Below are 40531 nucleotides of genomic sequence, written 5' to 3' on the forward strand. Positions count from 1 at the left end.
CAAAATTTGGGGGGGTTGTTTTTTTTTTTTATAATAGACAGCACTCCCGGGTTTAACAATAATTACCCCCGGGTATTTTGGTGTGGGTCGTACTCCTTGGAGTCCGACCCTCTCCGACCTGCACACTTGCCAAATCAAGTGACATCAAGTAACGACATGATCACACGTTGAAGCGGAACTCCACCACGTCGCCGTCCTGCATGACGTACTCCTTGCCCTCGATGCGGGCCTTGCCCTTGGAGCGGGCCTCGGCGATGGAGCCGGTCTCGACCAGGTCGGCGAAGGAGATCACCTCGGCCTTGATGAAGCCCTTCTGGAAGTCGGTGTGGATGACTCCGGCGGCCTCGGGGGCGGTGGCGCCCTTCTTGATGGTCCAGGCGCGGGCTTCCTTGGGGCCGGCCGTCAGGTAGGTCTGCAGGCCGAGGGTGTCGAAGCCGACCCGGGCGAGGGTGGCGAGGCCGGGCTCCTCCTGGCCCATGGACTGGAGGAGCTCCAGGGCCTCGGCGTCGTCCAGCTCGATCAGCTCGGACTCGATCTTGGCGTTCAGGAAGATCGCCTCGGCCGGGGCGACCAGCTCGCGCTGGGCGTCCTTGAAGTCCTCGTCGGCCAGCTCGTCCTCGTCCACGTTGAAGACGTAGAGGAAGGGCTTGGCGGTCAGCAGGTGGAGCTCACGGATCGGGGCGGTGTCGAAGCCGGCCTCGAAGAGGGTCTTGCCGGTCTCCAGGATCGCCTGCGCGGCCTCGGCGGCGGCCAGCACGGGGGCGGTGTCCTTCTTGAGGCGCGCCTCCTTCTGGAGCCGCGGCAGGACCTTCTCGATGGTCTGGAGGTCGGCCAGGATCAGCTCGGTGTGGATGGTCTCGATGTCGTCCTTGGGCGACACCTTGCCGTCCACGTGCACCACGTCCGGGTCGGTGAAGGCGCGCACGACCTGGCAGATCGCGTCGGACTCGCGGATGTTGGCGAGGAACTTGTTGCCCAGGCCCTCGCCCTCGCTGGCGCCGCGCACGATGCCGGCGATGTCGACGAAGTCGACGGTGGCCGGGAGGATGCGCTGGGAGCCGAAGATCTCGGCGAGCTTGGCCAGCCGCTCGTCCGGGACGCCCACCACGCCGACGTTCGGCTCGATGGTGGCGAACGGGTAGTTGGCCGCCAGCACGTCGTTCTTGGTCAGGGCGTTGAACAGGGTCGACTTGCCGACGTTCGGCAGGCCGACGATTCCGATCGTGAGCGACATGAAGCGCAGTCCCGTGGGCTTGGAGGAGTTGGGTCGGCACCGTACGGGCCGACCCCCAAGTCTACGGGCAGCCCCCGCCCCGCCTCACAGCTCGTCGCCCCACCGGACACGGACGGGCCGTTCGAAGGTGAGATCGGTCATGCCGTCCCCGGCGAGGAGACCCGTGCGCGGATCCGGTGACCGTGGTGCGCCGAGCCGACGGGGCAGGTCAGCCGACCTGAGTGACGATCACATCACTGCTCCGTACGAAGACACGGGCCAGGACCTGAACGGTCCATTACACAGTGTGGCGATGATCGGACCGTACGTTGGACGGGTGGAGCAGAGCATCCGTACCCAGCCGCCAGGGCCCAGACGCCGTCCCCCGACCCGCACGAACGCCCCCGCCGTCCCCGGTCCAGGCCGGGCTCCCGAGGCCGCCGCGGCCCCCTCCGGGCCCGCCCCCGCCCCCCGGCCGCGCCCGGCGGCCGGACCGTCCGCCACCGCCCGCCCGGCCGGCCCCCGGCTGCGCCTGCGCCTGCCGTTGCGCGGGCGCGGGCGCGGCGACGACCAGCTGTACGGGCGGCGGCGCACCGGCCGGCCGGCCCGGCTGACGGCCATCGGCACCGGGGTGGTCGCCGTCCTGGCGGCGCTCGCGGTGGCGGGCCTGGACCGGCTGCTCTTCGACGACCTGGGCTGGCTGTTCGGCCTCGGCTACCTGGTGGTCTGCTTCCAGCTGGCCGTCCGGGTGCGCTACGCCGATCTGCTGGCCGCGCCGATCAGCGGGCCGATCGCCTTCGCGCTCGCGCTGCTGCTGCTCGAACCGGTGAGCTCCCCCGGCGTCACCGCCCAGGTGGTCTCGCTGGCGACCGGGCTGGCGCTGCGGGCCGGCTGGCTGTTCTCCGGCACCGGGCTGGCCACGCTGATCGTGCTCGCCCGGTTCGTCGCCCAGCGCCGGATCCACCGCGCCCGCTGAGCCCCTCCCCACCGGTCGCCGTGATGCCGGGGCCGGGGGCCCGCCCGTCAGCCCTCCGCCCGGGCCGCCGCCATGGCGGCGCCGACGATGCCCGCGTCGTTGCGCAGCTCCGCCGGCACCACCCGTGCCTCGCGGTCCTTCAGCAGCGGCAGGAACCTCTCGTGCTTGCGGCTCACCCCGCCGCCGATCACGATCAGCTGCGGCGAGAACAGTCCCTCCACCAGGTCCAGGTACTCGTCGACCCGCCCGGCCCACTGCTCCCAGTTCAGCCCGTGCCGCTCCTTGGCCGCCGAGGAGGCCCGGCGCTCGGCGTCCTTGCCGCGCAGCTCCAGGTGGCCCAGCTCGGTGTTGGGCACCAGCGTGCCGTCCACGAACAGGGCGCTGCCGATGCCGGTGCCGAAGGTGAGCACCAGGACGACGCCCGGCTCGGCCCGTCCGGCGCCGTGGGTCAGTTCGGCCAGCCCGGCCGCGTCCGCGTCGTTCAGGACGGTCGCGGGCATGCCCAGCGCCTCGCGGAAGAGGCCCGCCGCGTCCAGGCCGATCCAGCCCTTGTCGACATTGGCCGCCGTCCTGGTGCGGCCGTCGACGACCACGCCGGGGAAGGTCAGCCCGACCGGGCCCTGGTGGCCGAAGTGGCGGACCACCTCGCAGACGGCGTCGACCACGGCACCGGGGGCGGACGGCTGCGGGGTGAGCACCTTGTGGCGCTCCTCGGCGAGCGTGCCCCGGGCGAGGTCGACGGGCGCGCCCTTGATCCCCGAGCCGCCGATGTCCACGCCGAATACCGCCGTCATCACGTCACCCTCCGCCGTCGGCCGCGGACCGGGCCGGTTCGCGGCCGGTGGATTGTCCACAGCCTGTGCACAAAACTACGAGAGTGCGCCGGGGCCTGCACAGCAGGAAGCCGCACCACATCGAGCCGGGCGGCACGGGGCCGCACGACGGAAGGGCCGGCACCCCGTGCGGGGTGCCGGCCCTTCCGGGCGGGGTCAGAGCTTGCCCGCCGCCTCGGCGCGCAGGTCGCGGCGCAGCTCCTTGGGCAGCGAGAAGACCAGGTGCTCCTCGGCGGTCTTGACCGTCTCGACCGTGTCGTAACCGCGCGCGGCCAGGAACTCCAGCACGCCGTCGACCAGGATCTCCGGCACCGAGGCGCCGCTGGTCAGGCCGACCGTGGTGACGCCCTCCAGCCACTCCTCGCGGATCTCCTCGGCGAAGTCCACCAGGTGGGCGGCCTTGGCGCCGTACTCCAGGCCGACCTCGACCAGGCGCACGGAGTTGGAGGAGTTCTTGGAGCCGACCACGATCAGCAGGTCGGTCTCCGGGGCCAGCTGCTTGACCGCGACCTGGCGGTTCTGGGTGGCGTAGCAGATGTCGTCGCTGGGCGGGCTGACCAGCTGCGGGAAGCGGTTCTTCAGCTCGCCGACGGTGGCCATGGTCTCGTCCACGGACAGGGTGGTCTGGGACAGCCAGACGACCTTGGACTCGTCCCGGACCTGCACGTTGGCGACGTCCTCGGCACCGTCCACCAGGTGGATCCGGTCCGGGGCCTCGCCCATGGTGCCGATGACCTCCTCGTGGCCCTCGTGGCCCACCAGCAGGATGTCGAAGCCCTCGTCGGCGAAGCGGACGGCCTCCTTGTGCACCTTGGTGACCAGCGGGCAGGTCGCGTCGACGGTGGCGAGCTTCCCGGCCCGCGCCTCGTCGTGGACGGACGGGGCGACGCCGTGCGCGGAGAAGACGACGATCGAGCCCTCCGGCACCTCCTCCGTCTCGTCGACGAAGATCGCGCCCTTCTTCTCCAGGGTCTGCACCACGTACTTGTTGTGGACGATCTGCTTGCGGACGTAGATGGGCGCCCCGTACTGCTCCAGGGCCTTCTCCACGGCGATCACGGCGCGGTCGACTCCCGCGCAATAGCCCCGGGGGGCGGCGAGCAGGACACGGCGCTGCGCGGTCTTGGACATGGCTCCATCGTACGGGCGGCCGCGACCCGCGCTCGTCCTCCCGGCCTCCCGCCGGGCCGCCCCACCAATGGCGGACACTTTCCATGCAGACCCGGTCAACAGCACCCAAATATGGTGTCCATGAGCTCTGTGAGCGAGCAGGCGACGCCGAGCGGCCTGCGCCGCAGCCTGGGCGTGCGCGATCTGATGGTCTACGGACTGCTGTTCATCGCCCCGATGGCCCCGGTCGGCGTGTTCGGCGTGCTGGACGCCAAGAGCCACGGAGCCGTCGCCACCGTGTACCTCGCCGCGACGGTGGCGATGGCCTTCACCGCCTCCTCGTACGCCCAGATGGTGCGCGCCGTGCCGCAGACCGGCTCGGTGTTCGCCTACGCGCGGGCCGGGCTGGGCGAGGGCCCGGGTTTCATCGCCGGGTGGATGGCGATGCTCGACTACCTGCTGATCCCCGCGGTGGCCTACCTGTTCTCCGGGATCGCGCTGAACTCCCTGGTGCCGGACGTCTCGCGCTGGGTCTGGACGGCGCTCGCGGTGGTGGTGACCACCGCGCTCAACCTGGCCGGGGTGCGGACGGCGGCGGCGATCGGCTTCGCGGTGCTCGCGATGGAGATCGCGGTGCTGGTGGTGTTCATGGCCGCCGCCTTGGTGGCGCTGGCCCAGGACGGCGCCCGGCGCGGCTGGGACACCCCGTTCACCGCCGTCGGGGACTTCTCGCTGACCGCGGTGATCTCGGCGGTGTCCGTCGCGGTGCTCTCCTACCTGGGCTTCGACGCGATCGCCACCTTCGTGGAGGAGGCGGTCGGCGCCTCGGCGGCGGTGGCCCGGGCGGTGCTCTGGTGCCTGGCGCTGGCCGGGGTGCTGTTCGTCGCCCAGACCTACCTGGCGGCCCTGCTGGAGCCGACCGGACCGCAGCAGCTGGCCGCCGACCCGGCGGCGCAGGGCTCGGCCTTCTACGACACCGTGGAGAGCGGCGTCGGGCACTGGCTGCACGTCCTGGTGGCGGCCAGCAAGGCGATCGGCGCGGCCTTCGCGGCCCTGGCCGGGCAGGCCGCGGCCGGGCGGCTGCTCTTCGCGATGGCCCGGGACGGCCGGCTGCCGCGGGCGCTCGGTTCGGTCGACCCGGCCAGCGCGGTGCCGCGCCGGGCACTGCTGGCGGCCGCGGTGATCACGATGGCGGCGGCGGTCTGGGCGGCCAACCGGGACGACGGCCTGGACCGGCTCACCTCGGTAGTGAACGTGGGCGCGCTGACCGCCTTCGCGCTGCTGCACGCCTCGGTGATCGGCTGGTACGCGGTGCGGCACGGCTCGCGGCGGTGGCTCCCGCACGTGGTCGTGCCGGTGCTGGGGATCGCGGTGATCGTGGCGGTCGTGTACGAGGCCTCGGGCACCGCGCAGCTCGTCGGGCTGGTCTGGCTGGTGGTCGGCCTGGTGGTGCTCGCCGTCCAGGGCTCCGCCGGCCGGGGCGGCACCCGCGGCGGTCCCGGCCGTGTCGGCGGACGCCGCTAGCCTCGTACGCATGGCCAACACCAGCTCCCCCGAAGCGCCGCTCCCGGTCGGCAAGGTCTCCGCGCTGATCGGCGGCTGGATCGACCGGCTCGGCGCGGTCTGGGTGGAGGGGCAGATCACCCAGCTCAGCCGCCGCCCCGGCGCCGGCGTGGTGTTCCTGACCCTGCGCGACCCGCAGGCCGACGTGTCGCTCACGGTGACCTGCTTCCGCTCGGTGTTCGACCAGGTCGCGGACGTGGTGCAGGAGGGCGCGCGGGTCGTCGTGCACGCCAAGCCGGAGTGGTACGCGGCGCGCGGGCAGCTGTCCCTGCGCGCCTCGGAGATCCGCCCGGTGGGCCTCGGCGAGCTGCTGGCCCGGCTGGAGCAGCTGAAGCGGCGGCTCGCCGGGGAGGGCCTGTTCGCGGCGGAGCGCAAGAAGCCGCTGCCGTTCCTGCCGCAGTGCGTCGGGCTGGTCACCGGGCGCGGCTCGGCGGCCGAGCGGGACGTCCTGGAGAACGCCCGGCGGCGCTGGCCGGCCGTGCGCTTCGAGGTGCGCAACGTCCCGGTGCAGGGGGTCAGCGCGGTGGAGCGGGTGAGCGCGGCCGTGCGGGAGCTGGACGAGCACCCCGAGGTGGACGTGATCGTCGTGGCCCGCGGCGGCGGCAGCGTGGAGGACCTGCTGCCGTTCTCGGACGAGGGCCTGGTGCGGCTGGTCGCGGCCGCCCGTACGCCGGTGGTGAGCGCGATCGGGCACGAGCCGGACCAGCCGCTGCTGGACTTCGTGGCCGACCTGCGCGCCTCCACCCCGACCGACGCGGCCAAACGGGTGGTTCCGGACGTCGGTGAGGAGCTGGCCAAGGTCCGCCAGCTGCGCGACCGCGCCCGCCGGCAGGTGCTGTCCCGGGTCGAGCGCGAGCAGCACGGGCTGGACGGGGTGCGCAGCCGCCCGTCGCTGGCCGCCCCGCACCGGATGCTGGACGGTCGGGGACAGGAGGTGGACGGCCTGCTGGAGCGGGCCCGGCGCACCCTGCGGCACCGGCTGGACCACGCGCAGAGCGACCTCGGGCACACCCTGGCCCGGGTGGTGGCGCTCTCCCCGGCGGCCACCCTGGAGCGCGGCTACGCGGTGCTCCAGCGCACGGACGGCACGGTGGTGACCGACCCGGCGCAGGTCGCGCCCGGCGAGGGGCTGCACGCGCGGGTGGCGGGCGGCGGCTTCGACGTCACCGCGACTCCCGGGTAGCCGCCCGCCACCGCGGGCCGGGGCTGGGGAGTGTCGGCCCGAGCCCCTACGCTGGCACCCATGGCAGAGCAGCAGGAGCAGCAGGACGCGGCGCCGAACCCGGACGACGCGCTGGGCTACGAGCACGCCCGGGACGCGCTGCTGGACGTCGTCCGGCAGCTGGAGACCGGCGGGACCTCACTGGAGGAGTCGCTGGCCCTGTGGGAGCGCGGCGAGCAGCTGGCGAAGGTGTGCCAGCGCTGGCTGGACGGCGCCCGGGCCCGGCTGGACGCCGCGCTGGCCGCCGAGGAGGGCGCGGCCCCCGACGGGGAGTGAGGCGGATCACATCCGCTTGGGGAATCGTTGAATCTTCACCTATGTTGGAGGAAGTGAACGGCCACGGCCGATCACCCCGACGAACCCCTTTCCGCATGAGGTGCAGAAGCATGACCACCGACGCCCTGGTACTCGACGCTGCCGCTCAGGACCTCCTGTTCCGCGAGGCCCGCACCGCCAACACCTTCACCGACGAGCAGGTCTCCGACGAGCAGGTCCAGGCCATCTACGAGCTGGTCAAGTACGGCCCGACCGCCTTCAACCAGCAGCCGCTGCGCGTCGTCCTGGTCCGCTCGGCCGAGGGCCGCGAGCGCCTCGTCCGGCAGATGGCGGACGGCAACAAGGCCAAGACCGCCGCCGCCCCGCTGGTCGCCATCCTGGCCGTGGACAACGAGTTCCACGAGGAGCTGCCGACCCAGCTCCCGCACTTCCCCCAGGCCAAGGACCTGTTCTTCTCGGAGCGCAGCGTCCGTGAGCAGTCCGCCACGATGAACGGCGCCCTGCAGGCTGCCTACTTCATCATCGGCGTGCGCGCCGCCGGCCTGTCCGCCGGCCCGATGACCGGCTACGACGCCGAGGGCATCAACAAGGAGTTCTTCGGCGACGGCGAGCACTCGGTGCTGGCCGTGGTCAACATCGGCCGCCCGGGCGAGGACGCCTGGTTCCCGCGTTCGCCGCGCCTGGCCTACGACGAGGTCGTCACCACGGCCTGATCCGCCCCGCGCACGCCGAAGGGCCCCGCACCGGTTCGTCCGGCGCGGGGCCCTTCGGCGTGCCCGGAAGGCGGGCGGAAGCGGGCTACTTGAGCGCCTGCGCCAGCTCGGCCAGCTCCTCGTAGGAGGCGGTGCCGGTGAGCAGGGTGGTCCCGGGGCCGGTCTGGACGGCCAGCGCGCGGTCCTTCTCGCCCTGCACCCGGTCCCAGGTACGGCCGGCCACCTCGGAAGTGCCGTCCGACGCGGCGCCCTTGACGTGGTCGGCCAGCAGGGAGTCACGCGGCACGTCGCTCTGCTCGATCGCCGCGTACCGGCCCGAGGGGGTCACGAAGCCCAGGTGCCAGGCGTTGCCCTTGCCGTTGTTCTGGTCGGCCGGCCGGTAACCGACCGAGGTGGCCCGCCACTTGTCCGACAGCCCCTCCGGGGAGAGCAGCGGGTACGGCGCGGCGCGCTTGGCGGAGGCCGCCTCCACCCGGTACCCGACCACGCGCACCGGGTCGCCGCCGGATCCGTGCGGAAGGAACAGGTACCCGATCCCGACGACGAAACCGACGGCCAGCATCGACAGGACCATGTCCCGTACGGTCTGCCGGCCCCTCATGCCCTTGCTGTCTGCTGCCACCCCCACATGGTGACTCATCCACATCCCCGGGCGGTCACCAGGGGTGTCCACGGACGGGTGATACCGGGCGAATCGGTGGTTTCCGCCACAGAGCAGCGACCTGCGCCACAGACAGTCATCTCGTGGGCAGATACGATCGCAATACCCTCACCACGGCGTTCGACCTGGCAGTAGTCGGGCGCTCACTGGCCGTCGCGTACAGAGAGGTAACGACGATGACCACGCAGTACCCGCACCACCTTCCCAGTGCCCTGGAGGTCGCGCCCGAGGCTCCGGACCGGAACCTCGCGCTCGAACTCGTCCGGGTCACCGAGGCGGCCGCAATGGCCGCCGGCCGGTGGGTCGGACGTGGCGACAAGAACGGCGCGGACGGTGCCGCCGTGAAGGCGATGCGCACCCTCGTCTCGACCGTGTCGATGAACGGCGTCGTCGTCATCGGCGAGGGCGAGAAGGACGAAGCCCCGATGCTCTACAACGGCGAGCGGGTCGGCGACGGCACCGGCGCCGAGTGCGACGTCGCGGTCGACCCGGTCGACGGCACCACGCTGACCGCCAAGGGCATGAACAACGCGGTGGCCGTACTGGCCGTCGCCGACCGCGGCACCATGTTCGACCCCAGCGCCGTGTTCTACATGGACAAGCTGGTGGCCGGCCCGGAGGCCGCCGAGTTCGTCGACATCACCGCCCCGGCGGCGGTCAACATCCGCCGGGTCGCCAAGGCCAAGGGCAGCGCTGTCGAGGACGTCACCGTCGTCGTGCTCGACCGCCCGCGCCACGACGGCCTGGTCCGGGAGATCCGCGAAGCGGGCGCCCGGATCAAGTTCATCTCGGACGGCGACGTGGCCGGCGCGATCATGGCCGCCCGCGAGGGCACCGGCGTCGACCTGCTGATGGGCATCGGCGGCACCCCGGAGGGCATCATCGCGGCCTGCGCGATGAAGTGCATGGGCGGCGTGATCCAGGGCCGACTGTGGCCCAAGGACGACGCCGAGCGGCAGAAGGCCCTGGACGCCGGCCACGACCTGGACCGGGTCCTCACCACGGACGACCTGGTCAGCGGCGAGAACGTGTTCTTCGTCGCCACCGGCATCACCGACGGCGAGCTGCTGCGCGGCGTGCACTACCGCTCGGAGACCGCCACCACCAGCTCGCTGGTGATGCGCTCCAAGAGCGGCACCATCCGCGAGATCAACTCCACCCACAAGCTCTCGAAGCTGCGGGCGTACAGCGCGATCGACTTCGACCGCGCCAACTGAGCCCCACCCGAGCGCGCTTCGCGGCCCCGGCGGAATCCCCCTCCGCCGGGGCCGCGGTGCGTCGCCGTCCCGCTCCCGGGCCCGTCGTCACCCGGCTATCCGGCGCCGCGCGGCCGCCGTCACCAGGGCCGCCTCGCGCAGCTCCGTGTCCCGGCGCCGCCGCCGGGCCAGCACCACCCGCCGCTCGGCGGCCGTCAGCCCGCCCCAGACCCCGTACGGCTCCGGCTGGGCCAGCGCGTGCTCGCGGCACTCCAGCAGCACCGGGCAGCGGGCGCACACCTGCTTGGCCTGCTCCTCGCGCGACAGCCGGGCCGCCGTCGGCTCCTTGGAGGGCGCGAAGAACAGCCCCACCTCGTCCCGCCGACACGCGGCGCCGGTGTGCCAGGGGTTGTCCTCGCCCGCGGGGGAACCCGCCGGGCCGCCCTGCGGCTGCGGCTGCGGACGGACGCCGGGGCGGCGCTCCAGGACCTGCGCAGCGGCCACTGGAGAGGTGGTGCGGGACTCGATCGGATGCAGCACGGCCGTACTCCTGACGAGGCTCTCGGACACGGGGACCCCTCGCTCCCCCGCCGGCCGCGAGCCCCCGCTGTCCAGCCCGGGCACGGCCGCTCGGCCGCCTCCGGTGCGCAGCCGTCCAAGAAGCGATGTGCGGAAGGAACTACCCCACCCGGCCGCGATTCATGCACACTGCACGCAATCGACTACGCAGAGCACCGGCCGCAACGCCGAACGCCCGACCGGGAGTTGATCCCCGATCGGGCGCTGTGCAGGTCAACGGCGGTCAGTCGGTGCCGAGTTGGCGCCGCACCCATTCCTTCAGCTTCTTGCCCCGGCGCGGCTTCGCCTCGCAACCACCGAACAGCGCAAGGCCCTTGATCCGGACAACCGGAGCGTACGGGTCCGCCGCGGTCGTCTCCCGGACGTCGAAGCCGCCGAAGATGCCGATGCCGGATCCCTGCAGGCTCACGTTCTCCGGGACCCTGACCTGCACCCCGCCGAAGATCGCCGTCACCGTGATCTCCACCTCGGGGGACTCGAACACGGCGTCGGTCAGGTCGATCTCCACCCCGCCGAACGCGGCGAAGGCGCTCAGGTGCGAGCCCACCCGCCAACGGCCCTTGCGGGCCGCGCCGCCGAAGACCGCCACCACCGTCGGCGACTCCTGGCGCGCGGGCGGCTGCGGCGGCGGGCCCTGCGGGGCGCTCAGCGGCTGCTTCTCGAAGGACAGCGGGCGGGCCGGCAGGTCCCGGGTCAGCGGCACGAGGTCGCCGAAGGTCTTCGCGGCGTACGCGGCCCCGATCCGCTCCGCGTGCTCGTCGGCGTCCAGGCGGCCCTCGGCGTAGGCGTCCCGCAGCAGTTCCGCGACCTTCTCGCGGTCGGCGTCGGAGACCCGCAGGTCCGCCTCCGCGACCGGCGCGTGCGGCCGCGGCGCGGCCTCGGCCCTGGTCTCGGGCCTGAGTTCCGGCTTGGGTTCGGGCTTGGTCATCGGTACGGGCGCCGGCACCGGCGGCTGCCCCGAATCGTCGTGCGACGGCGAGTTGTCCACGGGGTCAGCCTAGTCGCTCGCACTCCTGCGCGAGTGAGCCCGGTCACGCAAGGCTGCCCTGTCCGCATGCCGACTTCCACCGGGTCCTACCCTGGATGATGCTTCGCCGACGCAGCCGGACCAACTGGACAGCTAAGGACCGCCCCCATGGCTCCCACGCCAGACTTCGAGTACAGCGACCTGCTCCCCCTGGGCGCTGACCCGACCCCCTACCGCAAGATCACCTCCGAGGGTGTCTCCACCTTCGAGGCCGGCGGCCGCACCTTCCTCCAGGTCGAGCCCGAGGCGCTGCGGCTGCTGACGGCCGAGGCGATGCACGACATCTCGCACTACCTGCGCCCCGCCCACCTCGCCCAGCTGCGCCGCATCCTGGACGACCCGGAGGCCAGCCCCAACGACCGCTTCGTCGCGCTCGACCTGCTGAAGAACGTCAACATCTCGGCCGGCGGCATCCTCCCGATGTGCCAGGACACCGGCACCGCGATCGTCATGGGCAAGCGCGGCCAGAACGTGCTCACCGAGGGCGGCGACGAGTCCGCCGTCGCGCGGGGCGTCTACGACGCGTACACCAGGCTCAACCTGCGCTACTCCCAGATGGCCCCGGTGACCATGTGGGACGAGAAGAACACCGGCAACAACCTGCCGGCCCAGATCGAGCTGTACGCCACCGACGGCGACGCGTACAAGTTCCTGTTCATGGCCAAGGGCGGCGGCTCCGCCAACAAGTCGTACCTGTACCAGGAGACCAAGGCCATCCTGAACGAGGCGAGCATGCTCTCGTTCCTGGAGCAGAAGATCCGCTCGCTCGGCACCGCGGCCTGCCCGCCGTACCACCTGGCCATCGTGATCGGCGGCACCAGCGCCGAGTTCGCGCTGAAGACCGCCAAGTACGCCTCGGCGCACTACCTGGACAACCTGCCGACCTCGGGCGACGCCAGGACCGGCCACGGCTTCCGCGACCTGGAGCTGGAGGCCAAGGTCACCGAGCTGACCCAGAAGATCGGCATCGGCGCCCAGTTCGGCGGCAAGTACTTCTGCCACGACGTGCGCGTGGTGCGCCTGCCGCGGCACGGCGCCTCGCTCCCGGTCGCGATGGCCGTCTCCTGCTCCGCCGACCGCCAGGCGCTCGGCAAGATCACCGCCGAGGGCGTGTTCCTGGAGCAGCTGGAGACCGACCCGGCGAAGTACCTGCCGGACACCACCGACGAGCACCTGGACGACGACGTGGTGCGCGTCGACCTCGACCAGCCGATGTCCGCGATCCGCGCCGAGCTCTCCAAGTACCCGGTGAAGACCCGGCTCTCGCTCACCGGCACCCTGGTCGTCGCCCGCGACATCGCCCACGCCAAGATCAAGGAGCGCCTGGACGCCGGCGAGGGCATGCCCAAGTACCTCCAGGACCACCCGGTCTACTACGCGGGCCCGGCCAAGACCCCCGAGGGCTACGCCTCCGGCTCCTTCGGCCCGACCACGGCCGGCCGGATGGACTCCTACGTCGACCAGTTCCAGGCCGCCGGCGGCTCGATGGTCATGCTCGCCAAGGGCAACCGCAGCAAGCAGGTCACCGACGCCTGCGCCGCGCACGGCGGCTTCTACCTCGGCTCGATCGGCGGCCCGGCCGCCCGCCTCGCCCAGGACTGCATCAAGAAGGTCGAGGTGCTGGAGTACGCCGAGCTCGGCATGGAGGCGGTCTGGCGCATCGAGGTCGAGGACTTCCCGGCCTTCATCGTCGTCGACGACAAGGGCAACGACTTCTTCCGCGAGACCACCGAGGGCCCGCTGATCACCAACCTGCGCGTCCGCTCCAAGGAGTAGTCCCGCACGCCCCCGCCCCGCCCCGGTCGCCCCTGCGGCCGGGGCGGCGGTGTTCCCGCGCGGCGGACGGCAGCCGGCCGCGGCCGGTGGGCCCCGTCCGGCGCTCAGGCGTCGAAGTCGTACTCCAGGACGTAGGAGGCGGCGTCCAGGATCATCTCGTTGAGCTCGACGACCTGGCCCTCGTCGGCGAAGGCGGTGCGGCAGATCAGGATGACGGGGGTGCCGGCGGACAGCTCCAGGCGGGCGGCCTCCTCGGCGCCGGGCATCCGGGAGCGGACCTCCTCGCGGAAGTGCACGGGCTTGGCGCCGATCTCGGCGAGCCGGGCGTAGGTGCCGCCGGGGCCGGTGTCCTCGCGGGTGATCGCGGTGCCCGCGACCAGGACGGCGGGCAGGTAGGAGGTCGACAGCAGCACCGGCTTGCCGTCGAGGACGAAGCGGCGGTGCCGCACGCACATCGGGGCGCCCGGGGCGGCCCCGAGCATCCGGGCCACGTGCTCGGGCGCGCCCTGCTCGGTGACGGACACCTGGTCGACCACCAGGCTGCGGTTGTCGATGTCCGCCGACCATATCGACCGGCCGGACCCCCACTGCCCCTGCGCCAGCCGCTGGATGCCGCGCCGGCGCAGCGGCCGGAAGTCCCGGACGAACACCCCGGCGCCGCGGCGCGCCTCGGCGATGCCCTCGCTCTGCAGCACGCCCAGCGCCTGGCGGGCGGTCATCCGGGCCACGCCGTACTCGTCCATGAGGTCGTTCTCGCCGGGCAGGCGGTCGCCCGCGCGGTACCGGCCGGTGTCGATGGCCGCTTTCAGCGCTTCGGCGATCCGCTGGTACTTGGGCTGCTTGTCGCCATTGCTGCCGGTCATCGCCGCTCCCTCTGCCTCGGACAAATCGTAGGCGTGCCCGCGGTCGCCGGTAAGGAGATACGACCGTTGACATCTCTAGAGATATTAGCTTCTCTAGAGATGCTGGCCAGTCGCCGACCAGAGCGAGGAGCAGCACGGTGAGCACCCGACAGCGAAACACCCCGGCCTACCGGCCCCACGTGGGTGAACTCGTCCTCGACCGGAGGACCGGACGCACCGGCATCTACATGGACACCGTCGGCGGCGAGCACTACCTGCGCCCCGAGCCCGGCGGCCGGGAATGGACGGCCGACCCCCACCAGGTCGCCCCCGCCCCCGGGGCGGGCGATTCAGCCGAATACGATCTTCCTCGGCAATTTCGGCAGAACGCGGGCAAACAGCGGCATTCCGACCACCGCAATACCCCCGGGTGAATCCGGAATTCCGGAACGTCCGCACCCGCCGTCGGGCACGTTACGGATATCACCGGTCACCATGAGTGCACCGCGGGCATGTTTCGGCCACCCGGTCGACACCTATGGGGAATTGGCGTGCCCATAACCACCGGTGCCCCCGCGCCCGGACGGGGGCGACGGGGGCACTCGACCGGCACGGCTCACGCGTGGCCGAAGACGATGCTCTCCGGCTCGTACTTCTCGCCCGGCTTGCCGGTGTCCGGCTCGGCCGGCTCCAGCAGGTGGTCGGCCTCGTCGCCGAAGATCCCGTTCTCGATCGCGTTCTTCCGGTCGGCACTCGGCTCGGTGTACTCGGTCGGGTTCGAGGTCGCGGCGACCGCGCCCTCGACAGCCTGGCCGGCCTCCACAGCGGAGTCCGGGGCCGGGGTCTGCGCCTGGTTCTCGGGCGTCGACGGCACCGGGGTCTCGCTCTGGTCGTTGGCCATTGGCGGCCGCCTTTCGGTCATCAAATGTCGTCGGCCCGACCGGCTTGGCGCGGGCGCGGGCACAGTATCGTAGGGTTGATTAAATGTCCGATAAACATCGTGCGACTTGCGGGACCGTCCGGCAGAGTCGGGCGTCCGCCTAAGCTGAAGCACCGCGGCGGACCGCCGAGCGCCCTTTCACGAAATCGACACCACAGGCCATCGGGGGACTTCATGGACTTTCAGGAGACGCCGCCCTCGCCCGCGCTGCGCTTCCAGGTCCTCGGCCCGGTGCAGGCCTGGCTCGACGGGAAGCCCGTCTCCCTCGGCTCCCCCCAGCAACAGGCGGTCCTGAGCGCCCTCCTGCTGCACGCCGGCCGCCCGGTCACCACCCAGGACCTGGTCGACGCCCTGTGGGGCGATCGCCCCCCGGCCCAGGCGGTCGCCGCCCTGCGGACCTACGTCTCCCGGCTGCGCTCGGTCATCGAGCCGCGCCGCGAGGTCCGCGCACCCGCCGAACTGCTGGTCTCGGTCGCCGACGGCTACGCCCTGCGCATCCCGGGCGAGGCCCTCGACCTGACGGTCTTCGAGCGGCTCTGCGCCGAGGCCGCGGCCGCCCGGACGAACGGCGACAAGCAGGAGGCGCACCGGCTGCTGACCGAGGCACTGGGCCTGTTCAGCGGCCGCCCGCTCACCGGCATCCCCGGCCCCTACGCCGACACCCAGCGGCTCCGACTGGCCGAGCGCCAGGTGGCCGCCGCCGAGGACCTGTGCGCCGCCGCCCTCACCATCGGGCAGCACGCGGAAATCGTCGGAGAGCTCAACAACCTGACGACGGAACATCCGCTGCGCGAACGGCTGCGCGAACTCCTGATGCTGGCGCTGTACCGCTGCGGCCGCCAGGCCGAGGCCCTCGGCGTCTACACCGACACCCGCAAACTGCTCATCGAGGAACTCGGGGTGGAACCGGGCGTCGGCCTGTCCACGATGCACACCCGCATCCTCGCGGCCGACCCCGCGCTCGCCCTCCCGGCCGTGCCCGAAACGGCGGCGAAGGGCCGGCCCACCGCCCCGGCACCGGCCCAACTCCCGGCCGATGTCCTGGACTTCAGCGGCCGCACCGAGCTGGTGAGCGACCTCTCGACGGTCCTGATGAACGCCACCGGCCAGGCCGTGGTGGTCACTTCGCTGGCCGGCATCGGCGGCGTCGGGAAGACCACCCTCGCGGTCCACGTCGCCCACCGGGTCCGGGCCGAGTTCCCGGACGGACAGCTGTACGTCGACCTGCGGGGCGCCGGCGCCTCGCCGGCCGACCCGGTCGTCGTCCTCGGCGACTTCCTCCACGCCCTCGGTGTCACCGAGAACCCGGAGTCGATGGAGCAGCGCGCGGCGCTCTACCGCTCGCTGCTCGCCAACCGGCGGATGCTCATCCTGCTGGACAACGCGCGGGACGCCGACCAGATCCGGCCGCTGATCCCGGGCGTCTCCGGCTGCGCGGTGCTCGCCACCAGCCGTTCCCGGCTCGCCGGCATCCCCGGCGCGCAACTGTTCGACGTCGAGGAGCTGACTCCGCGGGAGGCCCTGGCACTGTTCTCGGCCATCGTCGGGGAGCAGCGGGTCGCCGCGGAGCCGGAGGCGGCCATGGCGGTGGTCACCGCGTGCGGCTTCCTGCCGCTGGCGGTCCGCATCGCCGCCGCCCGGCTGGCCAGCCGGCCGCGGTGGAGCGTCTCCGACCTGGCCCGTCGGTTAGCCGACCAACGTCACCGCCTGGACGAGCTCCAACTCGGCAACCTCGCCGTGGAGACCACCATCGGGCTCGGCTACGGACAGCTGTCCACGGCCGAGGCCCGCGCCTTTCGACTGCTCGCGCTGATCGACTCCCCCGACATCCCGCTCGCGGCCGCCGCGGCACTCCTCGGTGTGGACGAGGACACCGCCGAGGAGCTCGTCGAGGCCCTGGTGGAGGCGAACATGCTGGAGTGCTTCACCCCCGGCCGCTACCGCTACCACGATCTGCTCCGCCTCTACGCCCAGCGGCAGAACGACCGGTCGGGCGACGGCGGGGAGCAGGAACGGGCCGTCCTGCGGCTGCTCGACCTGCTGATCCCGACCGTCCGCAACGCGGCCCGGACCCTCGAACCGGACGACCCCGAGCCCGAGCTGCTCACCACGCCGTCCTCGCCCGGGATCGGCCTGCCGACCAGCGGTTCCGCCCAGTCCTGGCTCCGGAGCGAGAGCGCCCTCCTGCTCAACTCCACGGCGGCGGCGGCGAACGGGCCCCGCTCCTCGCAGCACGCGGCGATCGACCTGTTGATCCTGCTGTACGGCCTCGATCCGGACCCGACCCACGGCCCCCAGGTACGGCCGGTCCTGGAAGCCCTCGGACGCGAGGCGGAGCTCCGCGACGACTCCGCCGCACTCGCCCGGGTGCACTTCGTCCTGGGGGCCCTGAACTACGTCACCAGTGACTTCCAGGGCGCCGAGCACTCGCTGCGCCGCAGTCTGGACCACCAGTCACCGGACGTCCCGACCGTCCAGCTGCTGGCCACCGCCAACATCCTGGGCGTGATCCTGAGCCTGGGCAACCGCCCGGCCGAGGCCCTGCCGTTCATGGAACAGGCCCGGGCCACCAGCCAGGCGGTCGGCGCGCCGACCGCCGAGGCCCGCATCGTCAGCAACATGGCCCGGGCACAGCACCGGCTCGGGATGACCGAGACGGCGGTCCGGTCCGCCGGTGACGGTGTCGCCGCCGCCCGGGAGTCCAAGAACGGCCCGCTGCTCGCCCAGACCCTCTACCAGCTGGGTGTGGTGCTCTCCGGCGGCGACGCCGTTCCGCACCTGCGGGAGGCGCACCGGCTCTACCAGTCGCAGCAGAACCCCCTGTGGGAGGGCTACACCCTGGCCAGGCTCGCCTCGGCCCTGCTGGTCGCCGAGCAGCCCGCCGAGGCGGCCTCGGCGGCCGGCGAGTCGCTGGCGATCGGCCAGGAGCTGGGCTCCGCCTACTGCCAGGGCCTGGCGAACGCCGCACTGGGGGAGGCCCTGTTGGCGCTCGCCCAGCCGGCTCGCGGACTCGCCTGCCTCCAGGAGGCCCATGCGATCTTCACGCGGCTCGGTGTGCCTGAGGCCTCCCCCGTGGCGGACCTCATCTCCCAGCAGCACACCGAGCCCCTCTCTCCCCCCGCGCCGTAAGGCTTCCGCTCCCCCGCGGAGAACCTCCCCCGTTCCGCGCGTCGGCGCTCCCGCAGCCCCCCGGCTGCGGGAGCGCCCTCAACGCTTCCCCGGCGCTGGACTCCACTGTGCACCGGACCGATTGACGTTCGATAAACGTCCGATAGTCAGCCTGCAGATCGGCAAAACCGCAGGTCATCGACGTTCCCCTGGCGCGCTGTCCGGCGTGCGCGGCCGCGCGCACAACCCCGCCCGCACCCCCGTGCTTCCGCAACCCCGGCCACAACCACCCAAGCACGGCGAGTTGGCCGGAAAGGGACCCCACGGCACAGTGATCACGCATATTCTCAGATGCCAGTACGCACACGAGTGTCTGCTCGGAAACCCATCGGGGTGCAGTCCGTCCGCGTGGTGCGCAGAGCGTGACGTACCGCCACCGGCAGCGGCCCGCGGGGTCGCGGAGGAGCCACCGGAGGCCACGGGTGGAAGGGTGCCTCGCAACGTGACGACCGGACAGATATCGGACCCGTTCCCCGTCGACGAGGACGCCGGCGACGACGAACCCGAGGTACGGCGGCGGCGGGCGGCCCGGGCACTGCAGGCGGTCGCCTTCGACACCATCGGCACGGAGTACGGCGAGGCGTTCCCCGCCAAGGACGGACAGCTGGCCTGCGGCCGGCGGCTGCTCGCCGAGCTCGAACCCGGTGCCCGGGTGCTGGACGTGGGCTGCGGCACCGGCGAACCGACCGTCCGCCAGCTGGTCGCCGACGGTCTGCGGGTGACCGGCGCGGACCTCTCCGACGGCATGCTCACGCTGGCCCGGCGGACCGCCTTCCCAGGCGTGTTCGCGCCGGTGTTCCATCGGATCGACCTGTACGATCTGGCCACCGAGCGTGCGGACCGGGTCTGGAACGCCCCCGAACTGGGGCCGGACGGCCGGGGCCGCTTCGCCGCCGTCACCGCGTTCTTCTCGCTGATCCTGCTGCCGCAGGACGAGATCCCGACCGTGCTGCGGCAGCTGCGCGAACTCCTGCGGCCGGGCGGACTGCTGGCGCTCGGTATGGTCGAGGCGGACCTGGATCACGTTCCGCTTCCGTTCCTTGGCAGAGAGCTGCGGATCAGTGGGTATCTGAGGGAGGATCTGGAGCGGGTTCTGGTCTCGGCCGGCTTCGCCGTCGAGGAGTGCTCGGGGCATCCGTACGCACCGGCCAGTACCTCGCTGCCGCCGGAGGAACAGCTGTTCCTGCGCTGTCGACGCGTCGGCTGATCGAACCGGGACAGGCCCGGCCGCACCCGCGGCCGGTGCAACAGAACAGCTCACCGACCACACCGAATCCAGGACAGGCAGCCGTGCGCGACCAGCTCAAGACCGAGGCGGAGCAGCCGCCCGCCGTCCCGGGCCAGCGCCGCCAGGTCCCGGCCGCGACACCGGCCCCGGCGACGGCCCTGCCGGCAGCCCCGGTACGACGGGCGGGCGCACGGCCGGAACGCACCGAGATGGCGGACCGCCTGGCGTACCTCGACTCGGCGACCCGGCGGATCAACAGCGCCCTCGACCTCGCCGCGACGCTGCGCAACATCGGCCGGGTGCTGGTCCCGACGCTCGCCGACGCCGCCGTCGTCCACCTGCGCGACCCGCTGCCCAACGTCGAACGCGAACCCGGCTTCCCGGAGGAGCTGCGGATACACCACAGCACCGGCACCCGGATCGGCCGCCGCGGCCGCCCGAGCGGTCTGGACGACCGGCGCCGCTCCCGCTACGGCGCCCGCTCGACCGCCGACGGCGGCCCGGCCACCCCGGTGACCCGCGGCGGGGCGCTCGCCCACGCCCTGCTGAGCCGCCGCCCCGCCGAGGCCGCCGTCCTCGGCACCCCCGCCGCCGAACGCGCCGAGACGCTGCTGCGCGAGCTGTACGGCACCCGCGGGGTGGCCCGGCTGGCCGCCGGAACCTCCGTCCTCGCCCTGCCACTGCGCGGGCGCAAGGCCGTGCTCGGGCTGCTGATACTGATCCGCCGCCCTCCCGAACGCACCGGCCGCCCGGTCTTCGACGCCGCGGACACCGCGACCGCGGCGCACCTCGCCACCCAGGCCGGGCTGGCCGTGGACACCGCACTGCGCTACGCCCGCGAGTGGGAGATCGCCAACGAACTCCAGCGCAGCATGCTGCCGCTGCGCCTGCCGCAGTCGCACGGCGTCCGGATCGCCCAGCGCTACCTGCCCGGCGAGCGCGGCGCACAGGTCGGCGGGGACTGGTACGACGCCGTCCCGCTGCCCGGCAACCGGGTCGCCCTGATCGTCGGCGACGTGATGGGCCACTCGCTCACCTCGGCCGCCATCATGGGCCAGCTGCGCACCAGCGCCCAGACCCTGGCCGCCCTCGACCTGCCGCCGCACGAGGTGCTCTACCACCTGGACGAACAGGCCCAGCGGCTCGGCCGGGAACAGCACCTGGCCACCTGCGTCTACGCGGTGTACGACCCGATCGCCAACCGGGTGGTGATGGCCAACGCCGGACACGTCCCACCGGTGCTGGTCCGCCCGGACGGCATCGCCGAGCTGGTCGAACTGGACTCCGGGGCACCGATCGGCGTCGGCGGGGTGGACTTCAACTCCGTCGAACTGCCCGCGCCGCCCGGCTCGGCCCTGCTGCTGTTCACCGACGGCCTGGTGGAGACCCGCACCCGCCCGATCAGCGACGGCCTGGAGATGCTGCGCGCCCGGATCGCCGCCGCCCGCTGGCAGTCCCCCGAGCAGCTGTGCCAGGAGGCGCTGCGGATCCTGCCGCCCGGCGACCGCGGCGACGACATCGCCCTGCTCGGCGCCTGCTTCGACGGCATCCCGGCCGGGGACGTCGCGCACTGGTACCTCCAGCCGCGCAACGAGACTCCGGGCCGGGCCCGCCGACTGGCCGCGCACACGCTGCGCCGCTGGGGGCTGGACGAGCTGAGCGAGGCGACCGAGCTGATGGTCAGCGAGCTGGTCACCAACGCCGTCCAGCACGCGACCCGGCCGGTCACCCTGAGCCTGGTGCGCACCGCCCGGCTGCGCTGCGAGGTCGGCGACGACAGCCCGCTGCTGCCGCGCCCGCGCCGCACCGGGCCGGAGGACGAACGCGGGCGCGGGCTGCAGATAGTGGCCCGGTGCGCGGACCGCTGGGGTGCGACCAGGCTGGGCACCGGCAAGGTGGTCTGGTTCGAACAGCGGCTGCCCGCGGGGATGTGACCGCGCCCCCTCACACGCGGGGGCGCGAACGCAGGAGCGCCCGGCGGGAACGGATCCCACCGGGCGCCGGGGCTCCTGGGGCCGGGGCCGTCAGATCCGGGTCGGCTCCACGGCCGGCTGCTCGGCCGGCTCCCGCGTCCCGTCCTCGGCCGGCCGTCGCGCGAGCCGGGCCATCAGCTGCTCGCCCTCCATGTCCACCCGCGACACGACCTTCTCCAGCCGCTTAGGGAACCACCAGGCGGCCTTGCCGAACAGCGCCATCGCGGCCGGCACCAGCGCCATCCGCACCACGAAGGCGTCCACCAGCACGCCCACCGCGAGGGCGAAGCCGATCGGCTGGACGACCGGGTCGTGGCCGAAGACGAACGAGCCGAACACCGCCACCATGATCAGCGCGGCCGCCGTGACCACCCGGGCCCCGTTCCGTACCCCGGCCACCACGGCCTCGCGCGGCGCCGCGCCGTGGACGTGCTGCTCCTTCATCCCGGAGACCAGGAACAGCTCGTAGTCCATCGCCAGCCCGAACAGCACGCCGATCAGCAGGATCGGCACGAAGCTCACCACCGGCCCGACCTTGGGCACGTCGATCAGCCCGTCCAGCCAGCCCCACTGGTAGACCGCGACCACCGCGCCGAGCGAGGCGGTGACGCTGAGCAGGAAGCCGGCCACCGCCTTGAGCGGGACGAGCACCGAGCGGAACGCCAGCGCCAGCAGCACCACCGCGATCCCGACGATCACCGCGAGGAAGGGCGGCAGCGCCTGGCCGAGCTTGGTGGAGACGTCGATGTTGGCGGCCGTGGTGCCGGTGACGGCGATGTCCGCGCCGGTCTCCGCCTTCAACTCCGCCTTCCGGTCGCGGATCTCGTTGACCAGCGCCTCGGTGTCCGCGTGGTCCGGACCGGTCCGCGGGATGACGGTCACCAGCGCGGTGCGGCTCGCCTGGTCGACGGTCGGCGGCAGCAGCGTCCCGACGCCCTTGAGGGTCTGGAGCTTCGCGGCCACCTCCCGCACCGCCTGCTCGGGCTGCGGCGCGCCGTGGGCGTCCACCACGACCACCAGCGGAGCGTTGAAGCCCGGCCCGAAGCTCTCGCCGACCAGGTCGTACGCCTTGCGCGCGTCCGTCCCGGCGGCCTGCGAACCGCCGCTCGGCAGACCGAGGTTCAGGCTCGCGGCGGGCACCGCCAGGGCGCCCAGCCCGGCCAGGGCGACCAGCAGGACGGGCAGCGGGCGGCGGACCACGAAGCGGCCCCAGCGCTCGCCCATGGTGGTGCGGCCGTTGGCGGTCAGGGCCCGCTTCCAGATCGGCAGCCGGTCGATGGCCCGGCCGGTGAAGCCCAGCACGGCGGGCAGCAGCGTGATCGCGACCAGGACGGCCACCACGACGGCCCCGGAGGCGGCCAGACCCATCACGGTGAGGAAGGGCACGCCCGCGACGGCGAGTCCGGCGAGCGCGACGACCACGGTCAGGCCGGCGAAGACGACGGCGCTGCCGGCGGTCGCGGTGGCCCGGGCGGCGGCCTCCTCCGGCTCCAGGCCCTCGTCCAGATGGCGGCGGTACCGGAAGAGGATGAACAGCGCGTAGTCGATGCCGACCGCGAGGCCGACCATCAGGGCCAGCACCGGCGCGGTGGTGATGATCTCGAAGGAGCCGGTGAGCGCCAGCAGGCCGGCCATCGTCACGCCGACGCCGACCAGCGCGGTCAGCAGCGGCAGCCCGGCGGCGACCAGCGTGCCGAGGGTGACCACCAGCACCAGCCCGGCCACCACCAGGCCGATCGCCTCGCTGCCGCCCTCGATCCGGGCCATCGTGTTGTACGCGTCGCCGCCGAAGGCCACGTCCAGCCCGGCCGCGCGGGCCGGCTCGGCAGCGGCCTTCACCGCGTCGCGCTGTTGGTCGGTGACGTCGGCGAGCTTGTGGTCGAAGGAGACCAGCGCGAGCGCGACCTTCCCGTCCGGCGAGAGCGCGCCGGTGGCGTACGGGTCCGGCACCGCGGCCACGCCCGGCACCTGGGCGATCCGGGCGACGGCCTCGCCGACCGCCCTGCCCGCCTCGGGCGTCCCGATGCCGCCGGGCGCGCCGGCGGCGAAGACGACCTGCGCGGAGCCGTGGCCCTGCGCCGGGAAGGTGTCCTTGATCCGGTCCAGGGTGGCCTGCGCCTCGGTACCCGGGACCTTGAACTCGTCGGTGGTCTTGCCGGCGAAGGCGCCCGCGACCCCGCCGATGGCGAGGAGCAGGGCGATCCAGACGGCGACGACGGCCCGTCGCCGCCGGAAGCAGTATCGGCCCAGTCGGTACAGGTACGTGGCCATCGGCGGTCCCTCGGGTCGGTCAGGGCAGGTCGCGTCCCACCGTAGACCGGACTTTGTCGGGTGACAAAGTTGGACGACAAGATCGCACGACACAGTTGCCCGCCCGTGGCGCTACCCTGACTGGATGGCCCACGTCCCCGCCTCCGAACGCCGACCGCAACTGGTCCAGGCCGCGATCGACCTGATGACCAGGGAGGGAATCGCCGCCGGCAGCACCCGCGCGATCGCGGCCGAGCTGGGCGTGGCGCAGGCGACGGTGCACTACACCTTCGGCACCAAGAAGGACCTCTACCGAGCGGTCGTCCAGCAGCTGAAGTCCGACTTCGTCGGCGAGGTGCGCGCCGCCTCCCCCGGCGACGGCGCGTTCGGCGAACAGGTCCGCACCCTGGTGCTCGCGCTCTGGGAGGCCGCCACCGGCGAGCACGGACGCTGCGTGCTGCTGAGCGAGTTCGGGGCGCTGGCCATGCGCGACCCGGACATGCAGGAGATCATGCTCGGGCTCCAGCACGACATCGAGGGCACCGCCACCGAGATGCTCGACGCCCTCGCGGCCGCCCACGGCCTGAGCCTGGCGCTGCCCGCCCGCCGGATCGCCGTCCACTTCCTCGGCGGCTTCGACGGCCTGACGGCCCGCCACCTCACCCTGCGCCGGCCCGGCGACCGGCCCGACCAGGACACTCTGGAGGCGCTGGAGCTCCTCGTCGCGACGACGGTCGGACTCTGTCTGGGCACCCCGGCCGCCCGCCCCGAGCCGGGCTGGCACGGGGGCCCGGACACCCTGGGCTAGGAGACGATCCGGACCGGCAGCTCGACCAGCACCTCGCGCAGCGCGGCCGCGAAGCGCTCGTACTCGGCGTTGCGGGCCGAGCCCGGCCGGACGGCCAGCCCGATCCTGCGGCCGGGCTGCGGTGCGGCGAAGCGGACGGCGGCCAGCCGGTCGGTGCGCCCGGCCTCGACGTCCAGCGCGGTGGCGGGCAGCAGGGTCACCCCGAGGCCGCCGGCGACCAGCTGGACCAGGGTGGACAGGCCGGCCGCGCGGGTGGTCGAGCCCGCCGGGTCGGCGCCGACCTCGCGGCAGATGTCCAGCGCCTGGTCGCGCAGGCAGTGACCCTCCTCCAGGAGCAGCACGTCCAGGTCGAGCAGCACGTCGCGCGGGACGTCGATCCGCCCGGCGAGCGGGTGGCCGGGCGGGGTGAGCAGGACGAAGTCCTCGTCGAACAGCGGGATGTCCTTGGTCGGCGAGGCCCCGCCGGCCGGCAGCGCGAGCAGCAGGACGTCCAGCCGCCCGGCGGCCAGGCCCTCCAGCAGCGAGGGGGTGCGCTCCTCGTGGACGTGCAGCTCCAGGTCCGGGAAGCCGTCGCGGACCAGCCGCAGCACGGTGGGCAGCAGATAGGGCGCGACGGTCGGGATGACGCCCAGGTGCAGCGGCCCGGTGAACGGACGGCGGGCGGCCTCGACCTCCTCGGTGAGGGCCTGCAGCGAGGCGAGCACCCGGCGCGCGTGCTGGTGCACACGCTCCCCCAGTGGGGTGACGATCACCTTGCGCGTCGTACGCTCGACCAGTTGTGCGCCCAGCGACTCCTCCAGCGCCGCGACCGCCCCGGACAGCGCGGGCTGGCTGGTCCCGGTGGTGGCGGCGGCCTCCCGGAAGTGCCGGTGCTCGGCCACCGCGACGAAGGCGCGCAACTGGGCGACGGTCGGGGTGCGCGGGCTGCGGACTGTGGCGCTCGCCACAGTCGGGTCACCCTTGGTGCCGCCGTTGCGGCGGGGACCCGGGCGTGACGTGGGGGATTCAGTACTGATAACAATCTCCGATCAGACACATCCAGTGTAGCTATTTCCCTGATCAGTCCACGATGTGGAACTGTGAGTGGTGTCCGGATTCCGGACAAGCTCCCCTCACCTCACTTCAGGAGAAGCGAACGTGCTCACGATCGGTGACAAGTTCCCCGAGTTCGACCTCAAGGCCTGTGTCGACCTGGACGCCGCGAGCGCCTTCGCCGATATCAACCACAAGTCCTACGAGGGCAAGTGGAAGATCGTCTTCTTCTGGCCGATGGACTTCACCTTCGTCTGCCCGACCGAGATCGCCGCGTTCGGCAAGCTGAACGACGAGTTCGCCGACCGCGACGCCCAGGTCCTCGGCGTCTCCGGCGACTCCGAGTTCGTGCACCACGCCTGGCGCAAGGACCACAAGGACCTGCGCGACCTGCCCTTCCCGATGCTGGCCGACATCAAGCACGAGCTGATGCGCGCCTGCGGCGTCGAGGGCGAGGACGGCACCGCCCAGCGCGCCGTCTTCATCGTCGACCCGAACAACGAGATCCAGTTCGTCATGGTCACCGCCGGCTCCGTCGGCCGTAACCCCAAGGAGGTCCTGCGGGTGCTGGACGCCCTGCAGACCGACGAGCTGTGCCCGTGCAACTGGAACAAGGGCGAGGACACCCTCGACGCCCAGGCCCTGCTGGCGGGCTGACCCATGGCTCTCGACGACCTGAAGGCCGCCCTCCCGGACTACGCCAAGGACCTCAAGCTCAACCTGGGCTCGGTCATCGGCAACTCCGACCTCCCCGCCCAGCAGCTCTGGGGCACCGTGCTGTCCTGCGCGATGGCCACCCGCAGCCCCGGCCTGCTGCGTGAGCTGGAGCCCGAGGCCAAGGCCAACCTGTCCCCGGAGGCGTACAACGCCGCCAAGGGCGCGGCCGCGATCATGGGGATGAACAACGTCTACTACCGGACGCTGCACCTGCTCTCCGACAAGGAGTACAGCACGATGCGGGCCGGTCTGCGGATGAACATCATCGGCACCCCGGGCGTCGAGAAGGTCGACTTCGAGCTCTGGTGCTTCGCGGTCTCCGCCATCAACGGCTGCGGCCAGTGCCTCGACTCGCACGAGGCCGTGCTGCGCAAGGCCGGCGTCGAGCGCGAGGTCGTCCAGGCCTCGATGAAGATCGCCGCCGTCCTCCAGGCCGTGGCCGGCGTCCTCGACTCCGAGGCCGCCCTCGCCGCCATCACCGCCTGACGCACCCGGCACCCCGACGGGCCCTCCCGGACACCATGTCCGGGAGGGCCCGTCGTCGTTCTCCCCACCGGCGGTCCGGCACGGCGGGGGGTCAGTCGGCGACGGGTGCGGCCGGCGGGGCGGAACTGGTGGCCGCAGTGCGCTCGCCGGTGCGCCCGGCGGCCTGTCCGGCCGTCCGTTCGGCGGCCTCGCGGGCGGCTTCGAGCGCGGTGAAGACGGCCTGGCCGGCCTCGTTGCGCCGGCGCAGGTGGGTGACCACGGTGTTGGTGACGGCGATCAGCGGGACGGCGACCACCGCGCCGCCGATGCCCCCGATGATGCCGCCGGCCGCGACGCCGAGCACCACGCCGAGCGGGTGGACCCTCACGGCCCGGCCGAGGATCAGCGGCTGGAGGATGTGACTCTCCACCTGCATCACCACCACCAGCACCACCAGCACCATCAGCGCCGTCCACGGCCCCTGGGTGACCAGCGCGATCAGCACCGCGACGGTGCCGGTGACCAGTGCGCCGACCAGCGGGACGAAGGCGCCCAGGAAGATGATCACGGCGAGCGGCAGAGCCAGCGGCACGCCCAGCAGATCGACGCCGATGCCGATGCAGAGCGCGTCGATGAAGGCCACGCAGACCGTGCCGCGCACATAGGCGGTGAGCGTCGCCCACGCCTTCGGGCCGGCCCCGGCCATCGCGAAGCGGGAGTGCCGCGGCAGCCCGCGCAGCGCCCAGTTCCAGATCTTCGCCCCGTCGTAGAGGAAGAAGAAGGTGGTGAAGAAGGTCATCAGCAGTGCGGTCAGCACCTCGACGGCGATCTGCGCGCCGGTGATCGAGGCCGAGGTGAGCTGATCGGTGTTGGTGGTGATGGCCTTGGTGATCTGGTTGGCGAAGTCGGTGATCTGCTGCTGGGTCAGGTGCAGCGGCCCGGTGACCAGCCAGTCCCGCAGCTGGTTGACGCCGGTCTTCACCTGGGTGGTGACATCCGAGAGGTTGGTCGACACCTGCCAGACCACGAACCAGCCGACCAGTCCGATCCCGGCGAGACCGCTGAGGAACACCCCGCCCGCCGCCAGCGAGCGCGGCACGCCGCGCCGGCGCAGCCAGGAGACCGAGGGCTCCAGCAGCGCGGTGATCAGCAGTGAGGCCAGCACCGAGAAGGCGACCAGCCGCAGCATGTCGACCACGTAGAAGACGACGTAGAGCGCGGCTCCGAGCAGCAGCAGCCGCCAGGTCGACTCCGCGGCCACCCGCAGCCCCCACGGCACCGCCTCGGCGGGGGTGGCCGGGCGGCCGGGGTGGTACTCCCGCCCGAACCCGGTGTGCGCGACCGGCGCGGGCGCGGTGACCGGGGCCGCCGCGGCGGACGGCGGGACCGCCTCGGCCGCCGGGGCCGGGTCGGCCCGCGGGACCGGGACCGGGACCGGTCCGGGCGCCTCGACGAGTGCCGGGACGTGCCCGTCCACGAGCGCCGGAACGTTCCCGGCGGCCGGCCCCGGGAGGGCCGGCTCGTGCGGGTCGGCCGCCATCGCGGCCCGCCGGCGCCGTTCGATCACGGCGGCCGCGCTCGCCACCACGGCCATGCCCTTGGCCACGGCCTTGAAGGCCTTTCCGCCCCGCGCCATCCTCGCTACCACCGCTCCACTGCCGAACCCGCCGTGCCCGGCGGTACGCCGCGGGTCCCGCCGCGGCCGTCAGGGATGACGCTACCCGGCGAGGGCGCGGCCAGTCCGGCCGCGGGCCCGTTCGACTCGAACCTCCCATGCCGACGAACCGGACAAAACGCAAGGTTCCATCCGGTTTCGGATGCGATCCACTGGGGAGGAGTCGGGACGAGACCCCGGAGCCCGGCCACCGAGGTCGCCCCGCGGCCAACTGCCGGCGGACCGGCCGGTGCGGGAAGCATCCAGGACCCCTTCCCGCGCCCCGCGTTCGCAACCGGGACCGCACCGCCCGAGGGCGCACTGGTCAGCGCAGCCCGGGCGGCGCGGTCCGCCCCCGGGCTCGCGCCCCGCACCCCTCGGGCCGGCGCCCGCGCGACAGCCGTGCCCGAGAACGCCGCGGCCCCCGGCCGCTCGCCCGGGGAGGGCGAACGGCCGAGGGCCGCGGGAACCGCGCCGCCGGGGCGGCAGCCGGTCCTAGTACCAGTTGTGGGCCTGCCAGAACGACCACGCGCCACAGGGGCTGCCGTAGCGGGAGTTCATGTAGCCGACGCCCCACTTGATCTGGGTGGCCGGGTTGGTGCGCCAGTCGGCACCGGCCGAGGCCATCTTGGTGCCGGGCAGCGCCTGGACCAGACCGTACGCGCCGGAGCTCTTGTTGGTCGCGGTGTAGTCCCAGCCGCTCTCGCGCTTCACGATCTGGCTGAAGCACTGGAACTGCGCGTCGTTGCCGACGATCTGCCGGGCCAGGTCCTGGACCGAGCCGGGGCTGACCGAGACGGGCGGAGCGCTGTCCTCGACCGCGGTCATCGCGGAACGGGACTTGGACCGGTTCGCGGCGGCCTCGTCGGCCTTGCGCTTGTCGTCCGCGGCCTTGGCGGCCTTCTCCGCGTCGGCCTTGGCCTGGGCATCGGCCTTGGCCTGGGCGTCCGCGGCGGCCTGCTGGCGCGCGGCCTCCTCGGCGGCCTTCTGCTCCGCGGCGACCTTGGCGGCGGCGTCGGCGGAGGCCTGCTGGGCGGATGCCTGCTGGCCGATGTTGTCACTGATGGTCTGCGCCTGGGCGCCAGAGGGGACTTCGGCAAGCAGGGTCGCGCCGGCGACGTCGACCGTCTGCATGGTCTTGCCCTCGCTGCCCGAGGCCATACCCACGACGGCACCGACAGCGGTGACGGCGGTGGCGGAGGCCACAGCAACTCCCCGGACCGAGATCCGAGTCACATGGTTTCCTTCCAGCATCGCCCACGCGTGACCGTACGGGCGCAACATGCCCCTTGGCACGGACCTCCGCACAGTGCTCTGGTCACGGGAGGTGCTGGCCCGGCGCCCGGCCGAGGTGACCGGGCGTTGAAATCGGGCGACGTACGGCTCAACGGTGTTCAATTGTGTGTCCACCGACCGGAGTTGGCGAACCTTCCCGGGCCTGACTCCCGGAGTCCGGAAGCCCTGCCGCGCCGTACGCGGGGCCTGACAGAACCCTCACCATGCCGCACCGGGCACGGTCGACGCAATTCCCCTTCGCGTGGCGCATGTCACATTCACCGTACGGCGGTTTCCCGGACGGAAAGCACTCGATGTGATGAAACGGGCGGAGCCCGCTCCGTCAGGAGCGGGCTCCAGGTCATGAGTTGACCATATTGTCCCACTATGCCCCGATCAGGGGCGGATCACGGGTGGATGTCCTCCAGCATCTCCGTGACCAGCGCCGCGATCGGCGAACGCTCCGAGCGGGTGAGCGTGATGTGGGCGAAGAGCGGATGACCCTTCAGCTTCTCCACCACCGCCACCACGCCGTCGTAGCGGCCCACCCGGAGGTTGTCCCGCTGCGCCACGTCGTGGGTGAGCACCACCCGCGAGCCCTGGCCGATCCGGGACAGCACCGTCAGCAGGACGTTCCGCTCCAGCGACTGCGCCTCGTCCACGATCACGAAGGCGTCGTGCAGCGAGCGCCCCCGGATGTGGGTCAGCGGCAGCACCTCCAGCATCCCGCGGGAGATGACCTCCTCGATCACGTCCGGGGTGGTGACGGCGGAGAGGGTGTCGAAGACCGCCTGCGCCCAGGGGCCCATCTTCTCCGCCTCGGAACCGGGCAGGTAGCCCAGCTCCTGGCCGCCGACCGCGTACAGCGGCCGGAAGACCATCACCTTGCGGTGCTGCCTCCGCTCCAGCACCGCTTCCAGCCCCGCGCACAGCGCCAGCGCCGACTTCCCGGTGCCGGCCCGGCCGCCCATCGACACGATCCCGATCTCCGGGTCGAGCAGCAGGTCCAGCGCCACCCGCTGCTCGGCGCTGCGCCCGCGCAGCCCGAACGCCTCGCGCTCCCCGCGCACCAGCCGCACCCGGCCGTCGCCGGTGACCCGGCCGAGCGCCCGGCCGCGCTCCGAGGTCAGCACCAGTCCGGTGTGGACGGGCAGCTCGGTGGCGCCGTCGACGTCCACCCCCGCGTCGTGGCCGGCCGAGAACAGCGCGTCCACCTGGTCGGCCGGGACGTGCAGCTCGGACATGCCCGTCCAGCCCGAGGTGATCGCCAGCTCGGCCCGGTACTCCTCGGCGAGCAGGCCCACCGAGCTGGCCTTGATCCGCAGCGGCAGGTCCTTGGACACGACGGTCACGTCGTAGCCCTCGGCCTGGAGGTTGCGGGCGACCGCGAGGATCCGGGTGTCCGCCTCACCGCCGGCCCGGTAGCCGGCCGGCAGTATCGACACGTCGGAGTGGTTGAGCTCGACCCGGATGGTGCCGCCGAGCTCGCCGACCGGGATCGGCTCGTCGAGCCGGCCGTGGCGGATCCGGTAGTCGTCGAGCAGCCGCAGCGCCTGGCGGGCGAAGTAGCCCAGCTCCGGGTGGTGTCGCTTGGCCTCCAGCTCGGTGACGACCACCACCGGGAGGACGACCTCGTGCTCCTCGAAGCGGGTCATGGCGAGCGGGTCCGCCAGGAGCACGCTCGTGTCGAGAACGTACGTGCGCCGGTCTGGTGTCCGGCGGCTCTTCGAACTGACCACTAGGCCTCCAGAGCGGATGACCCTGCGTCATCCGCGGCATGCCGGCCCCCGCTGCCCCGGTGGCCTCGGGACCGGACTGACTGGAGTATTCCCAGGCGGGGAGCGGTGCATTCGCGCCCCCGGAGAACTGACGGATCATTGCCGGTGAACGTTTGGCCTCGCGCCGGCACCGGGTAGGCCAGGCCTACGGCGGTCATTTCCTCCGGACGGGCCGGTGACCGGGGCCGCCGTGCCGGGGTTACAGCCCCAGCCGCCGGTGGCGCTGCTCGTACGCGCGCAGCGCACGCAGGAAGTCGACCTTGCGGAAGGCCGGCCAGTACGCCTCGCAGAAGTAGAACTCGCTGTGCGCGCTCTGCCAGAGCAGGAAGCCGGACAGCCGCTGCTCGCCCGAGGTGCGGATGATCAGGTCCGGGTCGGGCTGGTTGCGGGTGTACAGGTGCTCGGCGATGTGCTCGACGGTCAGGACCTCCGCCAGCTCCTCGATCGAGGTGCCGCGCCCGGCCTGCTCCTGGAGCAGCGAGCGGACGGCGTCCGCGATCTCGTGCCGACCGCCGTAGCCGACCGCGACGTTGACCGTTATGCCGTCGATGTCGGCGGTCTGGTCGGCGGCCCGCTTGAGCACGTCGGCGGTGTGCTGCGGCAGCAGGTCCAGCGCGCCGACCGGGTTGACCCGCCAGCGGCGGGCGGCGGCCAGGCCGGTGACGGCGTCCTCGATGATGCCGAGCAGTGGGACGAGCTCGTCGGCCGGGCGGTCCAGGTTGTCGGTGGAGAGCATCCAGAGGGTGACGACCTTGACGTGGGTCTCGTCGCACCAGCCGAGGAACTCGCTGATCTTGTCGGCGCCGCGCTGGTGGCCGTACGCGGTGGAGCCGCCGGCCGCCTTGGCCCAGCGGCGGTTGCCGTCCAGGATCACGCCGATGTGGCGCGGGGTGCTCGCGAGGTGGACCTCGACCCGTCGACCGTAGAGCCCGTACATCCCGCCGAGCAGGGTGCGCAGCCCCGGCGTCCGTTCGGCGACATCGCGCAGACCCATCTTTCCCGGCCCCTCCGTGCTCGTTGCAACTGGTGCGTCTCCGCCCCGGGCGCAGCCTACTCCGGCGCGCAGGTGCACAGTAAAGCCGCAGGTAGCGGTCTGGTCACGGTCCTGTACGAAGTCTGTCCCGACGGGCGTGTCGGGGGTCGGCCGGGCGGGCCGCGGGGCCACTGAGGGGCTCCCGGGGCGCGGACACGGAACGGTCTCCGAATCCTTAACGGAACCGTAAGCCGTTCTTCCGATGCTTGACGACCAGCAATGGTCTAGTCCAGCTTTTGATCCGGGACGGAACGATCCTCCGGCTCCGCCCCGCAGGCTCACTTCGGACCTCCCCTCCCCCACACGCGGCCGCCGCGCCCCCCACCGCGGCGGCCGCTCCTCCCCCAGGAGCGTCGCCCCATGGCCCGTACGCTGAACCAGCCCTCGCACAAGCGCCGGCGCAGCCCCCTCCCGGCCGTCGCGGCCGGTGCCACCGCCCTCGCCCTGGCAGGCGGCGGCCTCGCCCTCTTCGCCGGCGGCGCCAGCGCGGCGGTCGGCAACCTGGTCGACAACGGCGGCTTCGACGGCGGGCTCGGGGGCTGGACCTGCACCGGCGCCGCGACCACGGTCTCCTCCCCGGTCCACTCCGGCACCGGCGCGCTCCAGGCGACCCCGGGCGCCGGTGACACCGCCGAGTGCACCCAGACCATCAGCGTGCTGCCCAACACCAGCTACACCCTGAGCGCGTGGGTCCAGGGCCCGTACGTCTACCTCGGTGCGCGCGGCACCGGCGGCACCGACCCGTCCGCCTGGTCGAACCAGAACAGCTGGAACCAGCTGTCCAGCACCTTCACCACCGGGGCGAACGCCACCAGCGTCACCGTCTACCTGCACGGCTGGTACGGCCAGAGCGCCTACCTGGCCGACGACGTCGCGCTGATCGGCCCCGGCGGCACCGGCACCCCGTCGCCGACCGCGACCCCCACCCCCACCGCGACGCCCACGGCCACCGCCTCCCCCACGGCCACCGCAACGCCCACCCAGACCCCGACGCCCACCCGGACCGCGACGGCGACCCCCACCGCCACGCCGACCAGCACCACCCCGCCGGTCACCGGCCTGCCCGCCCACGTGGTCACCGGCTACTGGCAGAACTTCGACAACAACTCGACCGTGCAGCGGCTGAGCGACGTCCAGAGCGCGTACGACATCATCGCGGTGTCCTTCGCCGACGCCGTGCCGACCAGGACCGGCGCGATCAGCTTCACCCTGGACCCGGGCCTGTCCAAGGCACTCGGCGGCTACACCGACGCCCAGTTCCGCGCCGACATCAAGGCCAAGCAGGCGGCCGGCAAGAAGGTCGTCCTCTCCATCGGCGGCCAGAACGGCGCGATCACCGTCGGGGACGCCACCGCCGGCGCCAACTTCGTCAACAGCGCCTACGCGATCATCAAGGACTACGGCTTCGACGGCATCGACGTCGACCTGGAGAACGGCGTCCAGGCCGGCCCGCTCGGCGACGCGCTGCACTCCCTGCAGGCCAAGGTCGGCCCCGGCTTCGTCCTGACCATGGCCCCCGAGACCATCGGGATGTACAACACCTCCGGCGCCTACTTCCAGCTGGCGCTGAAGACCAAGGACATCCTCACCGTCGTCAACACCCAGTTCTACAACTCGGGCGGCATGAACGGCTGCGACGGCAAGGTCTACAACCAGGGCACCATCGACTTCATCACCTCGCAGGTCTGCACCCAGATCCAGGGCGGCCTGCGGCCGGACCAGGTGGGCATCGGCGTCCCGGCCTCCACCCGGGCCGCGGGCGGCGGCTACGTCGCGCCGACCGTGGTGAACAACGCGCTGGACTGCCTGGCCACCGGTAACAACTGCGGCAGCTTCGTGCCGCCGGCCAAGTGGCCGACCATCCGCGGCGCGATGACCTGGTCGACCAACTGGGACGTCAACAACGGCAACGCGTTCTCCAACGCGGTCGGCCCGTTCGTCCACAAGATGCCGTAACGGCACCCGGCCGCGGCCGCCACGGGCCGCGGCCACCCGAGCTCAACTCCCCCCGGCGCGCCGCTCCTTGAGGGTGGGGCCTGCGCGTCGGCGGCGGGGCCCGTCGCACCGACCGGTGCGGCGGGCCCTTCCGTTCCTCTCCCCTTCAACGCGTTCAATGCCCCGGCGGCACGTGCTCACCGCGCCAGGACCGCGGTGAGCGCGCCGAGCAGCAGGAACGGGCCGACCGGGAGGTCCAGTCCGCGCACCGGGCGGCGACGGACCAGCGCGGCGGCGGCCCGCAGGGTGCCCCACAGCCCGGCGAGCACCATCGCGGCGAACAGCCCGCCGAGCGCCACCGACCAGCCGTACCAGCCGAGCAGCCCGCCCAGGGCGAGCCCGAGCGGAGAGTCCCCCGGGCCCAACGCGCCCAGCCAGACGGCCAGTTCGAGCACACCCCCGACCGCGAGCGCGACCAGCAGGCAGCGCAGCGCCACCCCGGGCCCCGCGGTCGGCACCGCCGCCAGCAGCAGCGCCGTCACCCCGCCGAGCAGTGGCAGGGTCAGCCGGTACGGCAGCCGGCGCACCCGCGCGTCGACGAAACCGAGCGCCACGCCGAGCGCCGCCGCCCAGCCCATCGCCAGGGTCACCACCACCAGCCGGTCCGCCGCGTACGCCACCGCGACGGCGACCGCCACCGCGACCGCCTCCACCGTCCAGGGGCCGGCGCCCAGCCGCTCCCGGCAGCCCCGGCAGCGCCCGGTCGGCGGCAGCAGGCGCACCCGGCGCCCGCAGGCCGGGCAGTCCTCGCACCAGGGCTCGCCCTCCGGCACCGCGAACCGGGCGATCAGCCCGCGCAGCGGTGGAGCCGCCAGGAGACCGACCAGCACCGCCGCCACCACGACCGGGACCACCGGCGCACCCCCTCTTCGACCGACGCGACCGACACGACCGACACCACCGACACCATCGGCGCGACCGGCCCCATCCTCCCGCGCCGGGCGGTGTGCCGTCCGTCTCGTTCCGCACGACAGCACGACAGCGCTCCTCGCATACACGAGCATTCCGGACATTCGACTACTGGTTCGGAAGGCCGTCCGCCACCCCCGCCTGCCGATCCAAGGGGGCCGTTCGGGCCCCCCGAAAGCACCCCGCGGAGACCGGCCGCACGGCCCCTCCGTACCCCTAAAGTAGGCGGACATGCAGGTCATCCAGTCCAGCAAGCTCGCCAATGTCTGCTACGACATCCGCGGCCCGGTGCTCGACGAGGCGATGCGGCTGGAGGAACAGGGCCACCGCATCCTCAAGCTCAACACCGGCAACCCGGCCACCTTCGGTTTCGAGGCGCCCCCGGAGATCCTCCAGGACGTCCTGCGCAACCTCGCCAACGCGCACGGCTACGGCGACTCCAAGGGCCTGCTCTCCGCCCGCCGCGCGGTGGTCATGCACTACGAGGACCGCGGGCTGCACGGCCTCTCCGTCGACGACGTCTTCCTCGGCAACGGCGTCTCCGAGCTGATCCAGCTGGCCATGACCGCGCTGCTGGACGACGGCGACGAGGTGCTCGTCCCGGCCCCGGACTACCCGCTGTGGACCGCCTCGGTCTCACTGGCCGGCGGCACCGCGGTGCACTACCGCTGCGACGAGCAGTCCGAGTGGTACCCGGACCTCGCCGACATCGAGGCCAGGGTCACCGACCGGACCAGGGCCATCGTGGTGATCAACCCGAACAACCCGACCGGCGCGGTCTACCCGCGCGAGGTGCTGGAGGGCATCGCGGAGATCGCCCGCCGGCACGACCTGGTGGTCTACGCGGACGAGATCTACGACAAGATCCTCTACGACGACGCCGAGCACGTCCCGCTGGCCACCCTGGCCCCGGACCTCTTCTGCGTCACCTTCAACGGACTGTCCAAGGCGTACCGGGTCGCCGGCTTCCGTTCCGGCTGGATGGTGCTGTCCGGCGACCGGCGCCGGGCCCGCAGCTACATCGAGGGCCTCACCGTGCTCGCCTCGATGCGGCTGTGCGCCAACATGCCCGCCCAGCACGCGGTGGCCGCCGCGCTCGGCGGGCGGCAGTCGATCCGCGACCTGGTGCTGCCCGGCGGCCGGCTGCACGCCTCGCGGGACGCCGCGTACGAACTGCTGAACCAGATCCCGGGGGTCAGCTGCGTCAAGCCCAAGGGCGCGCTGTACGCCTTCCCCCGGCTGGACCCCAAGGTCCACAAGATCAAGGACGACGCCCGGATGGTGCTGGACCTGCTGCGCTCCCAGCGCATCCTGCTGGTCCAGGGCACCGGCTTCAACTGGCCGGAGCCGGACCACTTCCGGCTGGTCACCCTGCCCCGGGCGGAGGAGATCACCGACGCGGTGACCCGGATCGGCGACTTCCTCGGGGGCTACGTCCAGCCTTAGCCCGGGCGGGAAGCCCCCGGGAAAAACACTACGGCCGGAGTCCCGGCCCGGGCGATCTCCTTGGTCGGGGGAAAATCGCCCGGCGGAACTCCGGCCGTCCTGCCGCTCGGCGGGGCGCGCGGTTCGTGCCGCGCGCCCGCCTCTCTCCCGGCTGAGGCTCAGGCTCAGCCGAGGCGCGCGACGAGGTTCCGGTACTCGTCCCACAGCTCCTTCGGGGTGTGGTCGCCGAAGGTCTCCAGGTGGGCCGGCACGAGAGCGGCCTCCTGGCGCCAGAGGTCGGCGTCCACGGTGAAGAGCAGGTCGAGGTCCTCCTTGGACAGGTCCAGGTCGCCGAGGTCGAAGCCCTCGACGGTCGGCAGCACGCCGATCGGGGTCTCGACGCCCTCGCCGGTCCCCTCCAGGCGCTCGACGATCCACTTGAGCACGCGGCTGTTCTCGCCGTAGCCGGGCCAGACGAACTTGCCCCCGGCGTCCTTGCGGAACCAGTTGACGTAGTAGATCTTCGGCAGCTTGGCGGCGTCCGCCCGTGCGCCGACCTTCAGCCAGTGGGCGAAGTAGTCACCCATGTTGTAGCCGCAGAACGGCAGCATCGCGAACGGGTCGCGGCGCAGCTCGCCGACGGTGCCCTCGGCGGCGGCGGTCTTCTCGGAGGCGATGTTGGCGCCGAGGAAGACGCCGTGCTGCCAGTCGAAGGACTCGGTCACCAGCGGGACGGCGGTGGCGCGGCGGCCGCCGAACAGGATCGCCGAGATCGGCACGCCCGCCTGGTCCTCCCACTCCGGGGCGATGGTCGGGCACTGCGCGGCCGGGACGGCGAAGCGGGCGTTCGGGTGGGCGGCCGGGGTGCCGGACTCGGGAGTCCAGTCGTTGCCGCGCCAGTCGGTCAGGTGCGCCGGGGGCTCCTCGGTGAGGCCCTCCCACCACACGTCGCCGTCGTCGGTGAGGGCGACGTTGGTGAAGACGGTGTTGCCCCAGAGGGTGTCGATGGCGTTGGCGTTGGTGTCCACGCCGGTGCCGGGGGCGACGCCGAAGAAGCCGGCCTCGGGGTTGATGGCGTACAGCCGGCCGTCGGCGCCGAAGCGCATCCAGGCGATGTCGTCGCCGATCGTCTCGACCTTCCAGCCCGGGACCGTCGGCTGGAGCATGGCCAGGTTGGTCTTGCCGCACGCCGAGGGGAACGCGGCGGCGACGTACTTGGCCTCGCCGTTCGGCGGGGTGAGCTTCAGGATGAGCATGTGCTCGGCCAGCCAGCCCTCGTCGCGGGCCATGGTCGAGGCGATGCGCAGCGCGTAGCACTTCTTGCCGAGCAGGGCGTTGCCGCCGTAGCCCGAACCGAAGGACCAGATCTCCTTGGTCTCCGGGAAGTGCGAGATGTACTTGGTGCTGTTGCACGGCCACGGCACGTCCGCCTGGCCCTCGGCGAGCGGGGCGCCGACGGTGTGCACGGCCTTGACGAAGTCGCCGTCCTCGCCGAGCTGGTCCAGCACGGCCTGGCCCATGCGGGTCATCACGCGCATGGAGACGGCGACGTAGGCGGAGTCGGTGATCTCGACGCCGTACGCGGCCAGCGGGGAGCCGACCGGGCCCATCGAGAAGGGCACGACGTACATCGTGCGGCCCTTCATCGCGCCGCGGAAGAGTCCCTGCTCGCCCTGGAAGAGCTCCCGCATCTCGGCGGGGGCCTTCCAGTTGTTGGTCGGTCCGGCGTCCTTCTCCTGCTCGGAGCAGATGAAGGTGCGGTCCTCCACGCGCGCCACGTCCGTGGGGTCCGAGGCGGCGTAGTAGGAGTTGGGGCGCTTCTCCTCGTTGAGCTTCTTGAAGGTGCCCTGCGCCACCAGCAGGTCCGCGAGGCGGTGGTACTCCTCGTCGGAACCGTCGCACCACTCGATGCGGTCCGGCTGGGTGAGCTCGGCGATCTCGCTCACCCAAGCGAGCAGCTGCTTGTGGCGGGTGGGCGCGGATGCGCTGAGAGCAGAGATCTCGTACGACACGATCGCTCCGTTTCACGCCATCTCGGCGGGGAGACGGCGTCGCGGGGGTCTGAGGGTGCTTGCAGCGTAGCTCCGGACTCAAGGCCGGAACGCGGCGAAGCGTCGAAATTGACGCACCTTTTACTCCAGCCAGTATGATTACTGACGAGTAACAGAGCAGCCTCACCCGCGACGGAGTGTGCGGCGCCACACTCCTATTACTCCAAAACGTCCAACAGTGACGATCGCCACTTCCTACGCGCCAGTAACCTACGGATCCGTAGGTAACGGGTAGCATGCTGCGCATGACTGCTGCTGCGCTCGCGGAGAGTGCACTCATAGAGAGCAAGCCGAAGTGGCGCGGCTGGCTGCACGCCGGGATGTTCCCCGCCACGGTGGCCGCCGGGATCGTGCTGATCTGCCTGGCCGACTCCACGCCCGCCAGGATCGCCTGCACGATCTACTCGGTCAGCGCCTGGCTGCTGTTCGGGGTCAGCGCGGTGTACCACCGCTTCGACTGGGGCCCGCGCGGGGACGCCGTGCTGCGCCGGCTGGACCACGCCAACATCTTCCTGATCATCGCGGGCACCTACACGCCGTTCACGATGCTGCTGCTCAAGGGCGCCGACCAGCAACTGCTGCTCTGGGCGGTCTGGGGCGGCGCACTGGCCGGGATCGCGTTCCGGGTGTTCTGGGTCGGCGCGCCGCGCTGGCTGTACACACCCGTGTACCTCGCGCTGGGCTGGGCCGCCGCCTTCTACCTGCCGGACTTCCTGCACACCGGCGGGGTCGCCGTCCTGGTGCTGATGATCGTCGGCGGAGTGCTCTACAGCATCGGCGGCGTGGTGTACGGGCTCAAGCGGCCCAACCCCTCACCGCGCTGGTTCGGGTTCCACGAGGTGTTCCACGCCTTCACCCTGGGGGCGTTCATCGTCCAGTACATCGGCGTCTCACTGGTGGCGTACAGCACGGCCGGCTGATCCCGGCGCACCCCGACGGGCGGTCGAACGGTCCACGGACCGGCCGGCCGCCCGTTCCGCCGTCCAGGGCCGCTCGTACGGGGCCCGGAGCTGCGGGCGGCGCGGGACGGCCGAGTGGTCGACGCCGCCGGACTCCGGCTGCGGGCCCGGATCCTGCAGCAGCCCGTGCGTGTGGTGGTGCTCGCCGTGGGCGTAGTACTGCTCCCCGCGGGCATGGTGCTGCTCCCCGTGCGACTCCCGGCGGGGCTCGCGCGGCGACCCGGCCGCCGTCGGGAGCGCCGCGGACCCGGACCGCCCCGGCACGCCGGCCGAGCGGGCCCGCGCCTGCCGGGCGTCGAGCGCCTCGCGGGCCCGGCGGCAGCGCTCGCAGTGCGCGGCGTCCGGGATGCCGCGGCGCGGGCGGTGCCGGACCGGGGCCCGATCCCCGTGCGTCGCGCGCCAGCGGCGGGCGACGTACACCATGAGCAGCAGGGTCTCGACTCCGGCGACCGCCAGGACCAGCAGGGCGCCGTTGATCAGATAGGCCGCGACCACGGCCAGCGCAGAGCCCACCACCACCGCCGAACCCCACACCTGGGTGCTCATCTGCTTGTCGTCCGCGTCGGCCACTTCGGTCCCCTTTCCCGGTGCCGGGCTCGTGGTCGGCTCCCGCCGCCCCACCTCTTCTCCGCTCTCGGCACGCGTCGGCCAGCACTGACCGATTGCCACATGGTATCTACCGACAGTCATGGCCAACTGCCCCGGGGCGGCGAACGACAGATCAACGTTGCGTCAATTCCTCGTGCGGAAGCAGCACTTCCAGGACACATCACGGAGCGTAGCCGCGGTTCGCCTCCGTCGGGCGCGCCGGACGCGCGGAACGCACAAGACGCACGGGACGCACGGGACGCACACGCGGCAGCACGCAGGGCGCCGAACCGGCC

At 72.4% G+C, this 40531-nt stretch carries 34 protein-coding genes; 17 read left to right on the plus strand and 17 right to left on the minus strand.

Features of this window, described 5'->3' with window-relative positions; genetic code table 11:
• Positions 1-160: 160 nt before the first annotated feature.
• On the minus strand, positions 161-1234 hold the full coding sequence (gene ychF, locus ACWGJO_RS24575; protein ID WP_452186880.1) for a redox-regulated ATPase YchF: 1074 nt from the start codon (positions 1232-1234) through the stop codon (positions 161-163).
• 316 nt (positions 1235-1550) lie between these two features.
• On the opposite strand from ychF, the gene ACWGJO_RS24580 reads away from it, so the two are divergent.
• Positions 1551-2189 carry a DUF6542 domain-containing protein gene (locus ACWGJO_RS24580; protein WP_452186882.1) on the plus strand — a complete coding sequence of 213 codons (639 nt, stop codon included), beginning with the start codon at positions 1551-1553 and terminating at the stop codon, positions 2187-2189.
• A gap of 47 nt (positions 2190-2236) precedes the next feature.
• On the opposite strand, the gene ppgK is transcribed toward ACWGJO_RS24580, so the two are convergent.
• On the minus strand, positions 2237-2983 hold the full coding sequence (ppgK, locus tag ACWGJO_RS24585) for a polyphosphate--glucose phosphotransferase (protein WP_452186884.1): 747 nt from the start codon (positions 2981-2983) through the stop codon (positions 2237-2239).
• Between the two features lie 195 nt (positions 2984-3178).
• The gene (locus tag ACWGJO_RS24590; RefSeq protein WP_359899533.1) at positions 3179-4153 is read right to left on the minus strand and encodes a 4-hydroxy-3-methylbut-2-enyl diphosphate reductase; all 975 of its coding nucleotides are present in this window, start codon (positions 4151-4153) and stop codon (positions 3179-3181) included.
• Between the two features lie 120 nt (positions 4154-4273).
• On the opposite strand from ACWGJO_RS24590, the gene ACWGJO_RS24595 reads away from it, so the two are divergent.
• The 4 genes from ACWGJO_RS24595 to ACWGJO_RS24610 all read left to right on the plus strand — a co-directional run bounded on the left by ACWGJO_RS24595 (position 4274) and on the right by ACWGJO_RS24610 (position 7906).
• On the plus strand, positions 4274-5656 hold the full coding sequence (locus tag ACWGJO_RS24595; protein WP_452186886.1) for an APC family permease: 1383 nt from the start codon (positions 4274-4276) through the stop codon (positions 5654-5656).
• A 10-nt stretch (positions 5657-5666) separates the two neighbouring features.
• Positions 5667-6878: an exodeoxyribonuclease VII large subunit gene (xseA, locus tag ACWGJO_RS24600; protein ID WP_380550005.1), complete on the plus strand. Its 1212-nt coding sequence runs from the start codon at positions 5667-5669 to the stop codon at positions 6876-6878.
• Positions 6879-6938: 60 nt separating this feature from the next.
• Complete coding sequence (locus ACWGJO_RS24605; RefSeq protein ID WP_452186888.1) at positions 6939-7193, plus strand: exodeoxyribonuclease VII small subunit; 255 nt, start codon at positions 6939-6941, stop codon at positions 7191-7193.
• A gap of 110 nt (positions 7194-7303) precedes the next feature.
• Positions 7304-7906 carry a malonic semialdehyde reductase gene (locus ACWGJO_RS24610; RefSeq protein ID WP_452186890.1) on the plus strand — a complete coding sequence of 201 codons (603 nt, stop codon included), beginning with the start codon at positions 7304-7306 and terminating at the stop codon, positions 7904-7906.
• A gap of 85 nt (positions 7907-7991) precedes the next feature.
• Here ACWGJO_RS24610 and ACWGJO_RS24615 read toward each other — a convergent pair whose 3' ends face one another.
• The gene (locus ACWGJO_RS24615; protein ID WP_359899524.1) at positions 7992-8528 is read right to left on the minus strand and encodes a DUF4245 domain-containing protein; all 537 of its coding nucleotides are present in this window, start codon (positions 8526-8528) and stop codon (positions 7992-7994) included.
• Between the two features lie 215 nt (positions 8529-8743).
• Here ACWGJO_RS24615 and glpX point away from each other — a divergent pair, with 215 nt between their 5' ends.
• Complete coding sequence (gene glpX, locus ACWGJO_RS24620; protein ID WP_030055344.1) at positions 8744-9784, plus strand: class II fructose-bisphosphatase; 1041 nt, start codon at positions 8744-8746, stop codon at positions 9782-9784.
• Positions 9785-9871: 87 nt separating this feature from the next.
• Here glpX and ACWGJO_RS24625 read toward each other — a convergent pair whose 3' ends face one another.
• Both ACWGJO_RS24625 and ACWGJO_RS24630 read right to left on the minus strand, forming a co-directional pair.
• A complete protein-coding gene (locus ACWGJO_RS24625; protein ID WP_380357098.1) occupies positions 9872-10249 on the minus strand; it encodes a WhiB family transcriptional regulator in 378 nt (125 codons plus the stop codon).
• Positions 10250-10565: 316 nt separating this feature from the next.
• Complete coding sequence (locus tag ACWGJO_RS24630) at positions 10566-11330, minus strand: DUF1707 domain-containing protein (RefSeq protein ID WP_452186892.1); 765 nt, start codon at positions 11328-11330, stop codon at positions 10566-10568.
• A gap of 147 nt (positions 11331-11477) precedes the next feature.
• On the opposite strand from ACWGJO_RS24630, the gene ACWGJO_RS24635 reads away from it, so the two are divergent.
• Complete coding sequence (locus ACWGJO_RS24635; RefSeq protein WP_452186894.1) at positions 11478-13145, plus strand: fumarate hydratase; 1668 nt, start codon at positions 11478-11480, stop codon at positions 13143-13145.
• Between the two features lie 104 nt (positions 13146-13249).
• Here the strand turns inward: ACWGJO_RS24635 and ACWGJO_RS24640 are convergent, their stop codons facing one another.
• On the minus strand, positions 13250-14008 hold the full coding sequence (locus ACWGJO_RS24640) for a GntR family transcriptional regulator (protein WP_452186896.1): 759 nt from the start codon (positions 14006-14008) through the stop codon (positions 13250-13252).
• A 137-nt stretch (positions 14009-14145) separates the two neighbouring features.
• On the opposite strand from ACWGJO_RS24640, the gene ACWGJO_RS24645 reads away from it, so the two are divergent.
• Entirely contained in the window at positions 14146-14421 is a 276-nt protein-coding gene (locus ACWGJO_RS24645) for a hypothetical protein (protein WP_452186898.1), read from the plus strand.
• Between the two features lie 182 nt (positions 14422-14603).
• Here the strand turns inward: ACWGJO_RS24645 and ACWGJO_RS24650 are convergent, their stop codons facing one another.
• The gene (locus tag ACWGJO_RS24650) at positions 14604-14888 is read right to left on the minus strand and encodes a hypothetical protein (protein WP_452186900.1); all 285 of its coding nucleotides are present in this window, start codon (positions 14886-14888) and stop codon (positions 14604-14606) included.
• 213 nt (positions 14889-15101) lie between these two features.
• Between ACWGJO_RS24650 and ACWGJO_RS24655 the strand changes: the two genes are divergently transcribed.
• The 3 genes from ACWGJO_RS24655 to ACWGJO_RS24665 all read left to right on the plus strand — a co-directional run bounded on the left by ACWGJO_RS24655 (position 15102) and on the right by ACWGJO_RS24665 (position 21257).
• A complete protein-coding gene (locus tag ACWGJO_RS24655) occupies positions 15102-18056 on the plus strand; it encodes an AfsR/SARP family transcriptional regulator (protein WP_452186902.1) in 2955 nt (984 codons plus the stop codon).
• A 574-nt stretch (positions 18057-18630) separates the two neighbouring features.
• Positions 18631-19302, plus strand: coding sequence for a class I SAM-dependent methyltransferase (locus ACWGJO_RS24660; RefSeq protein ID WP_359899589.1), 672 nt, complete (start codon positions 18631-18633; stop codon positions 19300-19302).
• A gap of 230 nt (positions 19303-19532) precedes the next feature.
• Positions 19533-21257, plus strand: coding sequence for an ATP-binding SpoIIE family protein phosphatase (locus ACWGJO_RS24665; protein ID WP_452179642.1), 1725 nt, complete (start codon positions 19533-19535; stop codon positions 21255-21257).
• Between the two features lie 90 nt (positions 21258-21347).
• On the opposite strand, the gene ACWGJO_RS24670 is transcribed toward ACWGJO_RS24665, so the two are convergent.
• Complete coding sequence (locus ACWGJO_RS24670) at positions 21348-23567, minus strand: MMPL family transporter (protein WP_452186904.1); 2220 nt, start codon at positions 23565-23567, stop codon at positions 21348-21350.
• Between the two features lie 124 nt (positions 23568-23691).
• On the opposite strand from ACWGJO_RS24670, the gene ACWGJO_RS24675 reads away from it, so the two are divergent.
• The gene (locus ACWGJO_RS24675) at positions 23692-24354 is read left to right on the plus strand and encodes a TetR/AcrR family transcriptional regulator (RefSeq protein WP_452186906.1); all 663 of its coding nucleotides are present in this window, start codon (positions 23692-23694) and stop codon (positions 24352-24354) included.
• On the opposite strand, the gene ACWGJO_RS24680 is transcribed toward ACWGJO_RS24675, so the two are convergent.
• Entirely contained in the window at positions 24351-25301 is a 951-nt protein-coding gene (locus tag ACWGJO_RS24680; RefSeq protein WP_452186908.1) for a LysR substrate-binding domain-containing protein, read from the minus strand. The two genes, ACWGJO_RS24675 and ACWGJO_RS24680, sit on opposite strands and share 4 nt — an antisense overlap.
• 190 nt (positions 25302-25491) lie before the next feature.
• Here ACWGJO_RS24680 and ACWGJO_RS24685 point away from each other — a divergent pair, with 190 nt between their 5' ends.
• Together ACWGJO_RS24685 and ACWGJO_RS24690 are read left to right on the plus strand one after the other, a co-directional pair.
• Positions 25492-26043, plus strand: a complete 552-nt coding sequence (locus tag ACWGJO_RS24685; RefSeq protein WP_452186909.1) for a peroxiredoxin — start codon at positions 25492-25494, stop codon at positions 26041-26043.
• A gap of 3 nt (positions 26044-26046) precedes the next feature.
• Positions 26047-26589, plus strand: coding sequence for an alkyl hydroperoxide reductase (locus tag ACWGJO_RS24690; protein ID WP_452186911.1), 543 nt, complete (start codon positions 26047-26049; stop codon positions 26587-26589).
• 91 nt (positions 26590-26680) lie between these two features.
• Here the strand turns inward: ACWGJO_RS24690 and ACWGJO_RS24695 are convergent, their stop codons facing one another.
• From ACWGJO_RS24695 to ACWGJO_RS24710, 4 genes are all read right to left on the minus strand, one after another.
• On the minus strand, positions 26681-28204 hold the full coding sequence (locus ACWGJO_RS24695) for an AI-2E family transporter (protein WP_452186913.1): 1524 nt from the start codon (positions 28202-28204) through the stop codon (positions 26681-26683).
• A 513-nt stretch (positions 28205-28717) separates the two neighbouring features.
• Entirely contained in the window at positions 28718-29458 is a 741-nt protein-coding gene (locus tag ACWGJO_RS24700) for an aggregation-promoting factor C-terminal-like domain-containing protein (protein ID WP_452186914.1), read from the minus strand.
• 446 nt (positions 29459-29904) lie between these two features.
• The gene (locus tag ACWGJO_RS24705) at positions 29905-31236 is read right to left on the minus strand and encodes a PhoH family protein (RefSeq protein WP_359899497.1); all 1332 of its coding nucleotides are present in this window, start codon (positions 31234-31236) and stop codon (positions 29905-29907) included.
• Positions 31237-31474: 238 nt separating this feature from the next.
• A complete protein-coding gene (locus ACWGJO_RS24710) occupies positions 31475-32269 on the minus strand; it encodes an isoprenyl transferase (protein WP_181970663.1) in 795 nt (264 codons plus the stop codon).
• A gap of 399 nt (positions 32270-32668) precedes the next feature.
• Between ACWGJO_RS24710 and ACWGJO_RS24715 the strand changes: the two genes are divergently transcribed.
• A complete protein-coding gene (locus ACWGJO_RS24715; RefSeq protein ID WP_452186916.1) occupies positions 32669-34264 on the plus strand; it encodes a chitinase in 1596 nt (531 codons plus the stop codon).
• Between the two features lie 176 nt (positions 34265-34440).
• Here ACWGJO_RS24715 and ACWGJO_RS24720 read toward each other — a convergent pair whose 3' ends face one another.
• The gene (locus ACWGJO_RS24720; RefSeq protein WP_452186917.1) at positions 34441-35157 is read right to left on the minus strand and encodes a prepilin peptidase; all 717 of its coding nucleotides are present in this window, start codon (positions 35155-35157) and stop codon (positions 34441-34443) included.
• A 286-nt stretch (positions 35158-35443) separates the two neighbouring features.
• On the opposite strand from ACWGJO_RS24720, the gene ACWGJO_RS24725 reads away from it, so the two are divergent.
• Entirely contained in the window at positions 35444-36658 is a 1215-nt protein-coding gene (locus tag ACWGJO_RS24725; protein ID WP_380553471.1) for a pyridoxal phosphate-dependent aminotransferase, read from the plus strand.
• 164 nt (positions 36659-36822) lie between these two features.
• On the opposite strand, the gene ACWGJO_RS24730 is transcribed toward ACWGJO_RS24725, so the two are convergent.
• Entirely contained in the window at positions 36823-38649 is a 1827-nt protein-coding gene (locus ACWGJO_RS24730; RefSeq protein WP_359899489.1) for a phosphoenolpyruvate carboxykinase (GTP), read from the minus strand.
• 284 nt (positions 38650-38933) lie between these two features.
• On the opposite strand from ACWGJO_RS24730, the gene trhA reads away from it, so the two are divergent.
• Complete coding sequence (gene trhA, locus ACWGJO_RS24735; protein WP_452186920.1) at positions 38934-39608, plus strand: PAQR family membrane homeostasis protein TrhA; 675 nt, start codon at positions 38934-38936, stop codon at positions 39606-39608.
• Here trhA and ACWGJO_RS24740 read toward each other — a convergent pair.
• The gene (locus tag ACWGJO_RS24740) at positions 39579-40217 is read right to left on the minus strand and encodes a hypothetical protein (RefSeq protein ID WP_452186922.1); all 639 of its coding nucleotides are present in this window, start codon (positions 40215-40217) and stop codon (positions 39579-39581) included. The two genes, trhA and ACWGJO_RS24740, sit on opposite strands and share 30 nt — an antisense overlap.
• Positions 40218-40531: the final 314 nt, after the last annotated feature.

The sequence above is a fragment of the Kitasatospora sp. NPDC054795 genome (assembly GCF_053611565.1).

What these genes read in the sequence shown, in the direction of transcription:
- ychF (WP_452186880.1), bottom strand. Translation starts at nt 1,234, where the DNA reads ATGTCGCTCACGATCGGAATCGTCGGCCTGCCGAACGTCGGCAAGTCG.
- ppgK (WP_452186884.1), bottom strand. Translation starts at nt 2,983, where the DNA reads ATGACGGCGGTATTCGGCGTGGACATCGGCGGCTCGGGGATCAAGGGC.
- ACWGJO_RS24590 (WP_359899533.1), bottom strand. Translation starts at nt 4,153, where the DNA reads ATGTCCAAGACCGCGCAGCGCCGTGTCCTGCTCGCCGCCCCCCGGGGC.
- ACWGJO_RS24595 (WP_452186886.1), top strand. Translation starts at nt 4,274, where the DNA reads ATGAGCTCTGTGAGCGAGCAGGCGACGCCGAGCGGCCTGCGCCGCAGC.
- xseA (WP_380550005.1), top strand. Translation starts at nt 5,667, where the DNA reads ATGGCCAACACCAGCTCCCCCGAAGCGCCGCTCCCGGTCGGCAAGGTC.
- ACWGJO_RS24605 (WP_452186888.1), top strand. Translation starts at nt 6,939, where the DNA reads ATGGCAGAGCAGCAGGAGCAGCAGGACGCGGCGCCGAACCCGGACGAC.
- ACWGJO_RS24610 (WP_452186890.1), top strand. Translation starts at nt 7,304, where the DNA reads ATGACCACCGACGCCCTGGTACTCGACGCTGCCGCTCAGGACCTCCTG.
- glpX (WP_030055344.1), top strand. Translation starts at nt 8,744, where the DNA reads ATGACCACGCAGTACCCGCACCACCTTCCCAGTGCCCTGGAGGTCGCG.
- ACWGJO_RS24635 (WP_452186894.1), top strand. Translation starts at nt 11,478, where the DNA reads ATGGCTCCCACGCCAGACTTCGAGTACAGCGACCTGCTCCCCCTGGGC.
- ACWGJO_RS24640 (WP_452186896.1), bottom strand. Translation starts at nt 14,008, where the DNA reads ATGACCGGCAGCAATGGCGACAAGCAGCCCAAGTACCAGCGGATCGCC.
- ACWGJO_RS24650 (WP_452186900.1), bottom strand. Translation starts at nt 14,888, where the DNA reads ATGGCCAACGACCAGAGCGAGACCCCGGTGCCGTCGACGCCCGAGAAC.
- ACWGJO_RS24655 (WP_452186902.1), top strand. Translation starts at nt 15,102, where the DNA reads ATGGACTTTCAGGAGACGCCGCCCTCGCCCGCGCTGCGCTTCCAGGTC.
- ACWGJO_RS24665 (WP_452179642.1), top strand. Translation starts at nt 19,533, where the DNA reads ATGGCGGACCGCCTGGCGTACCTCGACTCGGCGACCCGGCGGATCAAC.
- ACWGJO_RS24670 (WP_452186904.1), bottom strand. Translation starts at nt 23,567, where the DNA reads ATGGCCACGTACCTGTACCGACTGGGCCGATACTGCTTCCGGCGGCGA.
- ACWGJO_RS24675 (WP_452186906.1), top strand. Translation starts at nt 23,692, where the DNA reads ATGGCCCACGTCCCCGCCTCCGAACGCCGACCGCAACTGGTCCAGGCC.
- ACWGJO_RS24690 (WP_452186911.1), top strand. Translation starts at nt 26,047, where the DNA reads ATGGCTCTCGACGACCTGAAGGCCGCCCTCCCGGACTACGCCAAGGAC.
- ACWGJO_RS24695 (WP_452186913.1), bottom strand. Translation starts at nt 28,204, where the DNA reads ATGGCGCGGGGCGGAAAGGCCTTCAAGGCCGTGGCCAAGGGCATGGCC.
- ACWGJO_RS24710 (WP_181970663.1), bottom strand. Translation starts at nt 32,269, where the DNA reads ATGGGTCTGCGCGATGTCGCCGAACGGACGCCGGGGCTGCGCACCCTG.
- ACWGJO_RS24715 (WP_452186916.1), top strand. Translation starts at nt 32,669, where the DNA reads ATGGCCCGTACGCTGAACCAGCCCTCGCACAAGCGCCGGCGCAGCCCC.
- ACWGJO_RS24725 (WP_380553471.1), top strand. Translation starts at nt 35,444, where the DNA reads ATGCAGGTCATCCAGTCCAGCAAGCTCGCCAATGTCTGCTACGACATC.
- trhA (WP_452186920.1), top strand. Translation starts at nt 38,934, where the DNA reads ATGACTGCTGCTGCGCTCGCGGAGAGTGCACTCATAGAGAGCAAGCCG.